Annotated in this window: 61 protein-coding genes and 1 pseudogene (1 of these 62 cut by a window edge); 22 read left to right on the top strand and 40 right to left on the bottom strand. The window is 59.8% G+C overall.

From position 1 onward, the window contains the following. The 7 genes from DARO_RS11940 to DARO_RS11910 form a co-directional block, all read right to left on the bottom strand. Positions 1 to 720, bottom strand: the 5' portion of a protein-coding gene (locus DARO_RS11940) for a type-F conjugative transfer system secretin TraK (protein WP_011288051.1). It extends 156 nt beyond the left edge of the window; 720 of the gene's 876 nt are visible here — the first part of the coding sequence; it begins with the start codon at positions 718 to 720; its stop codon lies beyond the left edge, outside the window. Next, positions 707 to 1273, bottom strand: coding sequence for a type IV conjugative transfer system protein TraE (traE, locus tag DARO_RS11935; protein ID WP_011288050.1), 567 nt, complete (start codon positions 1271 to 1273; stop codon positions 707 to 709). The genes DARO_RS11940 and traE overlap by 14 nt, the downstream gene beginning before the upstream one ends. A 17-nt stretch (positions 1274 to 1290) precedes the next feature. Continuing rightward, positions 1291 to 1590, bottom strand: coding sequence for a type IV conjugative transfer system protein TraL (gene traL / locus DARO_RS11930; RefSeq protein ID WP_011288049.1), 300 nt, complete (start codon positions 1588 to 1590; stop codon positions 1291 to 1293). A 30-nt stretch (positions 1591 to 1620) separates the two neighbouring features. Then, entirely contained in the window at positions 1621 to 1971 is a 351-nt protein-coding gene (locus tag DARO_RS11925; RefSeq protein WP_011288048.1) for a hypothetical protein, read from the bottom strand. A gap of 131 nt (positions 1972 to 2102) precedes the next feature. Then, positions 2103 to 2780 (bottom strand): OmpA family protein, encoded by a 678-nt coding sequence (locus tag DARO_RS11920; protein ID WP_011288047.1) that lies wholly within the window; start codon positions 2778 to 2780, stop codon positions 2103 to 2105. Continuing rightward, positions 2777 to 3328, bottom strand: coding sequence for a lytic transglycosylase domain-containing protein (locus DARO_RS11915; protein WP_011288046.1), 552 nt, complete (start codon positions 3326 to 3328; stop codon positions 2777 to 2779). The genes DARO_RS11920 and DARO_RS11915 overlap by 4 nt, the downstream gene beginning before the upstream one ends. A gap of 183 nt (positions 3329 to 3511) precedes the next feature. Further along, positions 3512 to 4009 carry a hypothetical protein gene (locus DARO_RS11910; protein WP_011288045.1) on the bottom strand — a complete coding sequence of 166 codons (498 nt, stop codon included), beginning with the start codon at positions 4007 to 4009 and terminating at the stop codon, positions 3512 to 3514. A 582-nt stretch (positions 4010 to 4591) separates the two neighbouring features. On the opposite strand from DARO_RS11910, the gene DARO_RS11905 reads away from it, so the two are divergent. After that, positions 4592 to 6592, top strand: coding sequence for an ATP-binding protein (locus DARO_RS11905; protein WP_011288044.1), 2001 nt, complete (start codon positions 4592 to 4594; stop codon positions 6590 to 6592). Positions 6593 to 6793: 201 nt separating this feature from the next. Here DARO_RS11905 and DARO_RS11900 read toward each other — a convergent pair whose 3' ends face one another. The 5 genes from DARO_RS11900 to DARO_RS11880 all read right to left on the bottom strand — a co-directional run bounded on the left by DARO_RS11900 (position 6794) and on the right by DARO_RS11880 (position 12035). Next, positions 6794 to 7417 (bottom strand): DUF4400 domain-containing protein, encoded by a 624-nt coding sequence (locus tag DARO_RS11900; protein ID WP_011288043.1) that lies wholly within the window; start codon positions 7415 to 7417, stop codon positions 6794 to 6796. Beyond that, positions 7414 to 9321 (bottom strand): conjugative transfer system coupling protein TraD, encoded by a 1908-nt coding sequence (gene traD, locus DARO_RS11895; RefSeq protein ID WP_011288042.1) that lies wholly within the window; start codon positions 9319 to 9321, stop codon positions 7414 to 7416. The genes DARO_RS11900 and traD overlap by 4 nt, the downstream gene beginning before the upstream one ends. A 1-nt stretch (position 9322) precedes the next feature. Next, positions 9323 to 10999 (bottom strand): MobH family relaxase, encoded by a 1677-nt coding sequence (mobH, locus tag DARO_RS11890; protein ID WP_041224370.1) that lies wholly within the window; start codon positions 10997 to 10999, stop codon positions 9323 to 9325. 79 nt (positions 11000 to 11078) lie between these two features. Continuing rightward, positions 11079 to 11717, bottom strand: a complete 639-nt coding sequence (locus DARO_RS11885) for a FlhC family transcriptional regulator (RefSeq protein WP_011288040.1) — start codon at positions 11715 to 11717, stop codon at positions 11079 to 11081. A gap of 12 nt (positions 11718 to 11729) precedes the next feature. Further along, positions 11730 to 12035, bottom strand: a complete 306-nt coding sequence (locus DARO_RS11880) for a hypothetical protein (RefSeq protein ID WP_049758649.1) — start codon at positions 12033 to 12035, stop codon at positions 11730 to 11732. A gap of 457 nt (positions 12036 to 12492) precedes the next feature. On the opposite strand from DARO_RS11880, the gene DARO_RS11875 reads away from it, so the two are divergent. The 9 genes and pseudogenes from DARO_RS11875 to DARO_RS11835 form a co-directional block, all read left to right on the top strand. Further along, positions 12493 to 12828, top strand: a complete 336-nt coding sequence (locus tag DARO_RS11875; RefSeq protein WP_011288038.1) for a PepSY domain-containing protein — start codon at positions 12493 to 12495, stop codon at positions 12826 to 12828. Positions 12829 to 12883: 55 nt separating this feature from the next. Further along, positions 12884 to 13480: an undecaprenyl-diphosphatase gene (locus tag DARO_RS11870; protein WP_011288037.1), complete on the top strand. Its 597-nt coding sequence runs from the start codon at positions 12884 to 12886 to the stop codon at positions 13478 to 13480. Between the two features lie 75 nt (positions 13481 to 13555). Next, on the top strand, positions 13556 to 14338 hold the full coding sequence (locus DARO_RS11865) for a membrane protein (RefSeq protein WP_011288036.1): 783 nt from the start codon (positions 13556 to 13558) through the stop codon (positions 14336 to 14338). Positions 14339 to 14366: 28 nt separating this feature from the next. Then, positions 14367 to 14819: a hypothetical protein gene (locus DARO_RS11860; RefSeq protein ID WP_011288035.1), complete on the top strand. Its 453-nt coding sequence runs from the start codon at positions 14367 to 14369 to the stop codon at positions 14817 to 14819. A gap of 19 nt (positions 14820 to 14838) precedes the next feature. Continuing rightward, positions 14839 to 15597: a membrane protein gene (locus DARO_RS11855; protein WP_011288034.1), complete on the top strand. Its 759-nt coding sequence runs from the start codon at positions 14839 to 14841 to the stop codon at positions 15595 to 15597. A 25-nt stretch (positions 15598 to 15622) separates the two neighbouring features. After that, positions 15623 to 16288: a response regulator gene (locus DARO_RS11850; protein ID WP_011288033.1), complete on the top strand. Its 666-nt coding sequence runs from the start codon at positions 15623 to 15625 to the stop codon at positions 16286 to 16288. Next, complete coding sequence (locus DARO_RS11845) at positions 16264 to 17679, top strand: ATP-binding protein (protein ID WP_011288032.1); 1416 nt, start codon at positions 16264 to 16266, stop codon at positions 17677 to 17679. Before DARO_RS11850 ends, DARO_RS11845 begins: the two co-directional genes overlap by 25 nt. Positions 17680 to 17741: 62 nt before the next feature. Then, the gene (locus DARO_RS11840) at positions 17742 to 18176 is read left to right on the top strand and encodes an EamA family transporter (protein WP_011288031.1); all 435 of its coding nucleotides are present in this window, start codon (positions 17742 to 17744) and stop codon (positions 18174 to 18176) included. A 13-nt stretch (positions 18177 to 18189) separates the two neighbouring features. After that, positions 18190 to 19406: pseudogene (locus tag DARO_RS11835) on the top strand (Tn3 family transposase); the annotation flags it as partial. Positions 19407 to 19464: 58 nt separating this feature from the next. On the opposite strand, the gene DARO_RS11830 reads toward DARO_RS11835, so the two are convergent. Continuing rightward, a complete protein-coding gene (locus tag DARO_RS11830; protein WP_011288030.1) occupies positions 19465 to 19707 on the bottom strand; it encodes a helix-turn-helix domain-containing protein in 243 nt (80 codons plus the stop codon). Between the two features lie 175 nt (positions 19708 to 19882). On the opposite strand from DARO_RS11830, the gene DARO_RS11825 reads away from it, so the two are divergent. Next, a complete protein-coding gene (locus tag DARO_RS11825) occupies positions 19883 to 20683 on the top strand; it encodes a GGDEF domain-containing protein (RefSeq protein WP_198134030.1) in 801 nt (266 codons plus the stop codon). A gap of 166 nt (positions 20684 to 20849) precedes the next feature. Here the strand turns inward: DARO_RS11825 and DARO_RS11820 are convergent, their stop codons facing one another. From DARO_RS11820 to DARO_RS11795, 6 genes are all read right to left on the bottom strand, one after another. After that, positions 20850 to 21914 carry a DUF932 domain-containing protein gene (locus DARO_RS11820; RefSeq protein ID WP_011288028.1) on the bottom strand — a complete coding sequence of 355 codons (1065 nt, stop codon included), beginning with the start codon at positions 21912 to 21914 and terminating at the stop codon, positions 20850 to 20852. Positions 21915 to 22191: 277 nt separating this feature from the next. Beyond that, a complete protein-coding gene (locus tag DARO_RS11815; RefSeq protein ID WP_011288027.1) occupies positions 22192 to 23202 on the bottom strand; it encodes a DUF7146 domain-containing protein in 1011 nt (336 codons plus the stop codon). Continuing rightward, positions 23189 to 24817, bottom strand: a complete 1629-nt coding sequence (locus tag DARO_RS11810; protein ID WP_041224368.1) for an ATP-binding protein — start codon at positions 24815 to 24817, stop codon at positions 23189 to 23191. The genes DARO_RS11815 and DARO_RS11810 overlap by 14 nt, the downstream gene beginning before the upstream one ends. A 72-nt stretch (positions 24818 to 24889) precedes the next feature. Beyond that, the gene (locus DARO_RS11805) at positions 24890 to 25219 is read right to left on the bottom strand and encodes a hypothetical protein (RefSeq protein ID WP_011288025.1); all 330 of its coding nucleotides are present in this window, start codon (positions 25217 to 25219) and stop codon (positions 24890 to 24892) included. 10 nt (positions 25220 to 25229) lie between these two features. Further along, entirely contained in the window at positions 25230 to 25487 is a 258-nt protein-coding gene (locus tag DARO_RS11800; protein ID WP_011288024.1) for a hypothetical protein, read from the bottom strand. Between the two features lie 63 nt (positions 25488 to 25550). After that, positions 25551 to 26129 (bottom strand): hypothetical protein, encoded by a 579-nt coding sequence (locus DARO_RS11795; protein ID WP_011288023.1) that lies wholly within the window; start codon positions 26127 to 26129, stop codon positions 25551 to 25553. Between the two features lie 543 nt (positions 26130 to 26672). On the opposite strand from DARO_RS11795, the gene DARO_RS11790 reads away from it, so the two are divergent. Continuing rightward, positions 26673 to 27443, top strand: a complete 771-nt coding sequence (locus DARO_RS11790) for an AcaB family transcriptional regulator (protein WP_011288022.1) — start codon at positions 26673 to 26675, stop codon at positions 27441 to 27443. A gap of 273 nt (positions 27444 to 27716) precedes the next feature. Here the strand turns inward: DARO_RS11790 and DARO_RS11785 are convergent. Next, positions 27717 to 28843 (bottom strand): IS3 family transposase gene (locus tag DARO_RS11785; protein WP_497462969.1). Its coding sequence is split into 2 segments (ribosomal slippage): positions 27717 to 28585 and positions 28585 to 28843, totalling 1128 coding nucleotides; the frame shifts between segments, so codons are not numbered across the junction. 292 nt (positions 28844 to 29135) lie between these two features. On the opposite strand from DARO_RS11785, the gene DARO_RS11775 reads away from it, so the two are divergent. The 7 genes from DARO_RS11775 to DARO_RS11745 all read left to right on the top strand — a co-directional run bounded on the left by DARO_RS11775 (position 29136) and on the right by DARO_RS11745 (position 32919). Next, positions 29136 to 29525 (top strand): CzcE family metal-binding protein, encoded by a 390-nt coding sequence (locus DARO_RS11775; protein ID WP_011288021.1) that lies wholly within the window; start codon positions 29136 to 29138, stop codon positions 29523 to 29525. 109 nt (positions 29526 to 29634) lie between these two features. Next, a complete protein-coding gene (gene copK / locus DARO_RS11770; protein ID WP_011288020.1) occupies positions 29635 to 29913 on the top strand; it encodes a periplasmic Cu(I)/Cu(II)-binding protein CopK in 279 nt (92 codons plus the stop codon). A gap of 15 nt (positions 29914 to 29928) precedes the next feature. Continuing rightward, positions 29929 to 30111 carry a hypothetical protein gene (locus DARO_RS11765; RefSeq protein WP_041224367.1) on the top strand — a complete coding sequence of 61 codons (183 nt, stop codon included), beginning with the start codon at positions 29929 to 29931 and terminating at the stop codon, positions 30109 to 30111. A gap of 173 nt (positions 30112 to 30284) precedes the next feature. Continuing rightward, positions 30285 to 30668 (top strand): metalloregulator ArsR/SmtB family transcription factor, encoded by a 384-nt coding sequence (locus tag DARO_RS11760; protein ID WP_157037202.1) that lies wholly within the window; start codon positions 30285 to 30287, stop codon positions 30666 to 30668. Then, entirely contained in the window at positions 30665 to 31807 is a 1143-nt protein-coding gene (locus tag DARO_RS21755) for a tetrahydromethanopterin S-methyltransferase subunit A (RefSeq protein ID WP_011288018.1), read from the top strand. Before DARO_RS11760 ends, DARO_RS21755 begins: the two co-directional genes overlap by 4 nt. Beyond that, complete coding sequence (locus tag DARO_RS11750; protein WP_198134029.1) at positions 31804 to 32211, top strand: thioredoxin family protein; 408 nt, start codon at positions 31804 to 31806, stop codon at positions 32209 to 32211. The genes DARO_RS21755 and DARO_RS11750 overlap by 4 nt, the downstream gene beginning before the upstream one ends. 3 nt (positions 32212 to 32214) lie before the next feature. Continuing rightward, a complete protein-coding gene (locus tag DARO_RS11745; RefSeq protein WP_011288016.1) occupies positions 32215 to 32919 on the top strand; it encodes a cytochrome c biogenesis CcdA family protein in 705 nt (234 codons plus the stop codon). A gap of 116 nt (positions 32920 to 33035) precedes the next feature. Here the strand turns inward: DARO_RS11745 and DARO_RS11740 are convergent, their stop codons facing one another. The 19 genes from DARO_RS11740 to DARO_RS11650 all read right to left on the bottom strand — a co-directional run bounded on the left by DARO_RS11740 (position 33036) and on the right by DARO_RS11650 (position 49724). Continuing rightward, complete coding sequence (locus DARO_RS11740; protein ID WP_011288015.1) at positions 33036 to 33686, bottom strand: methyltransferase family protein; 651 nt, start codon at positions 33684 to 33686, stop codon at positions 33036 to 33038. Then, positions 33683 to 33943: a DUF2933 domain-containing protein gene (locus DARO_RS11735; RefSeq protein WP_011288014.1), complete on the bottom strand. Its 261-nt coding sequence runs from the start codon at positions 33941 to 33943 to the stop codon at positions 33683 to 33685. The genes DARO_RS11740 and DARO_RS11735 overlap by 4 nt, the downstream gene beginning before the upstream one ends. Positions 33944 to 33970: 27 nt before the next feature. After that, positions 33971 to 34474 (bottom strand): YHS domain-containing protein, encoded by a 504-nt coding sequence (locus tag DARO_RS11730; RefSeq protein ID WP_011288013.1) that lies wholly within the window; start codon positions 34472 to 34474, stop codon positions 33971 to 33973. Then, positions 34471 to 35799 carry an HD-GYP domain-containing protein gene (locus tag DARO_RS11725; protein ID WP_011288012.1) on the bottom strand — a complete coding sequence of 443 codons (1329 nt, stop codon included), beginning with the start codon at positions 35797 to 35799 and terminating at the stop codon, positions 34471 to 34473. Before DARO_RS11725 ends, DARO_RS11730 begins: the two co-directional genes overlap by 4 nt. Positions 35800 to 35824: 25 nt before the next feature. Beyond that, a complete protein-coding gene (locus DARO_RS23105; RefSeq protein WP_041224366.1) occupies positions 35825 to 36067 on the bottom strand; it encodes a hypothetical protein in 243 nt (80 codons plus the stop codon). 49 nt (positions 36068 to 36116) lie between these two features. After that, positions 36117 to 36377, bottom strand: a complete 261-nt coding sequence (locus DARO_RS11715; protein WP_011288011.1) for a hypothetical protein — start codon at positions 36375 to 36377, stop codon at positions 36117 to 36119. Positions 36378 to 36539: 162 nt separating this feature from the next. Beyond that, a complete protein-coding gene (gene flgB, locus DARO_RS11710) occupies positions 36540 to 37187 on the bottom strand; it encodes a flagellar basal body rod protein FlgB (RefSeq protein WP_157037201.1) in 648 nt (215 codons plus the stop codon). Between the two features lie 111 nt (positions 37188 to 37298). Further along, a complete protein-coding gene (locus DARO_RS11705; RefSeq protein ID WP_041224364.1) occupies positions 37299 to 37589 on the bottom strand; it encodes a hypothetical protein in 291 nt (96 codons plus the stop codon). 208 nt (positions 37590 to 37797) lie between these two features. Further along, complete coding sequence (locus DARO_RS11700; RefSeq protein WP_041224363.1) at positions 37798 to 38007, bottom strand: hypothetical protein; 210 nt, start codon at positions 38005 to 38007, stop codon at positions 37798 to 37800. Between the two features lie 105 nt (positions 38008 to 38112). Then, positions 38113 to 38373 (bottom strand): hypothetical protein, encoded by a 261-nt coding sequence (locus tag DARO_RS11695; protein ID WP_041224362.1) that lies wholly within the window; start codon positions 38371 to 38373, stop codon positions 38113 to 38115. 156 nt (positions 38374 to 38529) lie between these two features. Next, complete coding sequence (locus DARO_RS11690; RefSeq protein ID WP_198134028.1) at positions 38530 to 38934, bottom strand: hemerythrin family protein; 405 nt, start codon at positions 38932 to 38934, stop codon at positions 38530 to 38532. A gap of 68 nt (positions 38935 to 39002) precedes the next feature. Continuing rightward, the gene (locus DARO_RS11685) at positions 39003 to 41321 is read right to left on the bottom strand and encodes a heavy metal translocating P-type ATPase (protein WP_011288005.1); all 2319 of its coding nucleotides are present in this window, start codon (positions 41319 to 41321) and stop codon (positions 39003 to 39005) included. A gap of 105 nt (positions 41322 to 41426) precedes the next feature. Next, the gene (locus tag DARO_RS11680) at positions 41427 to 41900 is read right to left on the bottom strand and encodes a hypothetical protein (RefSeq protein WP_041224360.1); all 474 of its coding nucleotides are present in this window, start codon (positions 41898 to 41900) and stop codon (positions 41427 to 41429) included. A 127-nt stretch (positions 41901 to 42027) separates the two neighbouring features. Further along, positions 42028 to 45183 carry an efflux RND transporter permease subunit gene (locus DARO_RS11675; RefSeq protein WP_011288003.1) on the bottom strand — a complete coding sequence of 1052 codons (3156 nt, stop codon included), beginning with the start codon at positions 45181 to 45183 and terminating at the stop codon, positions 42028 to 42030. A 23-nt stretch (positions 45184 to 45206) separates the two neighbouring features. After that, positions 45207 to 46847, bottom strand: a complete 1641-nt coding sequence (locus DARO_RS11670; RefSeq protein ID WP_011288002.1) for an efflux RND transporter periplasmic adaptor subunit — start codon at positions 46845 to 46847, stop codon at positions 45207 to 45209. Then, the gene (locus tag DARO_RS11665) at positions 46844 to 48118 is read right to left on the bottom strand and encodes a TolC family protein (protein WP_011288001.1); all 1275 of its coding nucleotides are present in this window, start codon (positions 48116 to 48118) and stop codon (positions 46844 to 46846) included. Before DARO_RS11665 ends, DARO_RS11670 begins: the two co-directional genes overlap by 4 nt. A gap of 53 nt (positions 48119 to 48171) precedes the next feature. Beyond that, on the bottom strand, positions 48172 to 48510 hold the full coding sequence (locus DARO_RS11660) for a copper-binding protein (protein WP_011288000.1): 339 nt from the start codon (positions 48508 to 48510) through the stop codon (positions 48172 to 48174). Between the two features lie 18 nt (positions 48511 to 48528). Further along, positions 48529 to 48978 carry a DUF411 domain-containing protein gene (locus DARO_RS11655; protein WP_011287999.1) on the bottom strand — a complete coding sequence of 150 codons (450 nt, stop codon included), beginning with the start codon at positions 48976 to 48978 and terminating at the stop codon, positions 48529 to 48531. A 98-nt stretch (positions 48979 to 49076) separates the two neighbouring features. Further along, on the bottom strand, positions 49077 to 49724 hold the full coding sequence (locus tag DARO_RS11650; protein ID WP_011287998.1) for a c-type cytochrome: 648 nt from the start codon (positions 49722 to 49724) through the stop codon (positions 49077 to 49079). 150 nt (positions 49725 to 49874) lie between these two features. Between DARO_RS11650 and DARO_RS11645 the strand changes: the two genes are divergently transcribed. Both DARO_RS11645 and DARO_RS11640 read left to right on the top strand, forming a co-directional pair. Continuing rightward, entirely contained in the window at positions 49875 to 50552 is a 678-nt protein-coding gene (locus DARO_RS11645; protein WP_011287997.1) for a heavy metal response regulator transcription factor, read from the top strand. Beyond that, positions 50549 to 51940 carry a heavy metal sensor histidine kinase gene (locus tag DARO_RS11640; protein ID WP_011287996.1) on the top strand — a complete coding sequence of 464 codons (1392 nt, stop codon included), beginning with the start codon at positions 50549 to 50551 and terminating at the stop codon, positions 51938 to 51940. The genes DARO_RS11645 and DARO_RS11640 overlap by 4 nt, the downstream gene beginning before the upstream one ends. 192 nt (positions 51941 to 52132) lie before the next feature. Here the strand turns inward: DARO_RS11640 and DARO_RS11635 are convergent, their stop codons facing one another. Continuing rightward, complete coding sequence (locus tag DARO_RS11635) at positions 52133 to 54364, bottom strand: heavy metal translocating P-type ATPase (RefSeq protein ID WP_011287995.1); 2232 nt, start codon at positions 54362 to 54364, stop codon at positions 52133 to 52135. A gap of 79 nt (positions 54365 to 54443) precedes the next feature. Between DARO_RS11635 and cadR the strand changes: the two genes are divergently transcribed. After that, the gene (gene cadR, locus DARO_RS11630; RefSeq protein ID WP_041224358.1) at positions 54444 to 54875 is read left to right on the top strand and encodes a Cd(II)/Pb(II)-responsive transcriptional regulator; all 432 of its coding nucleotides are present in this window, start codon (positions 54444 to 54446) and stop codon (positions 54873 to 54875) included. The last annotated feature ends 70 nt before the right edge of the window (positions 54876 to 54945 follow it).

Below are 54945 nucleotides of genomic sequence, written 5' to 3'. Positions count from 1 at the left end.
GTATTTCTCGCCAACCAGGCTGCGCCCCTCGTACTGACGCACCCGCGAAAACCGCGCCTCGTTCCATAACGGAAGCGTGCCGTGGGTCTCTTCGACTCGGATATCCGGCGGTACCCGATCTGAAGCCATCGCCACCAACAGCGCTTTCATGGCTCGTACCTGATTGGGTGAGGGTCCGGCCGGGGCTGATGGCGCATGCTGCAAGGCCTTCGGTGTCCTGTCGCGGATGACGATCGTGTCGGCCGGGGTATCCGAACGGCGCAGCAGCAAGGTATAGGTGGCGTTGGCCGATGCGACGAAGAGATTGATCGGTTTGGTGGAATCACCAACTGGACGGACATAGATTTCGCCCTTGTCGCGGTCGCAGGTCAGGGCAATCTCGCCGGCTGGATTGATCGGTGATGAACCCATACCGGCGGGCGTCATGCCCGGGCTAGCGGGAAGCGCCGCCGCCATGCCGCATTGGCTCGAATGGATATTGCCAAAGACATCGGTGATCGCTGCCCCTTCGATGCGGATGCGGGTCGGTTCGCGGATTGACAGGATGGCTTCGACCGCCGCGCCGTCACTGGCCTCGACGAGTTGCAGTGCCTGAGCGGGCAGGGCAGTCATGCTGGCGACACAGGCGATGGCCAGAACAGCGCTCATCGTCCGTCCGTGTTTCGACGCCGGCTTGGAATCGGATCTGGATAGGGCCGGGTGGGTATCAGTTGCCGACATTGGCTACCTCCTTGAAACTTTTCAGATGCATGCGCGCGCCGGCGTAGTTGAACTCGACCCGATAGGCCTTGAGGTCGTTAGCCGTCTCGAAGCCATTGACCACGGTGCGCAGGCGGCCGCGAATGACGACGCTCTGGCCTTCTTCACTGGGGACCAGTTGCTGGGGCGCGAAGACGGTGGCGGCGTTGATGCGCTTCAGGCGTTCGGCTTCGACTTCCTGTCGGGTCTTCAGCGGGCCGTACTGTTCCGGTTCGACGTAGCCGAGCAGAATTTCCTTCTTCCAGTCGATCGAGGCCGGCGTCACATCAAGGACAAGCCAGGCGATGAAACTGCCCATCTGCTCGAGGTACTCGTTGCTGGCCTTGTCGCGGGTGACCCAGAAGGTCTTGTCGATCGAGGGTGGCACGACGACGGTACGCACCGTGCCGAGCAGGTTGAGGATGACTATCAGAGCGAGGATCTGGCCGGCGGCTAGGACACCGACGGCCAGACCGAGCCCGCGGTTGCGGCGGCGCATTTCCTTGATGTCGCCGTTGAGTCGTTCGAAGTCCATGGGTTCTTCTCCTTGGCTTAGCCGACCATGCGGCGGATGTGCGACGGCGGCGTGGCGCGCATCGTGGTCAACGGACTGGCCGGCAAGTGCCAGTACAGCCAGTGGATGGCAAAGGCCGGATGCTTGTCCGCCTTGATGCGCGAGATCCAGCGTGAGACGAAGATGCCCGCTGCCATACATACGGCGAACGAGGTCTTGCTGCCAGACATATAGCCAACGAAAAACATGAACAGGATCGGTGCGGCGACATCGACATCCCAGAAGCCGATCTTCCATTGATCATCAAGACGCCGCGGAATATAGGTGTCTGCTTGCATTTCGGACTCCTGGGTGTCGATGCCGGCGTTTCAGATCACCGCGCCCATGATCGCGCCGGCGATTACCAGACCCACGGCGGCGAAAATGGCTAGCCCGATGTAGAACAGGACCGGGCCGAAGTTGCGCAGCGCCGACAGCGAGATGAGGGCGACAACAAAGCCGACGAAGCCGACCAGGGCTTTGATTCCCGGGCCGAGCGCGGCGATCTGGGTCAGGGCTGAAGTGAGCGGCCCAGTAATGCCGGTGAAGGCCACCAGATCCAGGGCGTAACCGGGAAAGGCGGCGCCGAGACCGAGGACGATCATCGCCAGCAGCACGGTAACGTTCATCGGCTTACGGTTGGCAAGGTGAGGAAAAGAAACAGGGGCTGTAGCGTTCATGAAAACCTCCGAACAGAAAATTGGGTAATGAGGGGGGTATTAGGCGGGTGGGCACATAAATATGCCGGTGGGTGAGAGCGCTTTCGCTCGGCGGTGATGGATTTGAATTTCAACAAGCGGAAGCTGCGAGGTCATGGCTGCGCCTTGTCACTCAGATCAAAGACCAACTCGACCCGCCGGTTCTGCGTACGGCCGGCCAGGGTGTCGTTCGCGGCGATGAAACAGCAGGTGCCGCGAGCCTTGACGCTCAGCGTGGGTGTGAGCATCGGGTGGGTGCTGAGCAGGTGGTCGCGAACTGCCAGAGCGCGGGCGAGGGCCAGTGATTCATTGAAGGCCAGCGGCCCGGTGTTGTCGGTGCGGCCGATGATCGTGATCTGGCGCGCCGAGAGCAGGGCACTCATCACCTCATTCAGGCTGGAACGGGCAGCTGGGCTTAGCATTGCGCTGCCGAGGCCGAATTGGACAATGATCGTCCGTGAAGTGTCGATCTTTGGTGTTGAAGGCGGGGTGGCAGGTTCAGGGGGGATGGACTGGGCCGGGAAGGATGGTGCGGCGCGGTCGACCGTCCGAACTGAGGAATCCGTTGCGAGGGTTTTGGGGGTCCGGGTCGGGCAGGCTGGCGGTACGCAGCGTCCGAAAGTTGCTTGGCGGCCGAAATCGAGTTGCGCCAGTTGCACGGGGGCAGTGTCAACCGAGTTCTTTGGGTGATCCTGTGGCGCCGCGTTATGGAACAGGCTGCACGATGCGGCCAGAACGGCGCAACAGCCAATGATGCCGAGACTACGGTAGTTCAGAAGGGTGGCCGTCATGGCGCTACCCTTACCGATATGGGGGGCAATGTTTCGCCTTGGGGTGTCTGTTTGCCCTTCTTTGTTACACCGGCAAGTTGGTTGCTATGTAGCGCGGACAACTGGCGATACACCCGCCAAGCGTATTGGGCGCGGGCTTTGGAGCAGGCTTCACCCTTGAGCTGCGAGCAGGCGGCATTGTAGGTACCGACCGTATCCCACGTCGCGCCCTGCCGGGAGAATAGGTCGGACAGCAGCCAGGCGCCGACCTGGATATTGGTGCATGGCTCGAAGAGATCGATTTCCCGAATGCCGTGGCGTGATAGGGCTGAAAGATGGCCGCTGTTGATCTGCATGAGGCCGATGTCGTAGGAGCCGGTACGCTGGAGGTGCGAGCGGTTGACGGCCTGGGGGTTCAGGTTCGACTCGACCCGGGCAACGGCATAGAGCAGGTCGGCCGAAATGCCGTAGCGCTGGGCAGCTTCCTCCCAGCAAGCCCGCGCCCAGGTGGGCGCGGTCGCCAGGACGGCCAGTGCAGCAAGACCAGCAAAGTTCAGCGGCAGACGCATGAGTCACCTCTCCAACGAAACCGGAACGACCCGCCGGGTAGGCGGGCAGCGAGGGTTTGGGCCGTCGGCGGTGCGCGGACGGTCAGGGTCGGGTTCGGGTAGGTCCGGCGTCTAGCCGGGCAGGGTGACGGTGAGCGAGCGGGTCAGAAGCGGGTGGATGCCAGTCAGGGGGCGTCGTAAGCCTCAGCCGGGCGGCGCATCTCCCCCGGGATGGGAACGTTCGACCATGTTGCGGCGGGCCTGCCGCAGGATGCCTGCGCCCGAGCCATCCTCTACCCGGCACAGGGCGACGCAGGCCGTGGTCAATTGGTCGAGTTGGAACTTGGGGTTGGGGTGCCGGTTAGCGGGTGAACGTTGTAGATCCAACAGCAGCTGGTACTGGTGCCGCCACATCGATTCGCGTCGGCGCGGTGTCTCGGGCGGGCGGAGAACAAGCTCGCTCCCGAGAAACCGGAAGATGCGACAGGGGGCGTCCTGATGCGTGAAGACCAGCGAGACGCTGGCGCTGATGAGATCGGGAAAGCGGAAGGTCGGCGACACATTGTCTTGGCTGCGCAGCAGGCGATAGAGCCAGTCGTGCTCCTCGAGCCAAAGGCGCGTCTCGATGACATCCTGTGCGGCACTATCCTCGATGCGCCGGGCAGTGCTCTGCTGGCGAGTGGTCGGTGTGGCGGTAAACATGGCAGTGACCTCGATTCAGTGGCGTCGTATTGCTCGTATGAGCGCATGACTGAAGGATAGGCAGTCGAGGCCGTGGTGTCCCCCGGAAATGGATATCTAATGCGGGGGATTTCGCTATCAGGGGAAAGGTCGATAGGCGCGCTGAAGAGACATTTCCATTGCATGTTATATGTAAACTCATTGACAGCTTTCCATCACTGAGATGACCTTTTGAAAAGGCGGGTCCGGCGATGGTACTCGGCCAAGTCGCCGGTGAGGTTCCTTGCCAAATCTGGCCGCTACACGTAGGCGACCGGATATTCATCCGTGGAGGCTGTGTGAAGCTCCGCTTTACCCAAGTCCACCGGGTGAATCGTGCCAAGCGAACCTTATGCGTCGCCCATCGAGTTAATGCCTGGTTATTCGGCCATCGCAACGCGTATCCATTTCCAGTAAGGTGATGCTCAGGTTCTGGCGATTACCGAACAAACCATGAATCGGGTCGTCGAGGTCTGCCCTGTCTCGGTCGACCGGGATTCAGGATGCGTGCATAATCCAAAATTTGCCCTTTGTCACAGGGCAGGGGATACAGGAAGCTCCGCCATGCTCACAAATATCCGCGGTCTGGTCGATCGGCTCGAACTTGCCCCTACTCGCGGCGTTATGCCATTGTTCGAGGCGATATCAAACGCGATGGACGCCATAGAGGAAAAATACCGGAACCCGGCGGGCGGCGCCGTTCGGATAAGGCTTTTGGCGTCGGACGATTTGGTTCGGCAGGCGGGCGATGAAACCCAGGTATTTGACGGATTTGAAATCACCGATGATGGAGCAGGATTCACGGACGCCAACATCGCTTCATTCGGCGAAGCCTACACGCTGTCCAAGGTGAAGCTCGGCGGGAAGGGCGTGGGCCGATTTACTTTCCTCAAGGTTTTTTCGAAGTGCGAAGTGCGCAGCGTGTTCGAGAAGGACGGCAAACGCCTGTCCCGCAATTTCGGATTTTCTATCGTTAGCGAACTGGAAGGAGCAGACAAGACTGAGCCGACCGATGCGCCCACGGGGACGACCATCACCGTTCGCGGTCTGTCTGATCGGTATCGCGGCGCATGGCCGACGGACCCGGTAGTGCTGGCGGAGCGCATCATCGCCCATTTCCTCATTCGGTTCGCCGCCCGGTCCTGCCCACCGATGTCGCTCGAGTCCCCCGGCAACGCCCCGATCGATCTCCAAGCGCTATTCCAATCCACGGTCCAAGCTCACATTGAGGAGAAGTTCTTCGATGTCCTCGGCCACACATTCGCCCTCCAGGCGTTCCGCCATCGGGACGGCAGGGCACGCCACGATTATCACCTTTGCGCCAACGGCCGCGAGGTGACGACCGCCAAGCTCAGGGATTTGCTCCCGGAGTTGCCAGAGCGCCTCGTGGACGAGGAGCAAGAGGCATACACCCTCATCGTTTTGGTGACGGGAGAGTATTTGGACGATAACGCTAACCAGGAACGTACGAAGATCGCATTCCAGTCTGAGGATGAGCCCGAGTTAGAGCAGACGCTGGTGTCCCGCCAAGCTCTCAACAAAGGGCTCGCAGAAGCGCTCCGTTCTGTCCTTGCCATCGACTTAAAAACCACCAACGACGAAAAAATCGCGCAGATCGCGCGGTTTGTCGAACATGCGCCCGAATACCGCGTGCTGACGCATGAAAAATACAGACAGCTCATCGAGCAGCGGGTCCAGCCCGGCCTTAAGGAAGAGCAGCTTGACGAGGCTCTGCTCCACATCCGCCGCGACATTGAGGACGGGATGCGGAAGGAGGAGCGGCATGTCGCGGCGCTTATCGAGAAGGAATCGTTCGACCAGTACCAGGAGCGGATAAAGACCCTTATGGAGGAGATGAACGATGTCGGCAAAGCCAAACTGGCCGACTATGTCGCCCATCGGCGCACCATCCTGGATCTGGTCGATCAAAGCCTTAAGCGCGTGCAGTCCGACGACAAATACCCGTTCGAGAAGGTGCTGCACAAGATGATTTTCCCGATGGGCGTGACATCCAAGGATGTGTTCCTCGATCAGCAGAATCTCTGGCTGCTAGACGAGCGACTTTGCTTTCACACGCTGCTCACATCGGACAAGAAACTGAACAAGGTCGCCGGGCTGGAGAATACATCCGGCAAGGAACCCGATATCCTGGCGTTTTTTTACGACACGCCGATTGGCGTAGCCGAGCCGGACAACCTTCCAGGAGGAGGGCTGGTCGTCGTCGAGTTCAAGCGGCCTGGCCGGGACGACTACGATAAGGATCCGGCTGACCAGATCATCCAGCGCTTCGTGGAAGTCAATCAGGGCGCGGTAAAGGACGTCGACGGCAGGCCCGTCAATCCCGATCGGCTCCGGTATACAGGGTATCTGATCGCTGACCTTACCCCGACCCTCCGAAAGCAGGTGTCGCTGCGATATCACAAGACTGCCGACAACGAGGGGTACTTCTTTACCCTGCCCGAAGGCAATGGGTACGTTGAAATCATCTCTTATGACAAGTTGGTGCGGGACGCGAAGCGTCGTAACCGTATGCTCTTCGAGAAATTGGGACTCCACAAGCATTAAGCCAGTGGGAAGAGTGCCGGACCGAACTGCCATCTCAGTACAAATCTTACGACGGTCTCGTTTCTTACTCCTGTGAAGCTGATACTCAGCAACGCAGTTATGTCACGCTGCCAACGCGTTTTCGTTGCCATTTGTCATCAAGTGTACATGTGTTTTGGCTGATCACGGCCAATTGCACCGATCTCATCGCGGAGTAACGTCTCATCCTCGCTGATGAAAACACCCCACGGCCCGCCCGGCCAGCACCCCAACCACCAGCGGCTCGCAAGGCAGCAGCAGCGGATGCAGCGGCACTGGCAGTACGAAGCCGACGACCGTCGCGCAGAGCGTCACGATTGCCAGACTCGCGTACAGCGCGAACATTTCCGGATCGTGCTGCAGGAATTCCTTGGCCTTGATGAGCCGCGCGAATCCGCCGTCGACGATTGCAGCCAAGACGAATACCGCCAGCCAGGGCAGCCATTGGAGCAGGGTGGAGAGTCGATAGCTGGCGAGCAGGAGCAGCGCGTCGACGGCACGGAAGTAGGTGTTGTTGAAGAGGCGCTGGTTGACCGAGGACATCTCCCGGGACACCGCGCCGTTCACGCCCGCTGGCGAAGGCGCATCCTTCGCGGCAGGAATCGGCGTGACCTGGGCCGTCGAATCTTGCATGCGCATCGCCCGATCCAGCATGCGGGTGGCGGGCTCGGCGCCCCAGTAAGCTGTGGCCGCCTCATGCTCGGCGCGTAGCTGCGCGAGGAAGCGCTCCGGGGGATGGGCCGACGGCACGTACAGCACCAGGACCAGCAGGACAAGCAACGACAACACGGCGACGGCGCGGATCATGCGGTCGCCTTTCCCTGGGCGCGGCACGACTCCGCATCGGGATCGAGGATCGGAAACCGTCCCTTGATGATCCGGCCGCCCGACACCGAGGCGAAGTACTGGAGGTTGGGCAGCTTGCCCAGCACATCCGCTGGCACCATCTCCTCAAAGCTCTCGGTGAGTTGGGTGGAATAGCTCGACGAGAAGTCGCCCAGGTGGGCATCCGATCCGTGGCTCAGGCCCACCCGCACCGTATGGATCGCCGTCTTGCCGAAGGTCTCGACCACGAATTCCTGGGTCGGCCGGTCCTTGGTGCGCAGCGCGATCAGGTTGTTGAGGTTGCCCAGCGCCATGCGCGCCGCGTCCTCGCTACCCAGCCGCTTGGCCAGGTCCGCCAGGGTCTGCATGGCGCAGGTGGTGAAGATGCCGCCCTCGGCGCCCTTGTTGAGGATCTCGATCAGCGGCTGGTTGATGACGTTCGAGACCTCGTCGACGAACAGCGCGATGCGTCGGTAGCCGCCCAGGTTGTAGCGCATGCCGGCGCGCGCTGCCTGATCGGCCAGCGCCAGGGCGCCGATGGCCGAGGCGACCGACGGATCGGGCAGGGAATCCAGGCACATGTAGAGCACGTGGCCGGCGCGTTCGATTTTCTCGAAGTTCATGATGGGCCGCCTGTCGTCCGCATCGAAGGGATCGGGCGAGAGGCTGCGCCCCAGGTCGCCCGAGGTCAGCATCGACAGGATGGGCAGCAGGTTGGCGGTGATCTTCTGGTAATGCTCCCGGTTGTGGCGGAAGGTGCGCACCTGGGCATCGATCACCTTGTTGCGCTGGTTCTGGGCGATGAAGTGCTCGTAGTAGGCGACGAAGGCCATCAGGTCGGCGCTGGCCGCCTCCGACGGGCGCTTCAGGTTGCCGCGATGGGCGTCGTTGAGCAGCTTCTTCATTTCGGGCAGTTCACGCCAGCCCGCTCCGAGGGTCTGGTCGTAGTAGCGGCGCAGCGACCCCTCCAGCACCGGCTCGATGCCGCCCTCGATGTACTTGGTCAGTTTCATCAGGTTCGGCCGTTCTTCGATCTCGACCAGGCCCTGGACCACGACATTGACGGCATCCCAGCCGAAGGCCGAGAAGGCGCCGGCCGTGTCCGGCGGCATGATCGACTGGATACGCGAGGCGATCTCGGTGGGCTTCTGCCAGTTGAAGGTGAAATCCAGCCGTACCCCCCGCTCCGGAAAGGCAGGGTGGAATTCCATGAAGGTATCCGGCTCGCGGTAGTCCGCGCAGGCGCGCTCCACAACCCGCTTCAGGCGCCGGCTGTTCTTCGGATCGATGACGATCACCACGTCGCCGCGCCGGATCGCCTGGGTGATCAGATTGGCGAGTGCCACCCCCTTGCCGGACTGGGTGGTGCCTACCAGCAGTGTGCCGCCCTCGAAGTTCTGCAGCGGCCGGTGCAACGGGCCTTCCTTCGGTTCGACGCCGTGGATATAGGGCAGACCGATCTCGGCGTCCGGCTGGGGCTTGCTGTCGTAGCCCAAAAGTTGCAGCAGGCGCGGCGATACGGTGAACTCCCGGTAGTCGACCTTGGACAGTTCGTAGAGCCGCTGCGAATGCACGGGCTGCCATTCGAAGCCGAAGCCCAGGAACACTAAGGCCGGATCCTGGCACCACCGAGCCAGGTCGTCGGTACCGACGACCTCGATGCCGCGCCCGCCCAGCGACGCCCGCAAGACCAGCATGCGCAGGGCCTGGGTCACCCGCAGCACGCCCATCGCGAAGCAGACGAGTGCCAGCGGCATGGCCAATTGAAGGGGGAGAGCGCCGACTACGCCTACCCCCAGGAAATAGAGCAGTGCCAGCCACCAGGCGATGCCGGCATAGACCTCGTAGGCGCGGCGCCAGGGCATCTCGTAGCGGCGTACCAGCATCTCAGCTTCCCTCCGCCGGTGGTGCTGCAAAGCCCGCCAGATCGAGTCCGCTTACGCACCGCGGATCGAGCACAATGCCGACGGTGGGATTGCCGTTGAATTCACGCGACAGCGTCGGCGGGCCATTGCGGTTGGGTTTCACCAGCAGGTTCGCCTCGATGAGGGCACGCATGGCCAGCGAAGGCTGGACGCCGCGCCGCCCGAATTCCTCCAGCGGTACGAATACTCCCTGGGCGACGGTGCACACGGTGGGCGGACCCATGCCATCGTTGAGCGTGCGAACGGCCTCGGCCAGGGCGTCGCGCACGACTGGGTTCAGACGCATCGGAGCTTGCAAGTCGAATGTCGCCGACGGCGGTGCCGTCGCCGGTTCAGGCGAGGCTGATCCGGGTGTTTCCTCGACCGGCGCCACGCGGACGTCACTCTCGGCGGGCGGCTCGGACGGCGGAATGAGCGAAAACTGGGTGCCGCTCTTCACCGGTGCCGGCGGTGGCATGGATGGAGGCGTCTGCCGCGCAACTGGCGCAGACGCCGGCGCCGGCTTGAATTCCAGTACTTGGGGCAAGGCGACGGGGGGCGGTTCGATTCCCGCGAGGAGAATGGCCGGGGTCGAGAGCTTGACGGCTTCCAGCGGGGCCTTGGCGCCGGGCGGCTGGATGGACCAAGTCGCGCGGCCCGCTGCCGCCGCTTCGAACACACCAGCGGCCACCAGCAGTTCCAGCATCGTCTCGGGCGCCTTGGGGATGCCGGCCAGTTGGTCGGCTTCGAGCAGTTGCTGAACATCCTCGGCGGCGCCAGGCCAGACCAGGAACAGACCGTCCTGTCCGAACCACAGGCGCGACTTCTCGCGGTTGGCTATCCAGGCCGAGTTGCCACTGGTGAGCCGGCGCAGGGCGTCGACCAGGTAGCGCTCCAGGTGCGAGCCGTATTGCGGCGAACCGTAGCGGTCGGCGCTGGCGACCAGGTTGCGGTCGATGACTAGCGCCAGCGAGCGGCGGACCAGTTCGTCGAGGATGTTGTGGTCGCGATAGACCGGAATGCCGCCGATGCTGGCCAGCAAATGCGGCACGATGACTGCGTTGCCCTCGGAGAGGTCGGCCATCACCGCGGGCGGCACCACATGGGGCAGGGCGAACAGGCCCAGGCCGCGCGCCTCGACGGCTTGGGGCCGCCAGCGCAGGAAATAGCGCTCGCTGCCCCGGCTTGCCAGCCAGTCGGCCAGCGGCCGCAGGAAGGCCGGCCACGCCTCGCCGGCGGCATCGGTGACGATGATATGGCTCATCAGCCGGTGCAATTCGCAACACAGCCCGGCGATGAATGTTGCATGGCGCCAGCGCGGTTCCAGTTGGCGGCGTGCCGAGATGCTCATCCGCCCCGAAAAAATGTGTGCGTCGGTGCCTTGCAGGCTGAAGAAAGCGGTCTCCAGGCCGAGCCGCAAGAGGCCGCCCGGTTTGCTGAAGTAGTTGTCGGCGGTCGCCGGCAGCAGATGCACGCAGGCGGCGTAGCGGCGCACCAGCATTAGGACATCGCGCTCGAAGCTGTCCCGGTCGATGCCGTAGCAGAGCTTGATGCGTGCGATCAGGTCTGCTTCGCCGGCCAGCAGATCATCGACCGGCACGGCGGCGAAACCGGGGTCGGAGGCGGGGTATAAAGTGACAGGCGTTGGCGTGGCGGGCATGGCGGTACGGCGATGCCGGAAAGAATGCGAAGTAGGCATTCTTCGGCGGGTTATCTCGCTTGTCGCGCTGAAACGGGACCTATTCCGAGGGGCTATCGCCTTCGGCCTCGGGGCTAAGTTTGTGAAAGAGCGCGAGCATGCCCAGTTGGCGCTCGGTCATGTCGAGGGCGGGGCGAGCCGGGTAAGACGCTTGGATGCGATGGTCCAGGTGAAAGCGTTCCAGCAGCTTGCAGAAGGGGCAAGGTTCGCCAGGGTGCGCCACGGTGCCGACCGCGGCGATGAACTCGCAGCCACACCCGGGGCAGGTCAGCACGGACAGCGCCGGTGCGTTGGCCAGCCAGATGCCGTCGATATAGGAGACGAGGTTGAAGGCCCGGTCCAGGCTGATGCGGTAAGGCGGCAGCGTGGCAGCCTGGTAGGCGCGGTAGGCGAAGACCAGGGCTTCGCCGGTGGCGAGTCCCTGGTTGCGCAACTGGCAGTACCTGGCGCCAATGAGGCAGGCGTCGGTCCGCAGGATGAGGTTGGCGCCGTGGTACCACTCGGCCGAATCGGGGGCGCGTCCGCGCGGGATGGTGCGGGCATCGGGGAAGAAGAGGCTCTGCACTTGGCGCGGCGGGATGCCGGTGATGAGGTGGATCGTCTTCAGGCGTGCGCCGAGCGCCGCCAACTGCTTCGCCAGTTGCATGGCGCGCAGGTGCCGGTCGCCGCGGGTCGGCATCGGTCGTGGTTCCTACCGCCGGCTTTGCATCGGCATGGGGGGATGGACGAGCGCCATCGGACCCGCCAACGCTCGCGGCGTGCTCAGCAACGTCACCAGGTCGGCGCGTGGTGGGAACAGGGTCGTGTCGCCGACGTGGATGACCAAGGACCACAACTCGTCGAGGCTCAGTTCTCGAAGATGATTGGCTTGCGCCGTATTGAGCCCGTACCTGCAGCAGGTCGAGGCGGGGTCATACTGGAGACCGGCGCGAATGACGACCAGCACATTCAGGTTGATCCATTCGACATCGGTAAGCGTCACGCGACTCATGGTCATGTTCTCCAGTTGGTTCTGCTGAAACGGGTGTCTGAGCATCGAAGGTGGAAAGTTTTATGAGCGACCCGTCATGATGATTGGGTTATGGCAATAAAAAGCAGCATAGTCATTGGTATTGTGTTATGGCAGGGACATTTGTTCAAAAATCCGGAGGGCGATCCTTTTGCCACACGTAAGGTCCGACAGAAGCTGTTGCTTGGGGAATAGCCGCCACCGGGAGGATTGTTCGGCATATCGAACGGGCATAGCTTGAAGGGGGACGATTCCAACGAATCAGACCAAGACCGGCGGCGAAGCCGACGCAGCTACTCAGCCCGATCGCCGGCCTGCTGGGGGGCGTCGCAGAAAACGGAAAATAAAGCACGTTAAGCTATTTTTGAGCGGCTCAGTGCCAGCTAAGTCAGCTTCCGTAATCTCTCCATTGCGCAAATACCTGCGTTCTTTTTGGAGAAAAACCATGAATCGCTACAGCAAACTTTCTCTCCTGGCCGCTGCCATTGCCGCTGCGGGCACCGTTGCCTATGCCGCCCAAGGCGGCATGGAAAACGATGCCATGGCCATCACCAAGGCCAAAATCCCGATGGCTCAGGCTGTCACCACTGCCGAGCAACACGCCAACGGCAAGGCTTCACGCGCCGAGTACGAGAACTCGAAACAGGGCTGGGTCTACGACGTGGAGGTCGTCAGTGGGGCCAAAGTCTTTGATGTGAGGGTCGATGCCGACAAAGGCACGGTCATTTCGTCCGCCGAAGACAAAGCGGATCGCGATGACGACCACGACAAGCAAGACTAACTACACGCCACAAGGCCGGGTCGCCCCAGTTGGGTGATTCGGCCCCGGAGACCACATGGAAGACCTCAATCACGCACTATTTCTCTGGCTTAATGCACCAGAGCACCCAAGCACACTGCTACTGGCCATCGCCACTTTTTTCGCTGAATACGCCATTTGGGCGCTTCCGGTCATCATCGGATTCGGTTGGCTACGCGGAAACGAATATACCCGCAAGGTTTTGCTCGAAGCGACCGCGTCCGGTCTGGCTGGTTTGCTCATCAACCAGATCATCGGACTGGTTTGGCAACATCCACGTCCTTTCATGATTGGTCTGGGGCACACCCTGATTCCCCATGCTGCTGATTCTTCGTTCCCGAGCGACCATCTGACGCTCCTATGGGCCGTCGCTTTTAGTTTTCTGATGCACCGCAGCCCGCGCCTGGCGGGAATGGCGCTTGCATTGCTGGGATTACCTGTTGCATGGGCGCGCATTTATCTTGGTGTTCATTTTCCGCTAGACATGGTTGGCGCGGCCTTGGTCGCCGGGCTGAGTGCCTGGCTGGCGTTTCGTGAGATGCGCGTATATCTGCCTGCGACTTGCCGCCTTGCCCTCTGCGTTCATCGAGTCCTTTTCGGAAAACTCATCCAAATTGGATGGGTTCACAAATGATGAGCCTATGGCTGGCCTAAGTTTGGCCGGTCAGACTTGCAGCAAGAACAACCCGCCTTTGCAGGAAATAACTCCATGAATACGCTGACCACGCCTTCCGCTTCAAACTGGCTCAATAAAGTCCCAGAAGTGACTCTCTCGTTCTGGGTTATCAAGATTATGTCCACGACGGTCGGAGAAACCGGAGCCGACTTTCTAGCTGTCAATGCAGGTTTCGGCCAAGGTATGACTCGTACAGTGATGGGCGCACTGTTAGCTGTTGCCCTATTCATGCAGTTACGCACGCGGCGCTACACGCCCTGGATTTACTGGCTTACAGTCGTGCTTGTCAGCGTGGTGGGCACCCAGATTACTGACCTACTCACCGATGGGCTAGGCGTTAGCCTGTATGTCAGCACGTCGGCATTTGCCCTGGCGCTTGCGGGGATTTTTGCGGTTTGGTTTTGGGTGGAACGCAGCTTGTCTATCCATGAGATTTTCACGCGACGTAGGGAGTTGTTTTACTGGTCGGCCATTCTCTGCACATTTGCATTGGGTACTGCGGCGGGTGACTTGGCGACCGAAGCGCTTGGCCTGGGCTTCACTTGGGGAGCCGTGTCGTTCGGAACACTGATCGCTTTAACCTTTGCGGCATTCCGTTTAGGCGGTAACGCCGTACTGACCTTTTGGATTAGCTACATCCTGACTCGCCCCTTCGGTGCAGCGCTTGGTGACCTGCTGACCCAGGCCAAAACTTATGGCGGACTTGGCATGGGTGCCATGTGGACCAGCGCTTTGTTCCTGACAGTGATTGTGATGTTGGTCGCCGTTGCGCAGTTCAGCGTTGGCCGCCGCATGAATGCACAAGCCGCCGAATAACCTCTACCCAATAACTCAAGGAAAAAACATGCGCCATCATCATTCGCTGATCCGCCCCGTTGCTGCAATATCGGCCATCGTTCTCTTGGCCCTTGCGGCTGGATGCTCAAAGTCCACCGACGCCGGTACAGCAGGCTCTGCCTCAATAGCGACAAGTCAGACCACCTCCGCGCCGCAGGCAAAGGCCGCGTCCAAATTAGGGGATTTGTCTGCATTTCGGAACATCGCCGCAGACGTCTCCGTCATCGTGGATAAGGGCGATCTGCCAACAGCGAAAGCACGGATCAAAGATTTGGAGGTTGCATGGGACTCGGCGGAGGCGGGCTTGAAGCCTCGTGCAGCGGATGACTGGCACAGGCTCGACAAGGCCATTGACCCTGCCCTTAGCGCGCTGCGTGCAGATGCACCCAATCAAACCGACTGCAAAAAGGCGATGGCTGATCTATTGAGCACTTTCGACTCGCTACAAGCGAAGCTCTGACCAGAGAAAACGAATCAATATGAATATTTCAGCAGAAAAAGCCCTGAGCAAAGTCCCAGAGGTCACTCTCGTTTTTTGGATCATCAAGATTGCGGCCACCACGCTCGGTGAAACAGGTGGCGATGCCGTTTCGATGTCTATGAATTTGGGCTACTTGATTGGTACGGTTATTTTCGCAGCCGTATTTTTGGCTGCGGTCTTTGCGCAAATCAAGGCCAAGACCTTTCAGCCATTCCTTTACTGGACAACCATCATTGCAACCACCACGGTCGGCACGACACTGGCTGATTATGCTGACCGATCCCTCGGTATTGGGTACGCGGGTGGCTCGACCTTGCTTATGGCTTTGTTGTTCGGTTCACTATTTATATGGCATCGAACGCTAGGCTCAGTTTCGGTTAGCACGGTCAGTTCGTCGAAGGCCGAGATGTTCTATTGGGTGACCATCATGTTCTCCCAGACTTTGGGAACGGCACTGGGCGATTGGACGGCGGATACGGCAGGATTGGGTTACACCGGCGGCGCCATTGTGTTCAGCGGGCTTTTGGCCTTGGTCGTTGCAGCTTACTATTGGACAAATGTGTCGCGAACCCTACTTTTTTGGGCCGCATTCATTTTGACCCGCCCTCTCGGTGCCGTGGTGGGGGATTTTCTGGATAAGCCGCTCAGTGCAGGCGGGCTGGCCCTGAGTCGTTATTCAGCATCAGCGGCACTATTTGCCTTCATTTTGACTAGCATTTTGCTATTCAAGCAAAGAGCTGCCAGAACGGCGCACTGATTTACTGTTATCTATTGGAGGAGGAATGCGAGTATTGCTGGTCGAAGACGACTTCATGATTGGCGAAGCCATCCAAGGGGCGCTGAAAGACGCTTCGTACGCTGCCGACTGGGTAAAGAACGGCCAAACTGCCCTCACGACACTGGGTTGCCAGCACTATGACCTGGTGCTGCTCGATCTTGGCCTTCCAGGTAAGGATGGGTTGGAGGTGCTGACCAGCATTCGCGCCAAAGACAATCCGGTTCCCCTTCTCATCATCACTGCCCGCGACGGCCTCAATGATCGACTGCGCGGCTTGGATGGTGGAGCCGATGATTATTTGCTCAAACCTTTTGAGATGGCCGAACTGCTGGCCCGCATGCGTGCGGTGCTACGACGTAAGGGAGGAAATGCAACGTCCGTGCTCAGCAACGGCGTCGTGTCGCTCGATCCGGCCACGCGGGAGGCGGCGGTCAACAACAGTGCCTCGGTGCAACTCTCCAATCGTGAGTTTGCCTTGTTGCAAGCCTTGCTGGTACGCCCTGGAGCCATTCTCTCGCGCAGCGATCTGGAAGACCGTATCTACGGATGGGGTGAAGAGGTCGAGAGCAACGCCGTCGAATTCCTGATCCATGCACTGCGGCGCAAGCTGGGCGGCGAAGTCATCAAGAATGTCAGGGGGGTTGGATGGATGGTTTCAAAAAACGTCTGAACGAGTCGGTTCAGTTCAAGCTGTCCTTTTCGCTGTCGCTAGCCATTTTGGTTATTGCGGTGGTGGCGGGCATCTTTTCCTTCGTTTCCGCATTCGACGAAGCTCACGAGCTACAAGACGACATGCTGCGCCAAGTTGCGGCGTTGTTTGATCGGCAACACCTTCCGCTTGCACATCTTGGAGACGATGGCCGCGCCAAAGACAGCGATGAGGAGTCACGTGTAGTCGTTCAATATCTTGCAGATGATGGCAAGGCGGCCGGGAAGGGCGATGCAGGCGTACCGCTGCCACTACCGATTACGCTGCCCGATGGTCTGCATACGCTTGATGTCAGCGGCGAGCCGTTCCGTGTGCTGGTCAAAACAACGTCCAACGGCGAGCGAATTGCCGTGGCGCAAGAAACCGGCGTTCGCGACGAAATTGCACGCGACAGCGCCTTGCGCACATTGATGCCGTTTCTTATCTTGGTTCCCATCCTGCTTTTGATCGTGGCTGACCTTGTGCGCAAGATGTTCCGGCCCATTGCTTCTTTGTCGGCAGAAATTGACCAACGCGCCGAACAAGAATTACATCCCATTGAGGACAGCCATCTTCCTGCCGAAGTGCGCCCGTTCGTGGTGGCGATCAACCGTCTGCTTGCCCGCGTTGACCAGTCAATGGAAACCCAGCGCCGGTTTGTCGCGGATGCGGCGCATGAGCTTCGATCCCCGCTTACCGCCTTGTCACTGCAAGCGGAGCGACTGGATCAGGCGGATATGTCTGACCTCGCGCGTGAACGTCTCATGACATTGCGCCGAGGCATAGAGCGTGGCCGTAACCTGCTGGATCAACTTCTCACCTTGGCCAAGGCTCAGGCTGCACTCGACCGACCCAAGTCGCCTGTATCGGTGCAGCACGTTTATCGACGCGTGCTGGAAGACCTTATGCCGCTGGCCGAGGACAAGCACATCGACATTGGCGTCGAAGGAGAGCAAGACGCCCAACTCTGGGTGAACGAACTGGATGTAATTGCCGTAGTCAAGAATTTAGTCGATAACGCCATTCGATACACGCCGGATGGTGGCAGGGTTGATCTTTCTGTCACCACGGAGGAAGGCCGCGCAATACTGAGAATCCAAGACTCAGGGCCAGGGATTCAAGTTACTGAGCGAGAGCGGGTGTTTGACCCGTTTTATCGCACCCTTGGGAGCGATCAAGTCGGGTCAGGTCTGGGCCTTTCCATTGTCAAGGCAGTCACGGACCGAATTGGCGCTGAGATTCACCTGGGGTTCTCAGACGAAGTGAGGTATTCCGGCCTGTGTGTCCGCGTGCACGTGCCGATGGCTAAACCACTTCAAAGGGTGCCTCAGAAAACGGAAAATCAACGTCCTTTACGTCACGACGCCGATTGAATTTGGTATGACCGGAAAGTTTTAATCAGCCAAAATTCAGTAATTCACCAAAGGGAGAATATATGGCGACATCTACCGGCTGGTTTTATTGGGCAATTCTGTCTGCCGTTTTCGCAGCACTGACCGCCATTTTTGCCAAGATCGGCATCCAAGGCGTCGATTCTGATCTGGCCACCTTGATCCGTACGGCGATCATCATCGTTGTACTGTCGGTGTTCGTGGTTTACACGGGCAAGTGGGCCAATCCCTTCGAGCTCTCGTCCAAGACTTGGCTGTTTCTTGGGCTGTCTGGCCTAGCTACTGGCGCGTCTTGGATCTGTTACTTCCGGGCACTCAAGATAGGAGATGCGTCCAAGGTAGCGCCAGTTGACAAGTTCAGCCTCGTTCTAGTGGCTGTGTTTGCGTTCACCTTTCTGGGTGAACGACCATCACTTCGCGAGTGGTCGGGCATTGCGATGGTCGCCGGTGGCGTTCTCTTGCTGGCCTTCAAGCGTTGATGCGTCAGATTGAGCTATGATCCTGTCGTTGCACATCAAGATCACTGAACTGCTGATGGAGGTGGACGAGCTTCACCCACCATTTCACGCATCTGAAATCGGGCGACCTTGCCAAGGACAAGAACCTGCCGCTGACCACCATCCTGGCCGACGCGATCAACCTGGGCTTGACCAAGATGGCTGACCGGTACGACCTACGCCAAACTCGCTTGGTTGCAAGCCTGGCATATCCGCGACGAAACCTATTCCACGGCGCTGGCCGAACTGGTGAGCACCCAGTTCCGGCAGCCGTTCGCCGTGCACTTGGGCGATGGCACCACGTCATCCTCGGACGGCCCGCGCTTCAAGACGGCGAGCAAGACCGAGAGCACCGGCCACATCAACCCGAAGTACGGCAGCGAGCCGGGACGGCTGTTCTACACCCACATTTCCGACCAGTACGCGCCGTTCCACACCAGTGTGGTAAACATCGGCGTACGCGACTCGACCTACGTCCTCGACGGCCTGCCGTACCACGATCTGACCTGTGGATCAAGGAGCACCACACCGACACGGCGGGTTTCTCCGATCACGTCTTCGCCCTGATGCACCTTCTGGGCGTTCGCTTCGCGCCGCACATCCGCGACCTGGGCGACACCAAGTTGTACATCCCGAAGGGCGACGCCGCCTATGACGCGCTGAAACCCATGATCGACGGTACACTCAACTTCAAGCATGTCCGCGCCCATTGGGATGAAATCCTGGGGCTGGTCACCTCGATCAAGCAGGGCACGGCGACTGCCTCGCTGATGCTCAGGAAACTCGGGAGCTACCCGCGCCAGATCGGTCTGGCCGTGGCGCTGCGCGAGTTGGGGCGCATCGAGCGCTGAACCGGCTGCAAAGCATTGAGTTGTGCCGCAGCGTGCATGCCGAGCAGAACAAGGGCGAAGCGCGCAACGCTCTAGCCCGCGCCGTGTTCATCAACCGGCGGGGCGAAAACCGCGACCGCAGATTCGAGCAGCAGCGCTACCGGGTCAGCGGCTTGAACCTGTTGATGGCGGCCATCGTGCTGTGGCACACGGTCTATCTGGCGGGCCACCAGGCACTAAACGGTCACGATGTCGCGTTGCTGCAATTCCTATCCCCGCTCGGATGGGAGCACGTCACCTTACCTGCGATTACGTCTGGCGCAGCAGCGCCAAACTCGGCGCAGGGAAATTCAGGCCGCTACGGCCGCTGCTACCGGGTTAGCGTACGATTTTTTCCGTTTTCTGAGACGATCCAAAAAAGGTCGAAATGACCACCCGACTTACGATCCGATCTCTTTCAGAAGTTCATCCACTTCCGTTTCGAGCACCGACGACAGTTGGCTCATAACCCGAAGCGACGGATTCCCGATGCCGCGTTCAATCTGAGAGACGTAAGTGCGATCAATTTCCGCTTCGAGGGCTAATGCTTCTTGCGATAACCCCCGTCGTATTCGGGCTTGGCGCATATTGCGCGCGAGTCGGCGCTGGAGTTGTGAAAAAGGCGTCACCATGCGCGAAAGCATGGTGCTTAAGAGACTGACAATCCACGGAATATATTCTACAAACGGGGGCCGTTTAGGCCACAATTGGGGTATTGGATGATGTCGATGGAATGGTAATGCCCTGCTTATGACAAAACGGCCCAAAGAGACCCGTAGAAAAGATGGTTCATTAAAGCAGGGAGAACACATGCGGGCTATGTTGCTCGCCGGCATATTATTGCTCGCGATTGCCACGCTCGATGTGCTTACGCGAGTTCAATTGCGCATCCCCCAGTTCTACCTCATCCCCGTCGTATTGATTGCCTGGCGCGTCGGGCTTCGCGCAAGCATCGCAACTGCCATCCTCGCCGCCATAATCGTTTTTTTCAGCAGTATCCAGGCCGGAAACCACAACGCCCGCGCCTTTTTGTTTTATGCCGAACAACTCGCGACACTCACGTTTTTTATCGCCGCCGGCGTGCTCGCGGCGCGCTTGCGAGAAATCCAAGACCAGACGGCCGAGTTCGTTCGACGCGATCAACTGACCGGAATCGCCAATCGGATGGCGCTCATGGAGCGGCTAAAACTCGAACTCGCCCGGCACCGGCGCACCTCACAATCTTTTGCCCTTGTGTTCATCGATTGCGACAACTTCAAAGAGATCAACGATAGGCGCGGTCATCTGGAGGGCGATCATTTCCTGCAAATTGTCGCCGCTACGCTTCAGGGGGCAATGCGAATGACTGATTTGGTGTCCCGCCTCTCCGGCGACGAATTCATCGTCTTGTTGCCGGACACTGACCCCTGCGGGGCACAATGCGTCGCCGACACGCTGGAGGTGCGTTTGCGGGAAGAGACTATCCGGACAGGGTGGAGCATGACTTTCAGTATCGGTGTTGCCGTGTTTCCCACTCCACCGGCAAACCCGGATATTGCGATCCAACACGCCGACAATCTCATGTATATGGCAAAACAAGCCGGCAAGGGACGGTCGATCCTTGAAGTGTTCGAAGTATGACGATAGGTTGAGAGCGCCGAAAAGGTGGTGGTAAGCATCATCCATTCCTGGCATGGGGCTGCGCGTCCCCGGGAATGTCCACGCCGCCGTCGGTATCACGGTGTTCTGGAATAGTTGAGAGCCGGCCGGGGCAGTGGCCCCGGCCGGCTCTCAACGATTTTCTGGATCAGGCCGCTTCCGCCAAGCCTTTCCACTCATGGGCCGGCAAGTCGATCAGCCGGCCGCCCAGTGCTTCAAACTCCGTCGCGCGATCGTAGTCCTCGATCTCCTGGCTGTAATGCGTCACCGCATTGACCAGCCCATAGCCCGACAATTGACCTTCGGTGATCAGATGGCGCAGCACACCGGCGCGCTCGCTGTCGTTCAGGGCGTAGCGCTGGGCCAGCACCTCGACCGTCTTCACCGGGTCGCCCACCAGCGGGATGTTGAGCGTCTTCTGCATCTTCTGCGCCGTCTGGCGGAAGGTCGCTTCCGAAACCGCCGCCTGCACGACGTCGCGCACCTTGAGGAAGAAGGCTTTGTCGTCGGCGCGCAAGGTGTCGTCCTGGTAAACCTGGATGCGTTCGTCCTCGGTGCCCAGCGCGCGGCCCACGTGGGTCTTGCGCAGCGACCGGTCGGCAGCGATCAAGCCATTGCTGCACACCAGCCGGAACAGCAGCGGCTGCACCGACAGCGTGCCCTGGCCGACCTCCGAGTTCGAGATCACGACGCCGGCCTGCACGACATCGCCGGGCGCCATCTCGTATTTTAGGCGTGGCGTAATGCATTTGAGGTACATCTTGGTCTCGGTCAGTTCGACCGATTCGAAACGTACCTCGGGCAGTTGCTGCAGGATGGGCAGCACGCTCTCGGCCAGGTCGAAGTTGTCCAGGCGGCGGTAGCGATCCGACAACACGGCGCGCACCTGACCGTCCAGGGTGCGCAGCATGCGCCGGTCTTCCTCGCTCTGCAGCCAGGTGTTCACGTTGCGATCGAGCAGGGCCGGCTGGTTTTCGCGCATGCGCTCGAAGTAGGCATACGGGATCTTCAGCTTGTCCGCCAGCTGGCGGCGCGCCAGCGGGGTGACACCGTAGTGCACCGGGCTGCCGCCTTCCTCGATGACGAGTCGGGTGGCCCCCAGATCGTCGGTGGCATGGCGCACCAGCGTCGAGGGCACGATCAAGTCCTTCTTCGAATCCAGCTGGCGCTCCAGTTCCTGGGCCAGGCTGATGAGTGAACGTCCGTTTTTCATAGCAATCTCCTTTTCGGAAAAGAAAAGCGGAGACGGCATCACCCCTCGGGGGAAGCGCATCCCCGCCAGGGTCGATGACGGACCGGCGGTTGCCGGTCCAGAAAGGGCGCGAGAAATCGCGCCGGAACTCCAGGGCTGTCTTTGCGGTGCCGTGGGGCGCCGCCTGGTGTGACAACTACCAGTGGGGCAAACAAAGGGGCCTTTTCACCGTCACCGCCTGATGCAGTGCCGCTGAAAAGGCGGGTGCAGCCGACTGGCCGCACCCTTCATCAAACATTCATGCCGCACGCGGCGCCTGGGCTTCCAGGCATTGGCGCCAGACATCGGCCCAATCGGTGCCGGCATGCTTGGGCAGGAACACCCGCACTTGCCGCCGACCGCTATTTTTCTCTTCCCGCTTCAGTCGACGCGCCAGGGCAAACGCAAAGGCCTGGCCGGCAAAGTCGCCATCGGCGTCGTTGTCGGCATAGATGCAGACCTTACGCACCGTGTCCGGCAGCCACAGCTTCTCCAGATTGCCGGCGTTAAGGCCGGCCCAGACCGGTTTGCCGGTCGCCAGATGCAAGGCGAGGCCGGTCTCGATACCTTCGCTGATCGCCAGTTCCTCGGTCGCATCGAACAAGCGGACCGCGGCGCCGTTGATCCCGGCCGAGAGCACCTTCTTCGCATCGAGCGCCGCGAGCTTGCCGCCGTCCCGCAGATAGGTCCGGTGCAGCGTCACGGCGTGGCCGTCGGCACCCTGGATGCAGGCGAGCATCGCCGGGTACTCGGCCACCTTGCGTGACTTGCCGGCGGCTTCCTTCTGGTAATAGCCTAGGGCAGGGTGGAAGCGCAGCACCTTCGGGTACACCGGCAGGGCGAGACCTCGTCCGCTCAGGTAGCGATCGACTTCGTCGCCCACCGTCACTGGTTTGGCCTCATTCCAGATGCGCTGGGCCAGCTTCTTCATGCGCTCGGCCGAAGGCTCGCAGCTTCGGGACGGTGCCGTCACCGGCATCATCCCCAGGCAGCGCTCGACGTCACGCAGCGCGGTGTTGAAGTCCACGCCCAAGACGGCTTGCAGCAACTTGAAGCCGCCACCCGGGCCGCACTGACGGCAGTGGTAGTTCCCCTCGCCGAACTTGTCGGTGTACTGGAACCGATCCGTGCCACCGCACAAGGGGCAAGGCAGGTTGCGCCGCTTGAGGATGCGTTCATCCACGCCCAAACTCGCCAGTATTTCCGTCCACCGGCCATGGGCACGCTGCTTGACCGCTTCGATGCGGGCCGCGTACTCACGATCCTGCATGGCCAGCTCCCGTGTTGGCAGAACCCGCTTCGGCAACCAGGGCCACCGAATGGCCAGGCGCAGCACCCACCCCCACGGTGACCTGGAAGGCCTTGCCGTGCAGTAGGGGATACCGGCCCAGCCGCAATTCCTGCAGCAGCGAGTCCAGCGTCTGCACCGGATCGACCGAACGCAGGCGACGGATCAAATCCGCCAGCGCGTCGCGGTCCGCGTCCAGGTCCGAGGCGAGGAATTGGTCGTTCTCGTCGATAAAGGACGAGGCCTGACGTACCGGCTCGCCGGAGGTCTCGCCGGCCGGGATGTACAAGACATCCCCGTGGCAGACGCCCGCGTCGGTGATCTCGGCCACGTCCTTGGCGGAGCGCAGGATGACGCTCTCGCACAGGATCACTGTCGGCCACACCCAGCGGCCTTCCAACTGGACGCGAATCTGTTCGGAGAGCGCTTCGACCTGCACTGTTTCCTGGTCCAGAAAACGCACGTGGCGCCATGCCCAGTGCTCGGAGCTCAGGCCGATCCAGTCGAAGACCAGATAGCCCTTGGCCCGGGCCAGCATCCAGCGTGCTGCGTTGTCGTCACCCAACCAGTCGAGCGAAACCAGAGTCACTTTGCCGCTCTCGACGGCATGTCGAGTGGGTGCTACGGCAACTTGCCGGACATAGCTGCGGTCGTCATCCTGGATCGGATAGTCGACGATTTCGTCGAACAATTCGACCGGCAGTACATCCAGATCGTTGAGCAGGTCCCAATGTCCCCAGGCGCGCATCGCCGCATAGTAGATCGCGACAAAGCGTTCGGGCGAAAGTTGGGTCTTGGCGACCTCTAGCGTCTGCCGCCAGCAGGCCTTCAACTCGGTATCGATCCGCTTTCTCTGTACGTCCTCGTCGATCAACTTGTCGCGATCCGGCAGGCGCGCCATGAACTGGCGCGAATCCAGGTGCACGATATTGACCTCGTCGAACGGGCAGTAGTTGGGCTTCATGACGCAGAAGCCCTGCAGGAAGACCAGGGTGTTGTAGCTGAACTTGCCGTCCCGCGTACCGGTGAGATGGACCGCGCCCATCGGGCTGGCCATCGTCGCCAGATGCGCGGCGGCAAAGCGCCGCAACAGCGGCTTGCCGTTGAACACCACCTCCACCGGAAAACCCAGGCACAAGCTCTCGATGCGATTGCCCAGGTCGGGCAGGTCAACGCCGTGCAACTCGATCCGTGTGCCGGCAACGGCTTCGGTGATGGGCTCCACCTCGATGGACGCCTTGGCCAGCGCCGCCGCGGTGTTGATGTCGACACGCTGATGCTTTGAGGCGACGATGCAGCGCGTGGCGGCATACAGGCACTTCGAGAAGCCCACCCCGAAAGGGCGCTCCTCGGCACTGGTGGCCGCATCCCACCCCGACTCGTGGAAGCTCAGGAGCTTTTGGAAGTCGTCGAGGCCTCGGCCATCGTCTTCCACCCGCAGCACTTGGGTGGTGGCGTCGTAATGGATCTCGATGCGCATCGCCCCGGCACGGCGGGCGTTCTGCAACAGCTCGGAGACGAGCGTAAAGCGGTCGGTGAAGGCATAGCGCTGGTTGCGCAGCGCGCCTTCCTCGTTGATTTGAACCTGTATCTGCATGATGTGCTCCATGAGTGCAGGCGGCACCCGGCCCCGGCGGGACGGGCCCGCCAAGGGGGACAGAACGATCGGTCAGCCGAGACGGCGGATCGGCGGGGTAAACAACTGGCCGGCGGCCAGGGCCTCCATCAGGCTGTGTCCGAGGAACTCCCGGGGCAGCAGGTGCTGGGTGGAATGAACCCCACTGAGGACCCGGCCCTCGGCATCGAGCCGTTCGACTTTCAGGCCGATCGGATGCCAATGCACCCGGTAGGCCAGCCAGTCGGCGCCGGCGATTACGAAGGTGCGGCCGGCCCGGCCGGTGAGGACTTCGCTTTCCTTGATTAGGAACTCGATGTCTTCCGGCGCGTGGACGGTCAGCAGGGACAGGGCGTCGTTCGCGATGCGCGTTTGGGTATGCATGGCGGCCTCCTCACAGCACGCGCGACGCGCAGGGGTGCCCGTCTTCGGGCGCGGCTGCGTCCGTGCGGCGGGTAGATGGATCGAAGGGCAGATCGTTGATCCGCGCCAGGGCTTCGCGGTCGGCTGGCGTCGTCATCAGACAGTCGGCGTGATGCCGTTCCTTGATAATCTGTTCCAGCCCTACCGCGTCTTCATAATCCATGCGTCCGACGATGCCGTAGGCGACGAAGATTGCCAGCAGGCACAGGACATCCTTGAAAGTGGTCATAACGACTCCTTGAAAGGGGAGGGCCTTCGCGTTGGCGACCAGCCCGAAAAATGGGAGACGGCATCAGGCGAACAGGTCGCCCTGTACCGCCATCCGCTTGATTTGCTCGTTGATCCACTGGGGGTTCTTGGCAAGCCGGGCCTCGACCCATGCGGGGTTGTGGACGACGGCATCGCGCACCCAGTCCGGGTAGCGCTCGAGCGAGACATCGAGCCAGGCCTTCAGGCCGTGGCGGATGCAGTCGCGCACTTCCTCCGCGTCGACCCGACCGCAGTAAGCGATCGGCGACAGCGGACTGCAGCCGACGACGCGCAGGCAACTTACAAAGGAGAACGGCAGGCCGTCCTTCTCGCGTTCGCTGAACACCCAGCGCAGGGTGTCGAACTTCTCTTCCAGCGGCGTTGTGGGATCAGCCAGATGGCTGACCTCCTGCAGCAGGCGCCAATGCAGGAAGACGATGTCTTCCTCGCTCCATTCGACGGGCGCCTCCTCGTTGTCGAGCAAAGCGTCCAGGGCGGCACGATCGGGGATCGCCGCCGGACGGTGGCGCGAGGCGGCCGCGACGGAGGGAAGAATGCGCGGCAAAACAGGCCCCACGGGCGTGGGACGGGAAACTCGGGGGGATACGCTCTGATTCAGCATCGTTGGCTCCAGGAAAAATTGGAGGCAACGCGCACCACGACGGGGGGCAAATGCCCCCGTGGGGTGAGAAACGGCCGGCCCGCTACGGGCGGAACGGCGCTATGGGAAGAAGCTCCAGGGCTGGCTTGAACGGCCGGTGAGAACCGCCGTGATCGGTGTGCCAGCTACCGATCGGGGAAGGCTTTCGGGGGAAGGGCGCGTAGGGAAGGATGGAAGCGCCTCGCCCCTGCCTCGAAAACTTGCCTCGATGGCATGGGTGCGACAGACACCCTTGTCGGTGCTGGCAAGGTCGGCGCACGCGGCACCGGTGAAGCCGATGGCATACGCGACGGACAGGAAACTCCAGGGCTTGCCTTGTTTGAATGCAGGGCCAGCTACTGCATGACGTCAAGGTAGCGGTGCCGGATTGCCGAGTCAATCCCGAAAACCTGCCCGAATCGGGGCCGATGCCGAAAGGCCCCTCAGGTGACGGCCATTTCCGGTGGCGAATGAGCATGCTGCTGCGGATGATCGCTCCGAACGCGGTATTTCGAGGAGCACGGCATGTCGGAGATCCAGATCGTCAAGGTAGACCAGGGGGCCGTCAACGCCCGCATTCTCGCCAAGGAGGCCAAGGCCGACTTCCGACGCGTCGAGGCGGCCAGCCTGAAGATGCCGACGCGCTTCACCAGCGCCGAGGGCAAGCGCTTCTTCGCGCGGCTGTTCAACACGCTGCAACTCAACACCCACTTCATCTCGGTGATCGCCCGCACGCGGCTCGACCACGAGGACGTGGCCAAGGTCGAGGAGGCCATTCGAGCCCAGATGGACACCGTGACCGAGAACCTCAATAAAGCCATCGATGGTGCCGAAGCGCTATTCAAGGTCCATGGCATCACCAGCACGGCGACCTACGACACCGTGCCGCTCGATGTGGACGTCCATGTGTTGTCGTCCATCGGTCGACGCTTCCTGGAGGTGCTGGGCAAACTCGACCAACTGATGCCCTTGCTGCAGACCCTGGAGATTCACGAGGTGATTACCACCCAGGCTGTCGACATCCAGCGCGCGGGTCTTAAACGGCAGGTGCGCGATGTCGCCAACGGTGCGCGAAACTTTGCGATGGGGTTGCGGCGGCGGATGAATGCTCTGGACGCGCACGATGTCGAAGACCGCAGCGGGCCAAATCGGCAAGAGGCCGAAGCCGTGGGTGCACCGGATGGCGCGGACGAACCCGGTCCTGAACGCGACGCGGCGGTCGATCGGATTGAGGCCGACGCCAGCGCACGATCGCCGGAAGCCCTCGAAAGCACCGTGTCTTTGGTTGGCGATTAGGGGCGATGGCTGCTTCATGGAGGGGCCTTCACGGTCTGTGTATTCCGGTGAAAACCACCAGCCGTTCCATTCGCAAACCCGCCGGTGGTTCCGATTGCAATCCACCAGGTGCAACGCAACGATACCGCCACAACTGAATCGCAGGTAGGCCAACTGCGAACCGTAAGGCAGTGCAGCCTCTATGCCTGCTTCAGGCTGATTCCGGCCTGCTAACAGAGGTGGCCCCGCGCAGTTGGACAGAAATTCGGTTTTCTTAAGTGATTTCTCTGCGGGTTAAGCCGCTGCGGCGAGCAGCGGCTGGTTGAAGTAAGCCGTATCCGGGGTTTGCCCGTCAAGCGTTGAGTGCGGGCGACGGCGATTGTAGAAATCGAAATAGCGGGCCAGCGCCTGCCGGACCTCGGAAACGGTGTCGTAGCCGTGCAGGTAAATCTCCTCATACTTGACCGATTTCCAGAGGCGCTCAACGAAGACGTTGTCCCGCCAGCAGCCCTTGCCATCCATGCTGACCTGAATGGTGCTCTCCTGAAGCAAGCCAATGAAGGCGGAGCTGGTGAATTGGCTGCCTTGGTCGGTGTTCATGATTTCTGGTCGGCCGTACTTCATGATGGCTTCTTCCAGGGCATCCACACAAGGATCGGAGGTCAAACTGTTCGATAGGCGCCAAGCCAGCACCCGGCGAGTGGCCCAATCAAGCACCGCGCTCAAATAGACGAAGCCCCGGCGCATTGGGATGTAGGTCGTATCCATGGCCCAGACCTGATTCGGACGGTCGATGGCGAGGTCGCGCAGCAGGTAGGGATAGATGCGGTGCGCCTGGTTGCGCCGGCTGGTGTTGGCCTTGCGGTAGATGGCCTGAATATCGAGCTTCTTCATCAGCGTACCGACATGCTTGCGGCCGATTCCATGGCCTTCCAACTTGAGCATGTCACGCAGCATCCGCGCCCCGGCAAAGGGGTATTCCAGATGCAGTTCATCGATTCGACGCATCAACCGAAGATCGTCTTCGGGGATGGGCTGCGGCTGGTAATAGACAGAAGAGCGGGAAAGTTCAAGCAACTGGACTTGCCTGACGACAGGCAGATCGTGGGCCTTGTCGATCATCGTTTTGCGCTCGCATCGCCGATGCGACCGAGCGCGCCGGCCAAAAAATCGATCTCCAACGCCTGCTGGCCGATCTTTGCATGCAAATCCTTCAGGTCCGGCGTGGCCGCCTGCTTCTCGGCAGCCGTCGCAAAGACACCCGAGGCGTTCTCGAGCAGTTGCGTCTTCCACTGCGTGATTTGATTCGGATGAACATCAAATTTCTCCGCTAACGTGGCCAGCGTCTCGTCACCCTTGAGGGCGGCAATCGCCACTTTGGCCTTGAAGGCGGCTGTGTGGTTACGGCGAGGTCTTCTCATTGCTTCTGCTCCTTGGCAGGCGATTTCCATCGCCCATTGAAGCAGAGATTTCACTTAACCGGATGTCCTGATTCGCGGGACCACCTCTGTGGCCGAAACGATCAGGTGGCGTTGTGAGTCAGTACAAGCGAATCCACTCTGACGACATTTCATATCTGTCAGGAAACGCAGTGTTGCTTTCAACAATGTAATTGCGCGATCACGTTCCTGTTGGTATCGCACTCCTAAGATGACATCACGGTTGGACGAGATCAGTCCGACACGATTAACCCGATGTCACAAGGAGAGAATCATGAAAACCAACATTACCCAATTTATTTTGGCCACAGTTCTCGGCTTTGCCATTACAGGCACTAGCTATGCTCACGAGGACTCCTCCGAAGGGCAAAGTTTACATTGGCTTTCGCACGTCTCGGAGTCCAAGAGTCAGCCGACCACGAACCAACTCGCACCCTATGGTTACGCCGCATCCGGCACCGCTGCACGGGAAGTGATTATCGATAGCGGCACCAAGTATCTGAATGTGACGCGTCTCGAAACCATCCGGATCAATGTTGGCGGCAAGAGCGTCACCTGGATGTTCGATACGCTCGGCACGGCCTCGTTCCCGCTCGCCAATATCATTCCCGGGGCTGGCGACGTGACCGTGTATGTCACCGAGAACCCGGCCTACCGCGGCTGAATTAAAGATTACGTGGCGATGACACCATTGTCATCACCACGTTGGGGAACTGTCAGGTTCCTGTAGGTAGCATCTGAAATGCAAGTTCATAACTCTCAAGGAGAAAGAAATGCTGAAAAAACTGTTGATGGTTGTCGCGATGAGCACCGTGGGTATTTCGGCTTACGCGGTTGACGGCGCACAGGTCGAAAAATCGATCGAGTTGAAGGATGGCTCGACGGTCTATATCTTCAAGGACGGCAAGATGGGCATGGAAGACAAAATGGGTCATGCGGTGCGCATGAAACAGGACGCCGTGATGGAAACCAAGGATGGTCAAAAGATCATGATGCACGGCGACGAAGTCATGCGTTTGGACAATATCCTTCACAAGGATCATCGCGGCTAAGCAATTTCAAAAGCCATGATCAGCGCTCCGGTGACGGAGCGTTTTTCATTGGTGGGCCATTTTCGCTACGCCAGGCGTACTTATCCCATCATCTGGCAAGGTTGGCATGGACAGCTTGGCCAAGCGCCGCTGATTCTGTGCCACATCCGCCAAGGTGAACTCATCGAATGCACCGCTCGGCGCGAGTGGATCGCATGAACGGGCATATCACATAAAAAGCCTCCCCGGCCAGCATGGCGCAATGGCCGTGCCACTGGATATCACTGCGAAATGACTGCTCGCAGGGCGGTTACCTTTTTGCGGAACCCGACCCTTGCCTGCGTGTCTATGTCATCATATCATTTTCGCAAACGTCTAAATGAGAGGTGGTCTTGAAACCGGCAGCCAACGTGATCGAGAGTCCGATGTGCAACGTCACCTGCTTCGAGCAGGAGAAAGTCGCCCGCATCAAGGCTGCACTCGCCGAGGACGAAGCGGCATTGCCGCAGCTCGCTGAACTCTACAAGCTTCTGGGCAACGTCACGCGCCTCAAGATTCTCCTGGCTCTTGCCCAGGGCGAATTGTGCGTCTGTGACGTGGCCCATGTGCTGGGCCTCACTGTCGCAGCCACCTCTCATCAACTGAAGCTGCTCCGTGACCAGGGCTGGCTCGCCATGCGCAACGACGGGAAGATGGTTTATTACCGCCTGAACAGCCCGGGGCTCCTCGAAGCCCTGAAGGGCGACCTGTGCCTGCTTGAGGAACGTATCGCATGAGTACGCCTGGACTCGACGCCATACAGGAGCAGATGCACCTGGCCATGGCGGCGACCAAGTGCCACCGCTGTGGCTGCTTCCAGGATACGGTGCAGGCGCTGGAGAACTCGCCGCGTATTCGGGCGGTGCTGCCCGAGCTGATCGCGGAAGCACGGAACCTCTTCGAGCCCAAGCGCTATGAATGCCTTGGCTGCGAGGTGTGCTGGCCGGCGGTGGCCACCAACGCCGCAGCGGAGATCGATCCGGCGGTGGCAGAGACTGCTCACTGCGCGACCGCCGAACCGCAGGAGCGTGAAGGCTGGCCGCCGCTGCCGGGGGACTATCACGTCGTACGCTACCAGGCGCCGGTGGCGGTCTGCACCCTCAACTCGGATGACCTAGTGGTCCGCCTGACCGCCACCCAGGCGCCGGGACTTGCCGTTGTCGGGAGCCTGCATACCGAAAACCTCGGCATCGAGCACCTGATCCGCAACCTGCTGCCCAATCCCCATATCCGCTTCCTCATAGTTTGCGGCGAGGACACCAGGAAAGCCATCGGCCACCTGCCGGGCCAGTCCCTCGTGGCCTTGATGCGGAACGGCCTGGAAGATGGCGGCCGTATTCGCGGCGCCGAGGGCAAGCGTCCGGTAATCAAGAACGTGCCCCCGGAGCATGTCGAGGCGTTCCGGCGGCAAGTGCAGGTGGTGGACTGCATCGGGATGACCGATCTGGAAGGCATTGCCGCCGAGATTGCCAGGGCAGCCGCTGACGACCCCGGGCCGGCGCCGGAAATTTTCACCGACCTACCCGCGATCCCGGTCCGGCAGGCGGAAGAACCCAGCCGTTTGGTGTCCGACCCGGCCGGCTACCTGGTCCTCTACCCCGACCGGCGACGAAGCCGCTTGGTACTGGAGCACTACGCCAACAGCGGCACCTTGACCCGGGTGATCGAGGGGACGACGCCGACCGCACTTTATAGCACGGTGATCGAAGAAGGACTGATCTCCCGACTGGATCACGCGGCCTACCTGGGCCGGGAACTCGCCCGGGCGGAAGCCGCGCTCCGGGACGGGCACGACTACGCGCAGGATCGGGCGCCCGGAGAAATCGAAGCCCCCGCACCGGTGGCCAAGTGTGGCTGCTCGGGTGCCTGTCATTGAAAGGAACAAGAATGCGCCGTGCGCTCTTCTTGGTCGTTCTCGCGGCCGTGGCCGCACTCGGCTGGGCCAAATGGCCGCAGCAACCCCAGTCGGCGGCCTTGGAGACAGCAGCCACCGGCCCTCGCATCGTCTTCTTCAAGGGCGACGACAGTGCCAGCTGCCAGGCCATCGCCCGGATCGTGGAAGAGGCCGAAGCGCGTTACGCCGGTCGTGTTGGCGTGACCAGGGTCGATTGGTCGCCTGAGAACCCTCTGATCCAGGCGTACAAGGTGCGTTTCCTGCCCACGGTGGTCTTTGTGGATGGTGCCGGCCGCGAGCGCAAGCGCATCATCGGTGAGAGCGCTGCTGTACAGGCCGCGCTACGGCAATCTCTCGCCAACGCCGAAACCCTGCTGCGCGAGTAGGCTGTGGACAGCTTTGCCGACTGGCTGACGCCCTGGCTGCAAAGCGGCTCGCCGCTCCTGATTCCACTGGTCCTCTTGGGCGGATTGGCCACCGCCCTCAATCCCTGTTGCCTGCCCATGTACCCCGCCGCCCTCGGCTACCTGGGACAAACTGGGCTGCACCCGGAAGCCGGCGCCAAGTCGGGCCGGATCGCCTTCGCCTTCATAGCCGGCATGGCCACCGCCACGACCGTCATGGGCGTGGCGACGGCTTCGTTTGGCTGGGTCTTTGGACAGCTGCCAGTGCCCCTGCGGCTGTTCCTCGCGGTGTTGCCCTTCGTGATGGGACTCGATCTCCTTGGCGTGATCCGGCTGCATCCGGCCTTATACGTTCCCTGGCTGTCCCGCACCTCGCCTCTGAAGCAATTCGTCCCCCGGATGGGCCACGCCTTCGTGGTCGGCTTCCTCTTCACCCTGGCCATTGCGCCCTGCGCGACCCCCATCCTCATCGGCATCCTCAGTGCCATCGCCATGAGCGGCAGCCCGCGCTACGGGGCGGCGTTGATGTTCCTTTACGGCCTCGGTGCCGGATTGCCCTTGCTCGCCGTTGCGCGAGGCGCCCATCTCATGGGTCAACGGCTTATTTCGTCTCGCGCCCGGCGCGCCGTGAATGCGATCCTAGGTGGCATGCTCGTCGTCCTTGGCCTGTTCCTGCTATGGAAAACGTAATCGGCGTCCCCACAGAATTCGAAAAAATCGTACGATGAGACTTGGCGCTGCTGCGTAGTGGCCGAAACGAAAGTTCGGCGTTGTATTTTGTCGCTGACGGATTTGTCCGTAATTCTTCAGCGCGGTGCTTTGTTAACGCTCAAATTTGGCCACCATCCCGGCGTTTTGGCCATATAGATACGATAAACCTCGCCGAAAGCCAGTAGTGCTTGCGCCTCCTCGCGGTGCGCCAGGCGGACGTAGATCACCACGAGGATCGGGAACAGGATCAAGGTGATCAGGGTCGGCCATTGAAGCAGGAAACCGATCATGACCAGAATGAATGCCGCGTACTGTGGATGCCGGATGCGCGCATAGGGGCCGGACAAAGCCAGGCTTCCAGTCTTCTGGGCGTTGTAAAGAACAGGCCAAGCTGTGGCGAGAAGCCAGAATCCGCCAATGATGAACACGTTGGACAGCAGATGGAAGGGGCCAAAGTGGGGATTTGCCTTCCAGCCAAACAGCATCTCCGGCAGATGCCCCGCATCGTGGGACAACCAGTTGATCCCGGGAAACCGTTCAGTGAGCCAACCCGACAACAGGTAGAGGGTCAGAGGGAATCCATACATCTCCGTGAACAGGGCGACGACGAAGGCCGAGAACATACCCAGGGTGCGCCAGTCTTGGCGCGTACGGGGCTTGAAAAAACTGGCGGCGAACAGAATGAAGAATGCCGAGTTGATCGCCACTAAGGACCATAGTCCGTAATCTCCGCTGGCAGCGTTCATTTTTTAGCCTCCTCATTGCCATCAGGGTGCCCATGTCCGCCATGCCCGCCGTGTCGGCCATGCATGAAAAAATGCATCAGCGGGCAGGCCAGAAGAAAGAGATAGGGCAAGATCCCGAATAAATGCGCCCGGTGCTCGGTCAATAGATAGAACAGGGCAATCACGGCGAAAAACCACCAGCCCCACTTCACCCGCCGTTCATAGCGGTGATCGCGGTTCTGCTCCGTTTGCTGTTCTCTACGGATTTCGTCAGCCATGATTGCTCTCCTTTTTCGCGGGTTCAGTCAGCGAAGTCTGACCGGTGGGCGGTTGCAGCACGCCCCACTGCTGGGATGCGCTGCGTTTTCCAATTCTCCGGCTTCGAGGTATTTCCAGAGACGCCGTCTGAGCCCGTGGAGGCCTTCTTTGAATTTCAAGCCTTCGGCGGCGGCGACCGCCTCAATTTGGGACAGGATGGTCTGTCGCAAATCGTATTCGACCAGCAGGCAGCCGTTCTCCGCCGCGACCTTGACCACGCCCATCATTTCACCCAGACGCTGGCAGGCGCGCCAAACGTCCAATTCGCTGCTGTCCGCCAATCGGAGCTTGCGTCTCTTCGGGATGGGCCGGATGTCGGCGATACGCTGCGACCCGGTATAGAGCGCCGGTATGTCGTTGAACCGTTCTAGGCACTGGGCCGAACAGAAGTGGTAGACGATGCCCCGATGGGTGGAGAACAAACTGGACTGGGCAACCTCGACATTCATTCCGCACACCGGATCGCGGCTTGTAGTCATAGCTTTTGTCATGATGGTGCTCCTTCAGCGATGGCAGAAACGAACGATGCCCCTGTGCCGTCAGCCTCCGCATCCGTATTGAAATAGCGAAAAATGGCCGAACGCAGTTGGGCGTGTAGTTCAACTTCGCTGACCATAGCGACCTCCTGGTGAAGGCGACCGATGATGCCGCTGAAAGCAATAACGATCTCCGGATCGAAATGCCGGCCCGACTCATTCTCGATCAGCGCCAGGGCCTTTTCGAAAGGTATCGGGGCTTTGTAGGGGCGTGCCGAGACGAGGGCGTCGAACACATCCACGACGGCGAACAGCCTTGCCCCAGGTGGAATCTCCATCCCACACAGCCCATCCGGATAGCCAGAGCCATCGAAGCGTTCATGGTGATTGCGAATGACCGGGGTGGCGTTCATCCACGCATTGCCGGCGACGATGTCGAGGCCGAGAAGTGCATGGGTTTTCATGATCTCGAACTCCTCGTCGGTCAACTTTCCCGGTTTGAGCAGTATGTGGTCAGGGATGCCGATCTTGCCCACGTCGTGAAGGAAGGCGCCGGCAATCAGGTGGGCAATCTCACCTTTTGGCCAGTGCAGTTTCTCAGCGAGCGCCACGGCGTAGAGAGTGACGCGGTAGTTGTGTGCGTCGGTGTCAGAGTCGCGCTTGGCGACTGCATTGCCGAGGGACCGGATAATGGACAGGTTGGAGTCAAGCAGGCGCCGAGACAATCTTGTTGCATGCCGAAGGAGACCGAGTAGGAGGGGGTACAGCAGCAAGGCCGTGGAAAATACCGCGACAACTGCCGTAAGGACGCCATCCAGGATCTGCTGTTTCTGGTTGGCGAGCGTTCCCTCATCGATGCGGTACGTTCCTTCCAGATAGCCATCCAGGCCGCCGGACTCTTTGGCTAAGGGAATGATCACCTGAATCAGGTGCTCGTTGCCGATGTGGATTCTATTGCGATGATCCCTGCCCAGAGCCGGCCAGTCGTGCCGGCGCAACCGGAGTCCGTCGGCAACGCCAGGCGGCAGGGTTGTCCACGTTTCGTAGACAAGTTCTTTTTTGACGTCGAAAACCCGTATGCCAACAAAGTTGTTCTTGTCCAACAGGGCAGTCAAGGCGCTGTGGTTTTCCGGGGACTCTCCCCGGGATAGGACCTGCATGGCCGGTGACTCCAGGTGGCGTGCCCCACCAGCTGCTAGTTCGAGGACAATGGATTCGACACGCCGCGTTTCAACCTGATACGCCACGATGCCGGCTGCCGCGCCGATGACGAGCGCCGCAACGCACAGCCGAATGGCGAGCATTCGGTTCAGTTGGTGCGGTGCGCTTGGCAGACTCATTTTGCTCTCCTGGTCGCGGAGCGGCCTATTCGTTTTTTATGAGAATTGCCTTGATCGGATCAATCGGGCCGACGTCCCGCCATTTGTCGCTATTTTTGAATTGCGGCACGCCATGCTGACAGCCATGGTTGCATTCAAGATGCCAGTGTTCCATTAAAACTGTTCTGCAATACTCAAAGCGTATTGTCTTAGGGTCGCACCCCATGACCTCTGCCAACAGCCTGCATGTGCAAAGGTTGCCATGCTGCCGGATGTTGTCGTTGCCCATGGGTGCGGACCGATCGCCCCGTGAATTTGAAGGGCTGAAGGCAAGGGACTTATTTCCCGTCGCGCGGGTGATAGTGTTTCTTCTTGTCCTTCGAGGCATCCTTCTTTGCTGGCTCAGCGGCAGCCGGGGCTTTCTGCTCGATGCCCGTCTTTTCTTGCATATGCGAATGCGGCTTGGCGGCCTTCGTGCCCTGGTCGGCCTTCATTTCGGCGGCAGGAGCGGCTTTTTCGGCATCAGCGGCCTGAGCACCGAGCGATAGTGCAGCAACGGTTGCGAACAGAACGGCTGAGAGTGCGGATTGCAGTTTCATGGTGGTTCTCCAAAATGGTGGCTGGAAATGTCTGGATCGCCCTTGCTCTCCTGACGCTGTGAAGTTTGCACTTTTTTAACCGTCACTTGCATGACTTGCTGATTACGTTTTCGTAAGGAATGCTGTCTCTTCAAGTACGGCGCGGACTCTTGGTCTTATCGTTCATTTCAAAGACTGGTACAGCTCCATCAGCATCTTGAAATGTCCGCTGACCCGATCGACAGAGAATTGGTACATGATTGAGTTTTCGGAAAACTTGGTTCGCTCTACATCCATTTCAACCGTATTTCCGTCCGCGCTATCCTGGCTTGGCACTTGGTATTTGAGGGGATAAGGCGGCTGGGCAGAAACGGCCTCCCCAGAAATGTGGCCGATGCTGGTTGTCGCCAACATGGTCGGAGGTATTGGAGATGCCGATTGAGCGATTCGCATGGCTTCCTCAAAATCGATGTCCACGGCCTTGTAGCCCGGGGTATCGGCGTTGGCGATATTGGAGGCAATCAACTGCTGACGGTAGGCGCGCACCCCGAGGGCCACTTCCTGAACACTATGAGTCTTTCCACCATGTCCCTGGCTGTTCAGGGGAACATGTTGAGGGTGCGTATCACCGCCCGGTGTTGTCATGCCGCCATGCTGTCCATTACTTGAAGCGCCGCCATGATTGCCATGAGGCGATACGACGGTCGGCTGGCCTATTGCTTGAGAAAGCGTTTCTGCAAATGAAGTTCCCGCTGGTGCGCCATGATTGGCATGGCCACCGTCGGCAGTCGGCTGAGGAAGAGAATTGGCGATGGCATTGATCGGTGGCATGGGGTCGGTTTATTCACAGATGCCCGTGACCTCGCCTCGCGTATCCCATTCGGTCGTGCCAAACGCTTACTTCGCGGCAAGGTACAAGAGAACCCCTTGCCGCAGGAGCCGTCATCTCTTCGCCAACCCGGTCAGTATCTTCCGCTGAAAATCAGTGCCGCAGGCAAGCATAGAGGACCAATAGTCCATAACGATCCGACTCGATCCCAAGATGAGATCCGTACCACCATCTCGCGTCCAGGGCTCGCCATCGGTTTTTCCATGTGCCAGAAACGCTCGCGCTGACTGCCCATTGATTTCCGACAGACGCTGGCAGCATTCCAACCAGGAATTGCAAAGATTCAAGGACAGTTCAAGTTGTGATTGACACTGGTTTTTCAAATGGTCAGCAGCTTCCAGCATGTTTTTCTTCCTTCATCGAGGGTTTTTCAGCAACTCCAGTATGTGACTGCGAGGCTGACTCACACATAACCCCGTGGTTACAATTCGGTCATGCCAATGTCAGCTACGGCATGGAATGGGAATCGCAGAAAACGCTGTGGCCAACAGTCGCCCGGACGTTTTCGCGACATTCCCGCTACATCGTCTTCCTGCTCGTTACGTGCTTGATTCACGCGAAGACGTTAATCAAAGCCCCGGTGGCTTGGCCTTGGGCATTTACGACCGGCTGTAGCGGTGCTTCCTCCGCTTTGCGCTGCGATATTTCATGTGTCTTGGTTTCCTGGCGGTCAGTCTGTTTTACCTCTTGGGCTAAACGACTCTCGACAGGCTGGCGCGTAGCGCTGGCATAGGGGGTTCGGCTTATGGCGTCGATCGACATCAGAATCTCCTTGGGCTTTGGCCCGATTGCCATGAGATGTCAGCGAAACGGGCGTGTTTTCGACCGCTGAATGACGGTGCGGCAAGCAATTGGCCGTAGTGGCCGTTACTTCATATCCCTGGGATGGAAGTGCTTGGTCATGTCCTGATAGGCGCTTTTCTTTCCGGCGGGAACCGCAGCAGGTGCAGTTTGTGGAATTCCCGTTTTTTCCTGGACATGCGAATGCGGCTTGTTGGCGATGTCGCCCGTGTCAGCCTTCATTTCAGCGGCAGGAGGCGCTTTGTCGGCATCGGCAGCCTGGACACCCAAGGACAGCGTAGTGACGGTCGCGAACAGAGCGGCTGAAAGTACGGATTGCAGGTTCATGATGGTTCTCCAAAATAGTGTCTGGAAATGTCCGGGTTGATCTTGCTTTCCCGACACCATGAAGTCTGCGCTCTTGCAGCTGTCGCTCGGATGTCTCGCTGATTACATTCTCGTCAGGAGTTTCCCGGGTTCAGTCCGCCTCACATCCTGACGAAATTAACTTACCTCCAGATACGACCTGCAATCCAAATCGGATACAAGGATATGGCGAACCCACCATTCAGAGAGGAAACGAAAGACGCCGATCTTGTCCAGCTCGCCTTGCATTGCGGAGAACAGGAAATCGGCTAGTGCGACTTGGAAGCGTTCATGCTCTTCAGCGTGCTCGACCAGCATCGGGTAGTTTCGTGCGAGCAGCAACGCCTCTTCCTTCGCAAAATGCTCTCTGGTACAGACAGCCATTTCGTGGAGCAGGTTGTGAAACTTTTCGCGACTTTCGAGACCTGCACTCTCCAAGCATTTCTCGGACTCTGCACATAACATCAGCATCCTTTTATGCTGCTGGTCAATTATGACGTTCCCAACGCTGTAGCTCTCGCGCCATTGGTATTCTGTGATCATGCTGGGCAGTCGTGAGGACATAAAGGGGCCGTATTTTAAGGATTTAAGTGCAATCCAATCCAAAAGCTTTAAGTACCGCGCAGGCGCAAGGCATTACCGACTACGCTCAGAGACGACAGGCTCATGGCAGCGGCAGCAATCATGGGGGACAGCACCAGCCCGAAGGTCGGATAAAGTATGCCGGCGGCGATCGGCACGCCGAGGGCGTTGTAGATGAAGGCGAAGGCCAGGTTCTGGCGCATGTTGCCGACCGTCGCGGCGGACAGCAGGCGTGCCCGGGCGATACCGCGCAGATCGCCCTTGACCAGTGTGAGTTGGGCGCTGTTCATGGCGACATCGGTGCCCGTCCCCATGGCGATACCGACGTCGGCCTTGGCCAGTGCCGGGGCATCGTTGATGCCGTCGCCGGCCATGGCGACGACGCGTCCCTCACCCTGCAGACGCTCCACCAGCGCAAGTTTGTCCGCTGGTTTGACCTCGCCATACACTTCATCAATGCCCAACTTGGCACCGACGGCTTTGGCGGTGGTCAGGCCGTCACCCGTCGCCATCACGATACGCAACCCGGCCTGGCGCAGGACTGTCAGCGCCTCCTGGGTGCTTGCCTTGATCGGGTCGGAGACGATCAGCAGGCCGAGAATGTGGCCGTCGGCCGCCAGGTGCATGACGCTGGCGCCATTTTGCCGCAGGCTTTCGGCATCCTTGGCGAGAGCGCCGACATCAACTCCATCCTGGGCCATCAGCGCACCATTACCAAGAGCCAGTCGCTTACCGCCGACCGTCCCGCGCACGCCGATGCCGGTCTCCGATTCGAACTGTTCAGCTTTTTCCAGGACCAGCCCACGTTCCCGTGCGGCGCGGACGATGGCATCGGCCAAAGGATGCTCGCTGCCCTGGTCGAGACTGGCGGCAAGGCGAAGTACCTCGTCCTCCGCGGTGCCCGGCACCGCCACGGCGCGCTCGAAGGATGGGTGCCCTTCGGTCAGCGTGCCTGTCTTGTCCACGATCAACGTATCGACATCGCGCAGCCGCTCGATGGCCGCCGCGTCCCGGAACAGAATGCCCTGCGTCGCCGCCTTGCCGGTGGCAACCATGATGGACATCGGCGTAGCCAACCCTAGGGCGCAAGGGCAAGCGATGATTAGCACTGAGACGCCATTGATCAGGCCGAAAACCCAACCCTGCTCACCACCGAAAAATCCCCATGCGAAGAAACTGATCAGCGCGATGGCGAACACCACCATCACGAAATAGCCGGCCACGACATCGGCCAGGCGCTGCATCGGCGCCTTGGAACGCTGGGCTTGGGCGACCATCTGGACGATCTGGGCGAGCATGGTCTGGGAACCCACCTTTTCGGAGCGGATCACCAGACTGCCGGAGGTGTTCATGGTGGCGCCGATTACCTTGTCGCCAGGGCGTTTCGTCACCGGCAGCGGTTCGCCGGTCAGCATCGCTTCGTCAATGGCGCTGGAGCCTTCCAGTACCTCGCCGTCCACCGGCACCTTCTCGCCCGGCCGAACACGCAGGGTATCGCCGACATGTACGTTCGACAGAGGAACATCTTCTTCGGTTTTGTCGGGGTTGATACGGCGGGCAGTCTTCGGGGCGAGACCGAGCAGCGACTTGATGGCAGCCGAGGTCTGCGAGCGCGCTCTTAGTTCGAGCATCTGCCCAAGAAGGGTCAGGGAAATGATGACGGCCGCGGCCTCGAAATAGACCCCGATGCGGCCGTGGGCGACGAATGAAACGGGAAACAGGCCAGGCGCCAGCGCTGCCACCATGCTGTAAGCGAATGCCGCGCCTGTCCCGAGGCTGATCAGGGTCCACATGTTTGGGCTGCGCTGGATGATGGACTGCCAACCGCGAACGAAGAAAGGCGCTCCGGCCCAAAGCACGACCGGGAGACTGAACAACAGTTCGGCCCAGGTCCGAATGAGTGGCGACAACACTTCAAGCAGATGCCCGGCCATAGCTAAAACAAAAACCACGATGGTCAGCGGCAGACTGAACCAGAAGCGTCGGCGAAAATCCAGATACTCGGTATTGTCATCGTCCTTTTCAAAATCGGGCAATATCGGTTCAAGGGCCATGCCGCACTTGGGACAGGTGCCGGGGCCGATCTGCCGAATCTCGGGGTGCATCGGGCAGGTGTATTCGGCGCCGGGGACGGTACTCTCCTCCTGCTTCGGGGCAAGGTAACGCGCCGGTTCCGCATCAAACTTCGTTTTGCATTTGGCGCTGCAAAAACGGTAGTGGATACCGCCCAGGTCAGTCGCGTGGGGGGATTCCGGTTTGACGGTCATGCCGCATACCGGATCTCGATCAACCATGTCTGGCGTATCGCTCCGGGAAGAATGTTCGTGGTTCATGACGACTTCTGGCATCGGTTTGGCACCTTGGATTAAGAAATGAGGTCCGGTCGAGTAGCATCGCTGCCGTTATCGCTCGGTAACGGAAGTCGATTCCCGCGCCTGCCCGGCTGCTCGCCGTTATTTCACCGGCATTTGAGTGGCGCTGCCATCCTGACGTTTCATCATCTGTTCCATCATGTCCATGCGCTTCTCCATCTGCTGCATGCGATCTGCCGGATCGCTGGAAGGAACACCCGGAGAGGCGCTGTCTCCCAGTTTGCCCATACTCATCCCTTTCCCCATCATCGGGCAGTCCATTTCCATACCGGATTCCAAGCTGTGCGCCATCATCATGCTGCTCTTCATGGTGTGCATGTGCTCAGCCAAGGCTTTCTGTTTTTCCCCTTCGGTCTTGGCCTTGGCAATACGGTCAAGTTGGGCGCGCATTTTCTTGACGTTGTCTTGCATTCCCTTAATCGTCTGGGCCGATTGCCCATCCGATTGCTCAGCTGCAGCGGCCTTTTCCGGGTGATGCTCGTCGTTGGCAAAAGCAGGCGAACCCAAAGCGAGTGAGGCAGTGATCGCAGCCACGGCAAAAGTCAGGTGTTTCATGGTGTCTCTCCTTGTTATGCTCATTTACCTGTCCCCAAGCAAAGGACACGCGGAACTCGAACTAAAGTCGCCTGTCGCAGTTTGATTGGCAGCGCTCCGCTGGTCAGTGTGCTACCCAACATTCGGCCTATGCATTTTCCCCATTGGGCAAACCTTCCTGGCCGCGTTGCAGACGCCACTGTTTGACCAGCGCATAGATCGCCGGGATGACTGCCAGCGTCAGCACGGTCGAGGAGATCATGCCGCCGACCATCGGCGCGGCGATGCGGCTCATCACTTCGGAGCCTGTGCCCGTTCCCCACATGATGGGCAGGAGGCCGGCCATGATCGCCACCACCGTCATCATCTTCGGCCGTACGCGCTCGACTGCACCTTCCATCACCGCCTCGTAAAGATCGGCTACGCCCGGTTCGCGGCCTTCGGCGCGGCACTTCGTCTTGACCGTTTCCCAAGCATGATCGAGGTAGATCAGCATGATCACCCCTGTCTCGGCCGCCACCCCAGCGAGTGCGATAAAGCCCACGGCTACCGCCACCGAAAGGTTGTAGCCGAGCAGCCACATCAGCCAGATGCCGCCAACCAGAGCGAAAGGCACCGAGAGCATGACAATCAGCGTCTCGGTAATACGCCTGAAGTTAAGATAGAGCAGAAGGAAGATGGACAGCAGGGTGACCGGGATGACGATCTTCATCTTCTCAATGGCGCGCTCCATGTATTCAAACTGGCCGCTCCATGTGACGTAGTAGCCGGCTGGGAACTTGACCTGTTCAGCGACCGCTTTCTTCGCGTCGGCGACGTAACCGCCGATATCGCGGTCGCGGATGTCGACGTAAATGTAGGCGGAGAGCAGCGCATTTTCCGTGCGTATCGACGGCGCGCCCTTGGCGACGACCACTTTGGCGAGTTGCCCGAGGGGAACCATGGCGCCGTCCATGGTCGGGATCAGCACTTCGCGGGCAATCTGCTGCGGGTCGGCGCGCAGTTCCCGCGGATAGCGGATAGTGACACCGAAACGTTCGCGTCCCTCGACGGTGGTCGTCACCATCTCGCCACCGAGCGCCGTGCCGATCACGTCCTGCAGGTCGCCGATGGCCAGACCATAGCGCGCCAACTGCTCGCGGTCCGGTTCGATGTTGAGATAGAAGCCGCCAGTGATACGTTCGGCGAAGGCACTGGTGGTTCCGGGAACTGCCTTGACCACAGCCTCGATCTGCTTGGCCAGAACTTCCATTTCGCCGAGATCCTTGCCGAAGACCTTGATGCCGATCGGCGTGCGGATGCCGGTGGACAGCATGTCGATACGTGCCTTGATCGGCATCGTCCAGGCATTGGCCACCCCGGGGAATTGCAGGGCTTTGTCGAGTTCGGCGATCAGTTTGTCGGTCGTCATGCCGGCGCGCCATTCGGCTTCCGGCTTGAGGTTGATCACCGTCTCGAACATCTCGGTCGGCGCCGGGTCAGTCGCCGTGTTGGCGCGTCCAGCCTTGCCATAGACCGAACTGACCTCGGGAAAGCTCTTGATGATCTTGTTTTGCGTCTGCATCAATTCGGCTGCCTTGGTAATCGACATCCCCGGCAGTGAAGCGGGCATATACAGCAGCGTTCCTTCGTTGAGCGTCGGCATGAACTCGGAACCGAGTTGGGAGGCCGGGTAGATCGAGATAACCAGGGTCAGCAAGGCCGCAACGATGGTCACTTTCTTCCAGCGCATCACCCCAGCGATGATCGGTCGATAGATCCAGATCAGGAAGCGGTTCACCGGGTTTTTTGCTTCTGGCATGATCTTGCCGCGAATGAACAGCAGCATCAGTACGGGCACCAAGGTTACGGACAGCAGTGCCGCACCGGCCATCGAGAAGGTCTTGGTATAGGCCAGGGGCGAGAAGAGCCGGCCCTCCTGACCTTCCAGGCTGAACACCGGCAGGAAGGAAACGGTGATGATGAGCAGCGAGAAGAACAGCGCCGGTCCGACCTCCTTGCACGCTGCAAGCATGGCATCGACGCGATCACCGTTTGAATGCTCCTCGGGCAGGCGCTCCAGATGCTTGTGCGCGTTCTCGATCATGACGATGGCGGCGTCGATCATGGCGCCGATGGCGATGGCGATGCCACCCAGGCTCATCAGATTGGAGGTCATGCCGAGCAGGCGCATGGCGATGAAAGAGATGAGTATGCCGACCGGCAGCATCAGGATGGCGACCAGGGCACTGCGCGCATGCAGCAGGAAAACGAAGCAGACCAGCGCGACGATGATCGATTCTTCAAGCAGTGTTCGCTTGAGTGTATCGATGGCGCGGTGGATCAGTTCGGAGCGGTCATAGACCGCCTCGATCGTCACGCCTGCCGGCAGGCCTGGACCAATTTCGGCGATCTTAGCCTTCAGGTTATGGATGACTTCCAAGGCGTTCTGGCCATAGCGGGCCATGGCGATCCCCGAGACCACTTCGCCTTCACCGTTTAGCTCGGTCAGGCCGCGACGCTCATCCGGCGCGAGCTCGACGCGGGCGATGTCGCGGATCAGGACCGGCGTTCCCTTGTCGCTCTTGACGACCAGCATGTCGAGATCGTCTTTGCCGCGCAGGTAGCCCTTGCCGCGCACCATGTACTCGGTTTCAGCCATTTCGACGACACGTCCACCGACATCCCGGTTCGAATCGCGGATGACCTGCGCCACCTTCATCAAGGGGATGTTGTAGGCGCGCAGTTTTACCGGATCGACGGTGACTTGATAGGTCTGCACGAAGCCGCCGATGGATGCCACTTCGGCAACACCGTGTGCCTTGGAGAGCTGATAACGGACGTACCAGTCCTGGATGGTGCGCAGTTCGGCCAGCGTCTTGTCCTTGGCGAGCAGCGCGTACTGGTAGACCCAGCCGACACCGGTCGCATCCGGCCCAAGCGAGGGTGTGACGCCCTTGGGCATCCGGCTTGATGCAAAATTCAGGTATTCGAGTACCCGTGAGCGCGCCCAGTAGATGTCGGTTCCATCTTCGAAAATGATATAGACGAAAGATGCGCCGAAGAAGGAAAAGCCCCGAACCACTTTCGAGTTCGGCACCGACAACATGGCGGTAGTGAGCGGATAGGTCACCTGATCTTCGACCACCTGCGGCGCCTGGCCGGGATACTCGGTATAAACGATGACCTGCACGTCCGACAGGTCGGGCAAGGCATCAATCGGTGTGCGCAGAACGGCATAGATGCCACCGATGGTGATGAACAGGGTGGCGAGCAGGACCAGGAAGCGGTTTCTGCCCGACCATTCAATGATGTTGGCCAGCATGGTCGAATCTCCGTTGCTGTCTGTCAGTGACCGGCGTGAGGGCTGGCAGCGGAGGCTGGTGCGCTAGCCCCTGTGTTGGGCGCTAGCAGCGTGGCCGCTGTGATGACCCATTCGCCAGGCTGACGCTCGACAAACTCGAAGGCGACCTTGGCGCCAGGCTTCAGCGTTTGTAGTAGCGACTCGTTGGCAGCCTTGAACTCCATGGTCATGGCTGGCCATTTGAGGCTGTCCACCGGGCCGTGGCTGATGCTCACCGCCCCTGTCTTGGTGTCGATTTCCTCGACCTTGCCCTCTGCATGATGTCCCGCGCCTGCTGAAGCGGGTTTCGCGGCGCCTTCGGTCGGCGGCGTTTTGCCACCGTGGGCTGCGTGTCCAAAACCGCCGACCGCCGCCTTCAGGTTGCTCTCGGCGTCGATCAGGAAATTGGCGGCGACCACGACGGGTTCGCCGTTCTTTACGCCGTCCAACACCTCCACATAGTTGTCGCTACGCGCCCCGAGTTTGACTTCACGCGGCTCATAACGTCCTTCCTTGGCCTGGACGAGGACGATCTGTCGGGTGCCGCTGTCGATAACGGCGGAGACCGGTACGGTGACCACAGAGCCCTTGGCCGAGACCGGCAGTTCTACCTGAGCAAACATGCCGGGTTTGAGCAAGGCGCCAGGATTGGCGAGTTCGACCCGAACCGGCACGGTTCGGGTGGCCGCCGTCAAAGTCGGATAGACGTAGGTGACGGCACCTTCGAAGGTCTTATCGGGATAGGCGCTGATTTTGACCTTGGCCTTGGCACCGGACTTCACCAGTCCGATGTCCTGCTCGAAAACTTCGGCGACCACCCAGACGGCGGACAGGTCGGCGATCTGGTAGAGCGCTTCGCCCGGCATGAAGCGCATGCCCTGAATGGCTTTCTTCTCGGTGACGATGCCATTCACCGGTGAGCGGAAAGTCAGCGTGCGTTTGGTCTCACCGGATTTAGCCAAGGCTTTGACCTGCTCTTCGGATATATCCCAGTTCTTGAGACGGGCCAGGCTCGAATCAGCCAATTGCTTCATGCCAGACTGCGCCTCGCCGCCGGCCGCGTTGAGAGACCGCACGCCATCGGCTGCGATGGCATATTCACGCTGGGCCGAGACCAGTTCCGGGCTGTAGACCTCAAACAATGGCTGCCCCTTGCCCACCGGCTGTCCGGTTGCATTGACGAGCAAACGCTCGACATAGCCTTCGAACTTGGGAGCAATCGTGTAGGTGCGGCGCTCGTCAGGTTCAATGCGGCCGGCGGCGCGGACAATCTTGTCCAGCGCCCGCAGACTGGCCGCCTCCGTCTTGACGCCAAGTTTTTGCACTTTCTCTGTGCTGATACTGATCTGGTTTGCAGCGCCGGGTTCCTCGTCCTCTTCACCCTCGTAGACCGGGATGTAGTCCATGCCCATCGGGTCTTTCTTCGGGACTGGGGAGGTGTCGGGCAAACCCATCGGGTTACGGTAGAAACGCAGTTTGCGCTCCTTTTTGGCCGGCGCTCCGGAGGTGGCTGCTGGCTGCGCCATGGCATCCGTCTGGCCGGTCGATTTGTGCCCGGCCCAGTAGCCGCCAGCGCCAGCCAAAATCGCGACGATTGCTACTGCCAACACGCCCTGTTTCATCCCAGAGGGATTCGCTCCGGTCATAGGTCTTCTCCGAGGATTCGTTCAATTTCTGCAAGGCGTGCCTGGCCTTCAGCCTGCGCCTTGATCTGGTTTTGTTTGGCCTGGCGAATCTGCCGCTGGGCATCGAGCAGCGTGGCGAAATCCACCTTGCCATTTTCGTAACCGGCCAGCGCCGACTTGAAGGTCAGTTCCGACTGGGGCAACAGGCTTTCCGAGGCCAGTGCTTCGGTTCGGCGGGCTGCGTCAAGACCGGCAATGTTTTCTGAAAGGTCGGAGAGCACCTGATTGGAGGTCGCTTCGCGACGCGAGCGAGCGGCCGCGAGCATAGCTTCTGATTCGCGTTCCTGGGCGCGGCGTGTGCCCTGCTGCAAGGGGATGTTCATCTCGACCATCAGATCCCACTGTTTGACCGAGTTCTGCATCTGGTTGGGAACAACGCCGAAGGTGAAGTCCGGGTAGCGGTTTTTGTAGGCCAATTCACGATTTTTCTCGGCACTCTTGAGGCGCGACTCATCGGCGGACAATAGGGGATTGCGGGCTCGCGCCCGATCCTCCAGCGTGACGTAGTCCAGTTTCGCCAGCGCAGGAATCGGCCGCAGCTTCTCCGGCTCAGATAACGGTGCGTTGGCGGGTCGGGCCAGCAGCGCGTTCATGCGCGTATGCATGTGGTGGCGCTCGGTCTCCAGCGCGATTAACTCGTTTCGCATCGAGGTCTGCTCAACCTGCGCCCGAATCACGTCCTGCTGGGCAGCCAAACCACCTGCATAGCGGGCCTGGGCGATTTTTTCCAGACGGGAGATCAAATCTAGGATTTCTCGGGTCAGGCGCTCGTTCCGCGCCAGGAAATACTGTTGGGCGTAGGTCGTCTTGATTCTGGCCGAGACATCGGCCCAAGTTCCCATAGCCCGCCCACGGGCACTCTCAGCCTCCAGTTCTGCAATCTCGCGTTTAAGATCGCGCTTGCCGAACCAGGGGATGTCCTGCATCAGCGTGTAGCGAGTGCTGCCGACCCGGCTTGGTGAGAGGCTAGGACTTTGCGCTCCGCCTTTGGTGATGTCCATCAACTCGGTGCGCAATTTGGGGTCCGGAAGTGCGCCGGCCGGCTCAATGCGCTGAGCGGCAGCCTCGGCCTCCAGGCGCATGCCGGCGTACTCCGGGTTGTTATCCCGAGCGATGGCCAGCAGCCCCTCCACATCCGCACCGGGCAAAGCCGTCTGCGCCAGTGCGGCAAAGCACCACGCTCCCGCAATCGCGGCGAACAAAAGTTTTCTGGAGCTTACAGGGAGCTTCATGGAGGGTTCCTGGGCAGATTTCCGGAGGTGACCGGTGAAGTCGGGGAATGAGATTATTGCGCCGTTTCCAGCCGGACGATGGTCATCTTGTCATCCATGGCAAAGCGGATTTTCTGGCCTTCCTTCACTTTATCCAACCAGATAGCATCCTTGACACGAAAAGCCATGGTCATGCCCGGCATGCCGTTGGGCAGCGGTCCGTGGGCGACGGTCAGCTTGCCGGCATTTTTGTCTACTTTCTTGATCAGACCATCAGTCAGCACCGTGTCGTTAGTTGTTGTGGCGTGCATGGCACCGTGATCCATATGCTCCATCTTGTCGATGGCCAGGGCAGGTGCGGCAAGTCCAGCAGCAAAGGTGGCGACGGCGATGAGGGTGAGCGGGTATTTCATGATGAATCTCCTGTGGGATCAGTGTTTGGCGAAGACGGTGGTGCTGCCGTCGGCTTGGACGAGCAGCGTTTCATAAGGAACAGGCGTGGCGGTTTCCATGCCGGGGGAGCCCTGCGGCATGCCCGGGGCAGCGAGGCCGACGGCTTTGGGTTTTTCCTTCAACAGGCGCTGGATGTCGGCGGCCGGGACGTGGCCCTCAATCAGGTAGCCGCCCACTTTGGCGGTATGACAGGAACCTACACGGTCAGGCATACCCAGGCTCTTGCGTGCTGCCGGGACGTCGTTTACGTTGTGGGCATTCACCTTAAATCCATTTTTTTGCATGTGTTCGATCCACTTTTCGCAGCAGCCGCAGTAGGGACTTTTGAACACTTCCACCTGTGTCGCGGATTGCGCCCAGGCCGTGCCTGTAGCGACCAGCAGAGCCAGCAGCAAAGAAAGAGTGCGGAGTGTCGGTAGTGGTTTCATGGCGGTTTCCCGGTGGATTCGAATGGGGGCAGTTTGAAGGGGCGATCCCTACAGGAGGCTGACCTGCGGATTACATTTCAGTAATCTTGCGAAGTCGGTCAATGTGCGTGCTCGCCGTGTTCGTGGGCGTGTGGTTTCACGTCGTGATGGTGCTCATGGTCGTGGTCATGGGGCTGCTCCGTTTTCTGCGCGGTCTCATGCCCGTCCATGCCACCGTGGGAATGTCCATCGCTCGCCTCGACCTGCCGGCGGTATTCCTCCGGGGAAAGGCTGGGCAGGATTTTGAGGAAGGCTGTCAGATCCCAGATTGCCTCATCCTCCATGCCGCCTTTCGACCAGGCCGGCATGCCTGAGCCCTTGACGCCGTGTTTTACAATCCAGAAGCGTCTGGCGTCCGTTGAGTTGGAATCGGCGATGGGTTTGGCAAGGTTTGGCGGCGTCGGATAGAGACCCTTGCGGATTTCGGAGTCCTCGATGCCGGGCGCCAGGTGGCACTCCGCGCACATGGCGTCGTAATTGCCGGCGCCGCGACGAATCCGGCTGGTATTGGAAAGGTCGGCCGGCACCGCAATGTCTGTGGCCCGGTGAGCGATGGACTGTTCCCGCGCCCATTCGATCAAGCGATGGACGACCGGGCTATGCGGGGTATCGGCGGCGAAGTCGAGAATGCCGATCTGTATCAGTGCGGCTGCCGCTGCGGCACCGAGACCTAGCGTGCCCACTGCACCCAACAGAATTTTTTTCATGGGAAGTTTCCCGAATTGTGAATAACGCAATTTTCCGCCGTGCCGGGTAACGGGAAACTGACTGGCGTATTACATTTCCGTAATCTACGAGTCCAGCCCTCCGTGCCGGCGCAGAATGGCATCGATATCTGGTGGCAAGGGAGAGTGAACATGAAAATCCTGGTCGTGGAAGACGAACAGAAAACCGGCGATTACCTGCGGCAGGGGCTAATGGAAGCGGGCTTCATCGTCGATCTGGCGCGTGACGGATTCGACGGGTTGCACCTGGCGCTGACCGAGGCCTACGATCTGGCAGTCCTCGACGTGATGCTGCCCGGCATCGACGGCTGGCAAGTGCTGCAAGGCATTCGCCGGGCCGGCAAGGACATGCCGGTGCTCTTTCTGACGGCTCGCGATGACGTCGAGGACCGAGTCAAGGGGCTGGAACTTGGGGCCGATGACTACCTGGTGAAACCTTTCGCCTTTTCTGAACTGCTGGCCCGTGTCCGAACCCTGCTTCGGCGCGGCGGCAAAGCAAAGGAATCCGATCTCCTGAACGCGGCCGACCTCGAACTCGACCTGATGCGTCGTCGGGTTACCCGATCCGGCAAGAAAATCGACCTGACCTCGAAAGAGTTCGCGCTGCTGGAAGTTCTTTTGCGGCGTCAGGGCGAGGTGCTGCCGCGCTCGCTGATTGCCTCCCAGGTGTGGGACATGAACTTCGACAGCGATACAAACGTCATCGAGGTCGCCATCCGGCGGCTGCGGGCCAAGGTGGACGACGGTTTCGAGCCGAAACTAATCCGGACGGTTCGAGGCATGGGCTATGTGCTGGAGACAGCCGAGTGAATCTGATCGGGAAAAAATCCGTCACCTTTCGGCTGACCATGCTTTTTGCATCGGTCTCGACCACGGTGCTTCTTATGCTGGGACTGCTGATCGGCTCGCTCGTCGAGGGGCATTTCGAAGAACTGGACATGGAACTGCTCGGCGGAAAAATGGAATTGCTCCGCCACGCTTTGGAGAAAGTGCGCTCCCCCCAGGAACTGGAAGCGCTGCCGGGACAACTGGAAGATTCGCTGGTCGGACACCACGGTTTGGCGGTGCGCATCTTGAAAGTGGACGGTCAGCTCCTGTATGCGACGGAAGGATCGACGTTCCCACCTGGACTGCTTGCCGATGCCGGGAAGCTGCCTCTTCGTCCGACACTCTGGAGCGATTCGGAAAACCATCTCTATCGTGGCATCGCCGCCCTGGCACCCACCGGTATCCAGGGCATGGCGCCAGTTGTAGTAGCGGCGTCGACCGACATGACCCACCACGAGCATTTCATGCACTCATTCAAGGCGGCGCTTTGGTCAGTCGTGGGATTTGCCGCACTTCTCACTGGATTTCTTGGCTGGGTGGCGGCTCGCCGTGGTCTGGCGCCCCTTCGTGAGATTAGCCGCTCAGCCGCTGGCATTACCGCTAACCGCCTTAACCGGCGGTTAGCGGTGGAGTCCATTCCCGTCGAACTGGCAGAAGTCGCCCAAACCCTCAATGAGATGCTGGCCCGCCTTGAAGAGTCCTTCCGCAGGCTGTCTGATTTCTCCTCCGATCTCGCCCACGAACTGCGCACGCCCGTGAGCAATCTGCTGACACAGACCCAGGTAACGCTGTCCAAGACGCGGACGCTTGACGAATACCAAGACGTGCTCGCCTCCAACGCCGAAGAGTTCGAGCGCCTGTCGCGGACCATTGCCGACATGCTATTTTTAGCCAAGTCAGACAACGATCTCATTGTCCCCAATCGAGAAACGGTTGATCTGGCGGTCGAGATCGCCAGTCTTTCTGAGTTTTACGAGGCCTGGGTCGAGGAGAAGGGCATTCACCTGACCTGTTCGGGCGGCGGCCTCGTGCTTGGGGATCGGCTGATGCTGCGTCGGGCCGTCGGCAATCTGCTTTCCAACGCAGTGCGCCACACACCGGAAAAAGGAATGATCACGGTCTGCGTGGCCGATGCTGACAACACGTGCATCGTTGTGTCGGTTGAAAATACGGGCGAGACCATCGCCCCGGAACATCTGCCCCGTCTGTTTGACCGCTTCTATCGGGTTGATCCGTCCCGGCAACGATTTGGCGAAGGCGCGGGTCTGGGGCTGGCCATCACACGTTCCATCGCTAGTGCCCATGGCGGTGATGTTCGTGTCCGTTCGGAGAACGGCATCACGGCGTTCGAGATTTGGTTGCCGGCCTGACTGTTAAGCAATAAGGATCTGTTCGGGCAGTCGACAGGGAATTACTCAGCTTGGCACAGCAGTGTCAGTCTGAGCTATAGCTCAATCTGACACACATAGACCCATGCTCATACCAAGGCACGCAGCCCCTGATCGCCCACATACAACCAGACCAGCACAATCAAACCTCCAGAGAAGTTGGAACCCCTCATGCTACTGACGGACAAGCCTTAGTCCATTAGCCACGACCAACAGACTCGCACCCATATCCGCAAAAACCGCCATCCACATGGTGCCCATACCCAACATCGTGAGTACCAAAAAGATTGCCTTGATGCTCAATGCCAGCGTGATGTTCTGAACCAGCACTGTTCGGGTGGTACGAGACAGGCGAACGAACCGCGCAATTTTATTGAGGTCATCGTCCATCAGCGCCACGTCAGCGGTTTCGATGGCGGTATCGGTGCCGGCAGCCCCCATGGCAAAGCCTATGTCGGCTCGCGCTAAAGCGGGAGCGTCATTGATGCCGTCACCCACCATGCCCACTTTACCGCGCAGGGCGTATCGCTCAATAGCGCGCAGTTTGTCCTCCGGCAATTGGTCGCCCAAGGCTTCGTCGATTTGTACTTGCGTCGCAATGGCCCGTGCCGTATGCGCGTTATCACCGGTCAGCATGACCGTCTTGATACCCAACTCGTGCAGCGCTTTGATCGCTGAAAGGCTGCTCTCTTTCACCGTATCGGCCACGGCGAACAGCACCAGCACCCGCTCGCTATCAGTAAGGAGAATGACCGTCTTCCCTTGCTCTTCCAGTTCGCCGAGTTGTGCCTCCAGCGTTGGGGTACATACGCCAAGCTCATGGATTAAGCGATGGTTGCCAAGCTGATAATTGACCCCGCCAACGGTTCCACGAACGCCTCGTCCTGGAATGGCGGAGAAGTCTGCCACCTCAAGCAGGTTGGTATTGTTCTGCTCCCCGGCTAACGCAATGGCGCGAGAAACGGGATGGTCAGAGCGTGCGGCAAGGCTGGTGGCAATTCGAACGGCCTCTAGTCCGGCCGGCTGATCCAACAGGACGGTATCGGTTAACGCAGGTTTGCCGTGCGTGATGGTGCCGGTCTTGTCGAATGCCAGCCACGCGAGTTTGTGACCTTCTTCGAGATATACCCCGCCCTTGATCAGAATGCCGTGGCGCGCTGCGGCAGCCAGGCCGCTGACGATGGTGACAGGTGTCGAAATGACCAGGGCGCATGGACAAGCGATAACCAGCAACACCAGCGCACGGTAGATCCAATCGTGCCAACTGCCATCAAGCATCAATGGTGGCACAAGGGCCACCGCCAATGCGAAAGCGAACACTGCCGGTGTGTAGATTTTGGCGAACTGATCAACAAAGCGCTGGGTCGGAGCCCGTGCGCCTTGGGCTTCCTCAACAGCATGAATGATGCGCGCCAGGGTTGATTGTGTAGACTCGGCGGTGACCCGGTATTCGAACGAACCGGACTCGTTGATCGTTCCAGCGAACACACTGTCACCGATCGCTTTCTCGACCGGCATGCTTTCTCCGGTAATCGGCGCTTGATTGACGGTCGACCGGCCGGTTGTCAGCACGCCATCAAGTGCGATTCGTTCCCCCGGTTTGACTCGGACAATTTGGCCTATAGCAACAGCTTTGGCCGACATATCCATCCAATCGCCATTTGTCTGTTGAACGGTCGCCTGTTCAGGCGTGAGTTGTACCAGGCTGCGAATGGCGTTACGTGCCCGATCCAGCGACTTTGCTTCGATCAATTCGGCAAGTGAGAACAAGACCATGACCATTGCCGCTTCCGGCCATTGCCTCAGCAGTACCGCACCAGTGACAGCGATGCTCATCAGGGCATTGATATTGAGATTGCCGTGGCGCAACGCAATCCACCCCTTTTGGTAAGTGCCGATCCCACCGATGGCGATGGCGATGAGCGCCAGCAGCGCCGATACCCATTCCGGCATACTGACCCAATGCACTATTTCCGCTGATAGTGCAGCCACGCCTGCCAGCGCCAACGGCCACCAAGGCTTGTCGATCTGCTCAGTCGGTGTCGCCGAAGCTGCCACCTGCATGGGCTCGGAGGACATCCCTAATTCCCGGATGGCCGCTTCAACAGCGGCTAAAGCGTCGTTGTCATGCACCACAGACAACACTCGCTGCATCAAATTGAACTCCAGTCCTTGCACGGCAGCCATGCCGCCAAGCTTTTTGCGAATCAAAGCCTCCTCGGTCGGACAATCCATCTGAGCAATGCGGAGGCGGGTCAGCGTCGATCCCATCGGGATGTCACTGGTAACCAGGCTGACTTCATCAGCGGGCGTCGCTTGCGACGAATCACCTGCACAGCACTTCCGGCCATGATCGTGGTCACATGCGTCACGCTTGGGCGCAATTTCTTCTGGGCGAACGGACATGTTGCGATCTCGATTAGTTGGATATTGCTCATTTCATACCCTGTAGCTACTATAGGGTCAAGATTTTTGGAGATGAATGATGAAAATTGGCGAACTCGCGCAAGCATCGCAATGTACGGTGGAAACAGTGCGCTACTACGAAAAGGAGGGGCTGTTGCCTATCCCTGCGCGAACGGAAGGCAACTACCGTAGCTATGGGAATCCTCACGTTGAGCGCCTTCGCTTCATCCGCAACTGCCGCGCCCTGGGTATGACGCATCAGGAAATTCACACGCTATTGGGCCTGATGGACCAGCCAGCCAGCGATTGCGGGGCCGTCAACGAACTGCTGGACGAACACATTACCCACGTCGACGTGCGGATTACCGAGTTGACCCAACTCAAGCACCAACTCAGCGAACTGCGTCAATCCTGCCAAATCAAGCAGGACGTAAGTACGTGCGGCATCTTGCAAGGATTGGCATCCATGGAGACTGAGGCAAGGCGCGATAGACACACGCACCTTGGTTGATCCGGCTCACTGTACGATTAGTTCACGACACCCCTTGAAAGCCATCCTCCTACTGGGTAGTGCCCGAACC

Source organism: Dechloromonas aromatica RCB (genome assembly GCF_000012425.1).
The sequence above is the reverse complement of the archived record's forward strand: the minus strand, read 5'-3'. Positions and strand labels throughout refer to the sequence as shown.

What these genes read in the sequence shown, in the direction of transcription:
- traE (WP_011288050.1), bottom strand. Translation starts at nt 1,273, where the DNA reads ATGGACTTCGAACGACTCAACGGCGACATCAAGGAAATGCGCCGCCGC.
- traL (WP_011288049.1), bottom strand. Translation starts at nt 1,590, where the DNA reads ATGCAAGCAGACACCTATATTCCGCGGCGTCTTGATGATCAATGGAAG.
- DARO_RS11925 (WP_011288048.1), bottom strand. Translation starts at nt 1,971, where the DNA reads ATGAACGCTACAGCCCCTGTTTCTTTTCCTCACCTTGCCAACCGTAAG.
- DARO_RS11920 (WP_011288047.1), bottom strand. Translation starts at nt 2,780, where the DNA reads ATGACGGCCACCCTTCTGAACTACCGTAGTCTCGGCATCATTGGCTGT.
- DARO_RS11915 (WP_011288046.1), bottom strand. Translation starts at nt 3,328, where the DNA reads ATGCGTCTGCCGCTGAACTTTGCTGGTCTTGCTGCACTGGCCGTCCTG.
- DARO_RS11910 (WP_011288045.1), bottom strand. Translation starts at nt 4,009, where the DNA reads ATGTTTACCGCCACACCGACCACTCGCCAGCAGAGCACTGCCCGGCGC.
- DARO_RS11905 (WP_011288044.1), top strand. Translation starts at nt 4,592, where the DNA reads ATGCTCACAAATATCCGCGGTCTGGTCGATCGGCTCGAACTTGCCCCT.
- DARO_RS11900 (WP_011288043.1), bottom strand. Translation starts at nt 7,417, where the DNA reads ATGATCCGCGCCGTCGCCGTGTTGTCGTTGCTTGTCCTGCTGGTCCTG.
- traD (WP_011288042.1), bottom strand. Translation starts at nt 9,321, where the DNA reads ATGCTGGTACGCCGCTACGAGATGCCCTGGCGCCGCGCCTACGAGGTC.
- mobH (WP_041224370.1), bottom strand. Translation starts at nt 10,999, where the DNA reads ATGCCCGCCACGCCAACGCCTGTCACTTTATACCCCGCCTCCGACCCC.
- DARO_RS11885 (WP_011288040.1), bottom strand. Translation starts at nt 11,717, where the DNA reads ATGCCGACCCGCGGCGACCGGCACCTGCGCGCCATGCAACTGGCGAAG.
- DARO_RS11880 (WP_049758649.1), bottom strand. Translation starts at nt 12,035, where the DNA reads ATGACCATGAGTCGCGTGACGCTTACCGATGTCGAATGGATCAACCTG.
- DARO_RS11875 (WP_011288038.1), top strand. Translation starts at nt 12,493, where the DNA reads ATGAATCGCTACAGCAAACTTTCTCTCCTGGCCGCTGCCATTGCCGCT.
- DARO_RS11870 (WP_011288037.1), top strand. Translation starts at nt 12,884, where the DNA reads ATGGAAGACCTCAATCACGCACTATTTCTCTGGCTTAATGCACCAGAG.
- DARO_RS11865 (WP_011288036.1), top strand. Translation starts at nt 13,556, where the DNA reads ATGAATACGCTGACCACGCCTTCCGCTTCAAACTGGCTCAATAAAGTC.
- DARO_RS11860 (WP_011288035.1), top strand. Translation starts at nt 14,367, where the DNA reads ATGCGCCATCATCATTCGCTGATCCGCCCCGTTGCTGCAATATCGGCC.
- DARO_RS11855 (WP_011288034.1), top strand. Translation starts at nt 14,839, where the DNA reads ATGAATATTTCAGCAGAAAAAGCCCTGAGCAAAGTCCCAGAGGTCACT.
- DARO_RS11850 (WP_011288033.1), top strand. Translation starts at nt 15,623, where the DNA reads ATGCGAGTATTGCTGGTCGAAGACGACTTCATGATTGGCGAAGCCATC.
- DARO_RS11845 (WP_011288032.1), top strand. Translation starts at nt 16,264, where the DNA reads ATGGATGGTTTCAAAAAACGTCTGAACGAGTCGGTTCAGTTCAAGCTG.
- DARO_RS11840 (WP_011288031.1), top strand. Translation starts at nt 17,742, where the DNA reads ATGGCGACATCTACCGGCTGGTTTTATTGGGCAATTCTGTCTGCCGTT.
- DARO_RS11830 (WP_011288030.1), bottom strand. Translation starts at nt 19,707, where the DNA reads ATGCTTTCGCGCATGGTGACGCCTTTTTCACAACTCCAGCGCCGACTC.
- DARO_RS11825 (WP_198134030.1), top strand. Translation starts at nt 19,883, where the DNA reads ATGTTGCTCGCCGGCATATTATTGCTCGCGATTGCCACGCTCGATGTG.
- DARO_RS11820 (WP_011288028.1), bottom strand. Translation starts at nt 21,914, where the DNA reads ATGAAAAACGGACGTTCACTCATCAGCCTGGCCCAGGAACTGGAGCGC.
- DARO_RS11815 (WP_011288027.1), bottom strand. Translation starts at nt 23,202, where the DNA reads ATGCAGGATCGTGAGTACGCGGCCCGCATCGAAGCGGTCAAGCAGCGT.
- DARO_RS11810 (WP_041224368.1), bottom strand. Translation starts at nt 24,817, where the DNA reads ATGCAGATACAGGTTCAAATCAACGAGGAAGGCGCGCTGCGCAACCAG.
- DARO_RS11805 (WP_011288025.1), bottom strand. Translation starts at nt 25,219, where the DNA reads ATGCATACCCAAACGCGCATCGCGAACGACGCCCTGTCCCTGCTGACC.
- DARO_RS11800 (WP_011288024.1), bottom strand. Translation starts at nt 25,487, where the DNA reads ATGACCACTTTCAAGGATGTCCTGTGCCTGCTGGCAATCTTCGTCGCC.
- DARO_RS11795 (WP_011288023.1), bottom strand. Translation starts at nt 26,129, where the DNA reads ATGCTGAATCAGAGCGTATCCCCCCGAGTTTCCCGTCCCACGCCCGTG.
- DARO_RS11790 (WP_011288022.1), top strand. Translation starts at nt 26,673, where the DNA reads ATGTCGGAGATCCAGATCGTCAAGGTAGACCAGGGGGCCGTCAACGCC.
- DARO_RS11775 (WP_011288021.1), top strand. Translation starts at nt 29,136, where the DNA reads ATGAAAACCAACATTACCCAATTTATTTTGGCCACAGTTCTCGGCTTT.
- copK (WP_011288020.1), top strand. Translation starts at nt 29,635, where the DNA reads ATGCTGAAAAAACTGTTGATGGTTGTCGCGATGAGCACCGTGGGTATT.
- DARO_RS11765 (WP_041224367.1), top strand. Translation starts at nt 29,929, where the DNA reads ATGATCAGCGCTCCGGTGACGGAGCGTTTTTCATTGGTGGGCCATTTT.
- DARO_RS21755 (WP_011288018.1), top strand. Translation starts at nt 30,665, where the DNA reads ATGAGTACGCCTGGACTCGACGCCATACAGGAGCAGATGCACCTGGCC.
- DARO_RS11740 (WP_011288015.1), bottom strand. Translation starts at nt 33,686, where the DNA reads ATGAACGCTGCCAGCGGAGATTACGGACTATGGTCCTTAGTGGCGATC.
- DARO_RS11735 (WP_011288014.1), bottom strand. Translation starts at nt 33,943, where the DNA reads ATGGCTGACGAAATCCGTAGAGAACAGCAAACGGAGCAGAACCGCGAT.
- DARO_RS11730 (WP_011288013.1), bottom strand. Translation starts at nt 34,474, where the DNA reads ATGACAAAAGCTATGACTACAAGCCGCGATCCGGTGTGCGGAATGAAT.
- DARO_RS11725 (WP_011288012.1), bottom strand. Translation starts at nt 35,799, where the DNA reads ATGAGTCTGCCAAGCGCACCGCACCAACTGAACCGAATGCTCGCCATT.
- DARO_RS23105 (WP_041224366.1), bottom strand. Translation starts at nt 36,067, where the DNA reads ATGGGCAACGACAACATCCGGCAGCATGGCAACCTTTGCACATGCAGG.
- DARO_RS11715 (WP_011288011.1), bottom strand. Translation starts at nt 36,377, where the DNA reads ATGAAACTGCAATCCGCACTCTCAGCCGTTCTGTTCGCAACCGTTGCT.
- flgB (WP_157037201.1), bottom strand. Translation starts at nt 37,187, where the DNA reads ATGCCACCGATCAATGCCATCGCCAATTCTCTTCCTCAGCCGACTGCC.
- DARO_RS11705 (WP_041224364.1), bottom strand. Translation starts at nt 37,589, where the DNA reads ATGCTGGAAGCTGCTGACCATTTGAAAAACCAGTGTCAATCACAACTT.
- DARO_RS11700 (WP_041224363.1), bottom strand. Translation starts at nt 38,007, where the DNA reads ATGTCGATCGACGCCATAAGCCGAACCCCCTATGCCAGCGCTACGCGC.
- DARO_RS11695 (WP_041224362.1), bottom strand. Translation starts at nt 38,373, where the DNA reads ATGAACCTGCAATCCGTACTTTCAGCCGCTCTGTTCGCGACCGTCACT.
- DARO_RS11690 (WP_198134028.1), bottom strand. Translation starts at nt 38,934, where the DNA reads ATGATCACAGAATACCAATGGCGCGAGAGCTACAGCGTTGGGAACGTC.
- DARO_RS11685 (WP_011288005.1), bottom strand. Translation starts at nt 41,321, where the DNA reads ATGCCAGAAGTCGTCATGAACCACGAACATTCTTCCCGGAGCGATACG.
- DARO_RS11680 (WP_041224360.1), bottom strand. Translation starts at nt 41,900, where the DNA reads ATGAAACACCTGACTTTTGCCGTGGCTGCGATCACTGCCTCACTCGCT.
- DARO_RS11675 (WP_011288003.1), bottom strand. Translation starts at nt 45,183, where the DNA reads ATGCTGGCCAACATCATTGAATGGTCGGGCAGAAACCGCTTCCTGGTC.
- DARO_RS11670 (WP_011288002.1), bottom strand. Translation starts at nt 46,847, where the DNA reads ATGACCGGAGCGAATCCCTCTGGGATGAAACAGGGCGTGTTGGCAGTA.
- DARO_RS11665 (WP_011288001.1), bottom strand. Translation starts at nt 48,118, where the DNA reads ATGAAGCTCCCTGTAAGCTCCAGAAAACTTTTGTTCGCCGCGATTGCG.
- DARO_RS11660 (WP_011288000.1), bottom strand. Translation starts at nt 48,510, where the DNA reads ATGAAATACCCGCTCACCCTCATCGCCGTCGCCACCTTTGCTGCTGGA.
- DARO_RS11655 (WP_011287999.1), bottom strand. Translation starts at nt 48,978, where the DNA reads ATGAAACCACTACCGACACTCCGCACTCTTTCTTTGCTGCTGGCTCTG.
- DARO_RS11650 (WP_011287998.1), bottom strand. Translation starts at nt 49,724, where the DNA reads ATGAAAAAAATTCTGTTGGGTGCAGTGGGCACGCTAGGTCTCGGTGCC.
- DARO_RS11645 (WP_011287997.1), top strand. Translation starts at nt 49,875, where the DNA reads ATGAAAATCCTGGTCGTGGAAGACGAACAGAAAACCGGCGATTACCTG.
- DARO_RS11635 (WP_011287995.1), bottom strand. Translation starts at nt 54,364, where the DNA reads ATGTCCGTTCGCCCAGAAGAAATTGCGCCCAAGCGTGACGCATGTGAC.
- cadR (WP_041224358.1), top strand. Translation starts at nt 54,444, where the DNA reads ATGAAAATTGGCGAACTCGCGCAAGCATCGCAATGTACGGTGGAAACA.